Genomic DNA, 57,671 nt, shown 5'->3' with positions numbered 1-57,671 from the left:
TACCCCCCTAGGGTCTGTTAACACTTAAAAAGCAAAAAACCCTGCAAAAGCAGGGTTTTTTCTAGCAGCAAAGCTACTTAAATAAGCGTTAAGTAAGGCTTAAAAACCTTACAGCTGCTCAGCATTCTCAGCGAGATATTTCGCTACACCTTGAGGAGAAGCTTGCATACCTTTTTCGCCTTTTTTCCAACCTGCTGGACAAACTTCACCGTGCTCTTCGTGGAACTGTAACGCATCAACCAAACGCACCAGTTCATCAACGTTACGGCCTAAAGGCAAGTCATTCACCAGCTGAGAGCGAACAACACCTTCCTTATCAATTAAGAAAGCACCACGGAAGGCTACTCCACCGGCAGACTCAACATCAAATGCTTTAGCGATTTCGTGAGTCATATCTGCAACCAGTGTGTACTTAACTGGACCAATACCACCTTCACTAACAGGCGTGTTACGCCAAGCGTTGTGTGAAAAGTGAGAGTCGATAGAGACACCAATCACTTCAACATTACGCTCTTTGAAAGCATCCATACGGTGATCAAGTGCAATCAACTCTGAAGGACATACAAAAGTAAAGTCCAGTGGATAAAAGAAAACGAGCGCATACTTCCCTTTAGTTGCTTCAGAAAAGTTATATTGCTCAACAATCTCACCGTTGCCTAATACAGCTGGAGCTGTAAAGTCTGGAGCACGCTTACTTACTAGAACGCCCATTTATATTCTCCACATGTCGTTTGTTTTATATATGGCTGCTGATCGTAGAATAGATAAGCGATTATCCCTACCATCAGCCTGAAATAAAGCAAGATAAAAATACTTAATCTGTCTTGCTAATGTAAAACTACATTGTTGGAACTAATAATACACCTCAGTAGGTTGCAAGCCTACTGCCTTTCCGATTGAATTTTTTTTACATAATCATAGAAAAAATCTATTAGAAAGTGCTTTAATCTTGAACAAAGCACCTGATTGACAATCATTATCATTCGCACTACTATCAGTACAAAGATATAATCTTCTTAGTAGGCGCAGCACTATGTACATTTGTTTATGCAAAAATGTTAAATGCCATGAAATAAGGCAGTGCGTTCACGAAGGTGCTGATAACCTGCGAGAAGTCAGTCAATGCTTAGGTGTAGCCACACAGTGTGGCAAGTGTGCAAAAGATGCCAAGCAAATCGTCAAAGAAGCTAAGCAAGAACGGCAGCAGCTTTTAGAGTTTTTGCCCGCTTAACCTATAGCTTTTTTTCAGTGTTAAAAACAACCTCTCTTCAAAAGGTGCTCTATCAGTGCACTTTTTCTTATTATTATTCTCCCCCTCCTACTGCTCATAAGAATGGGTATTCAAACCACAAACGCAGAACGTAATGATAGTAATTAGCATTAGCAAAAACTCATTCTAAATCAATTAGTTAAGTTTGACACCAGACTTGCAGCTAGCGATACTAAGGAAGGCTATAACGCCTTAAATCCCCACGTTTTATCCTACTATAAAAGCTGATGAGGACCTGACATGAAAGGTGATCCTAAAGTTATTGAGCACCTCAATAAAGCGCTTGGTAACGAGTTAGTCGCCATCAACCAGTATTTTTTACATGCTCGGATGTATAAAGACTGGGGACTCGAAGAACTGGGAAAAAAAGAGTATGAAGAGTCCATTGATGAAATGAAGCATGCCGACTGGATAATTGAACGCATTTTATTTCTAGAAGGACTACCCAACCTGCAAGATTTAGGACGCTTACGAATCGGCGAAAATACCAAAGAAATGCTTCAGTGTGACCTGGACTTAGAAGTTCAACAAGCCATACCAGATTTGCGAGAAGGTATCGCATACTGCGAAAGTGTCGGCGACTATGGAAGTAGAGAGCTACTAGAAAAAATTCTAGCGTCGGAAGAAGAGCATGTTGACTGGCTTGAAACTCAGTTATCGCTGATTGACAAAATTGGTATAGAAAATTATTTGCAATCTGCCATGGGCGCTTAACGGTAGACTTATTTGTAAAACTACCCTTCTTTAAATAGTTAATTTGCCAAGCCTGTTATTTTTCGTGTTTGGCAGATTAACGTTCTCAATCAATAAAAGCTTAATTCAAGAAACTTAATCTAAAAAAGTGCCTTTATTTCCATACATAAAGAGTGGTTTTATTGTTTTATCTTTGCGCTTTATACAGTATCGTAATAACTATAGGGCGCATCAAAATATAGTGGTAAGGTAAAACAATGACCTGCAAAATAACAGGTCATTTGCATGGCAGTATTAAGTATCAGCAGATTCTTGTGGTGCGTTTTTATTTGCAGCCTGAAGTAGCGGTAAAAGCTCACCTTTTTCGTGCATTTCCAAAATAATATCACTTCCACCAATTAGTTCGCCGCTGATCCAAAGCTGTGGAAACGTTGGCCAATTAGCGTATGCAGGCAAGTTAGCGCGTATTTCAGGGTTTTGCAGAATATCTACATAGGCAAATTTTTCGCCGCACTCCATTAAAACCTGTGCCGCTCTTGAAGAAAATCCGCATTGTGGCAATTTAGGAGAGCCTTTCATATACAGCAAAATAGAGTGTGTTGAAATTTGCTGTTTAATTTGCTCCATTACATCCATCAGGTAACCTCACTTATCTCAAACGGTTTGAGATAGTTTAACGTATTTAAGTAATAAATGCTGTCACTCCCCTCATTGTATACTTTACTCTTTACAAATTAACCATTAAAAAAAAGTGGTCTTGTCTTAGTGTTAACAGACAGTCACAAAACTACTGCGCCTGAAAATGGAGAAAGATGCAAAGCGCTTGTAGGTCTGAAATAATAGATGTATTTCTAATCATGTATACCCCAAACGAAGGGTTTTTAGGGGCGACCGTCAAGCGATGAAGCTCCAAGAGCTTATATTAATAAGTGATTGGGCTGAAGTGTGCCGACAACAAACCCTAAAAAGTGATTCGTAAAGGGTATAAGTCTCTAAGGCGTTTAGCTTCATGCCCACGTTACTTTCATTAAAAAATGTTTGCTGTTCATATGATGAGCAACCCGTTGTTCAAGATTTTGGCTTCTCTATGCAGCCAGGTGAAATCTGCAGTTTACTTGGACCAAGTGGCTGTGGGAAAACAACAGTCCTCAGAGCGATCGCAGGTTTCGAAAGTATCAGTGCAGGTGAAATTGCATTATGTGGTGAACCATTATCTACACCCTCCTCCGTTAAACCACCAGAACAGCGCCAAATAGGTATGGTTTTTCAAGATTATGCGCTTTTTCCACACTTAACCGTCAGACAAAATATTGGCTTTGGTATCATCAAACACCCTCAACGCCAACAACGAATAACTCGTCTACTCGAAATGACAAATATGGCCGCCTTTGAACACCGCTACCCCCACGAGCTTTCTGGAGGACAACAACAGCGTGTTGCATTAGCACGTGCTATGGCAACCGAGCCAAAACTACTCCTTTTGGATGAGCCATTTTCTAATCTTGATACTGATTTACGTCGTCGGTTGAGTTTTGAAGTCAGGCAAATTTTAAAAGACCAAGGCGTTAGTGCAATTTTAGTGACACATGATCAGGAAGAAGCTTTTGCATTTGCAGACCAAATTGGGGTTATGCAACAAGGAAAGCTACTACAATGGAATACCCCCTATCACATTTATCACGAACCTGCGACGCAGTTTGTAGCAAGCTTTATTGGACAAGGGCACTTTTTGCCTGGGCAGGTACAAGGAAAGCACTTATCAACTGAGTTAGGACTCATCAACAACCCAACACCTAACCGATGGCCAGAAGGCTCCCCTATTGAGGTGCTCCTTCGCCCTGACGATATTATTATTGATACCGCCAGTACCATTCGTGCCGATATCATTAATAAAACGTTTATGGGGGCAATAACACAATACACTTTACGCCTAAAAACAGGCAGCATTATTGAGTCTGTATTGTCCAGTCATCATGACTACAGCCATAGTGAGGAAATAGGGATCAGCATTGATGCTCAACATGTTGTCGTATTTCCTGCCCCCAGCCATTAAAAAAATGTCTCCTCACACTCTTTTATAAACAGTCTGTGGCAAGTTGGGAGCCTCCATGCAGAGCATGAATTAATTTGCTCTTCCCGCAGCAGAAGACCATCCTTGGTCTCTACTGCTAACGGTGCTCCCAGCACCTGCTTCACAAACCAATTCAAACTCTGCAAACCCACTTGTTGCGACTGCCCTGGACGCTATTCTTACCCTACCCCCCATTAAAAGCAGATACTCTATTTAGTATTGTGTAATACCAAAAGTGATAGTATTTTACGCGAAAATCATCAAAATTGCCGATAACACAGGTTATCGGCAATTTTTTCGAGGGGGTTGGGTATTCTGCGGTGGGGTAGGAGCACTAAGGGCGCTGGCAACATTTTTCAAAATGAAAGAATAAAGGGGGGTTGGCGACTAAAATGAACTAAATGTATGGGGGATATGATCCCAGAAGAGAGAAAATAAGATGAATAATAGGGTAGAAAGTAGCCATCAAAATAATACTATAAAGTTTGTATTAATAGCAGTATTGTTTTTTTCATTAGGGGTTATGGCTAACGATTTCTACAACCAAAAAGTGGACTTAAAATCGATGTATAATGAAAAAATACAAGAAGATAAAAGGAGAATTTCTGAAACCATTATTTTGGCTAAATTGCTTCAAGATAAGAGATATGATGATGTTACTGAATCATTTGATCAAATAATGTATTTGCGATTTTCTACAGTTATTGGTTTGTCCATGCCTCTTAACAAAGCCACCCAAGAGTGCAATAGCGATAACATAAAAAAACTTCTCGACTACTATCAAAAATATAACAAAGAGCTATATAAAAAATCATCCAAGGCTTGTTCAAAAGACTACATTTCAGCTAAATGACCTAGTAACAGTGATAACTGACAACCATTACGTTACCCTTAGGGAGTTAGATGGAAATAGTTAAACACCCAAGATTTCCAAATCCAAAACCAGGAGAAGAGGAAACTATTAAAGGAGACCCCTCGCAGCAAAATGCTACTGATGCGGTCTATGCATACTTTGACTCGTATACGGACATACTCTTGACTTGTAAAAAGTGTGGCAGAAAGTTTTACTTTTTTGCTAAAGAGCAAAAGTATTGGTACGAGGAACTTGGATTTTGGTGTGATGCTAGATGTACCCACTGTGTTGAGTGTCGAGCAAAAACTCACAAGGTTAAGAAGCTACAGAAAGATTATGAGCGATTGCAGAAAATAGATAACCCATCACCCGAAGAAGTTAGAAGGTTTCGGATTGTGGCTAAAACCCTCATCAAGATCGGATGCATGAAGGACCGATCGAAAGTGGATAAATTAGGTTAACCTGCTATGAAACCACTCCCTCCCTAACCTCACTGGATACCTCTAACCATAGGGTCTACAATGAGGTTGGGCATGTACCGGGTGATGTTAATTTGTAGTTATGAACTTAGCTGAGATTGCATTAAAAAGATCGAAAGTATTGAATGACCCAACAGGAAAAGTGCACTTGTACATTCGGCCTTATTATGCGAATGAGTATGATATTCGAAGCCAGCCTAGTGCACTCCTAGAGTCTATTATTGCGTTAGATTTTGATACGAAAACCTCTTCAAACAATTGGTTCAAGATACCGTTAGAGTCAGCAATAAAGATAATGTCGACCGCTCTTAGTTCTGGGTTTATGTTTAATTCTGCGCAAGCATTTCTAGAAATTGAAGCAAATGTGATTGCTAAAGACTTCCTAGCTTTATTTAGCAAGCCTCAAATTTATACGAACTTTAAGTATGAAATTGATAGTTCAGGTAATATGCTTCGTTCATCAGGTTACTCATTCTGTAGTAACTTAGAGATGGGGTTCTTTGCCTTGGATAGGGAAAAACTAGGTGCTTTTTGGGTCTTCGATATTGATTAAATGGTATAATCGGCTGAAATCTGCTCCCTAGCTAGTCATATTCTTGATCATTCACTCCACCAAAAATAGCCGCTAACCCTACGTATCGGCTATTTTTTGATCTCATCTTTCTTAACATGTATTTTCAAGTCGTCAGAAGGGCTCAAAAGTAAAATTAAATTTTAATGCCCCCTCAAAGCAAATAAGAAGGGACAAAAAGGTAGGGGTTATACTGCTAGGATTAACATTTACAAATTACCACATTGCAAATCAATAGACATACTGCGAATACCCCAGCTACCTGAGTGTCCTCGTGCATCGTAATAATCTTTTTTGGATTTACTGTTATCACGCAGGCCTGCAATAACAGTATATGGACGGAATTTATAGATTGTCGTTGTGATTGGTTTGCCTAATGAGTTAATTGTCTTACGATTAGCATCATGAACCAGCTTTGTATTTACAGCATGAACAGGTAAGTTGTTATTATAGGCATTATTTTCTGGATAAAATTGAAATAAATACACATCGTCATTGTGTCTCCAGTTTCCACTGGAATCATTAGCTTTAATAATATGTTTTTCATACATCATATCTTGATCAATACAACCAAATGTTGACTTGGTCACCAACTGATTGCCAAGGCTAAAGGAATACCAGGTAAAGGTTTTTTCATTTGCACTAAATGCTTGCCCGGCAACTAGGCTGAGGCTTAAGCCCAATGCAGCAGCTACTTTCATTTTCATTATCGACTTCCTTACATATATGTTTGGAAGCAAATACTAAGTGATCCAGCTAACGCATCATATAATACTTTAGTCGTATTTATACCCAATACGAATGGTTTCTAGGTTTTGTTATCTTCTCTCCTCACCCCAATCACCTATTAATATAGGCTCATGGGGCTTCGTCACTCGATGGCCGCACCTAAAAACCATTCGTATTGGGTATATTAGAATGCATAATTTAGAATATTATTTCTATCAACCATCGACAATGAACAGAAAGGTCAGGCCTAACGACGCTTCCGGTCCCTGTTTTTCAACTAAATTAAAGCATTGCAAAACCACTTTGTGCTATACCTCAATCACAGTTAAAAGCACACCTGTGGTATTTCCTGGTAATATTTTTTTGCGGTAGATAACGCACATCGAACTGTTTGCCGCAGGACGCGGCAACCAAGCCTACAGGGATGGATTCACGGCGTGTTCGATGAGTGTTATGCTGACTTTAAACAAAGGTAATTTAAAAAGTAGCTTTTACAACGGTAAAATTACATACAATTGTCCAGAGGGTTCACAACAGATTCAAAAAACGTTGTACCAACTAATGTTTATCAACAGGTGTTGGTCCATCCTGATACCGCGCTATCCGTTGTGCTTTTTCCCTCTCCCAACGGCTCACAGGGTCACGCTTAGCCCATTGCGTAAACTGTTTTTGCTCATTATCACTTAAAGCTAATTGATATTTACGTGCCATATACAGATACACTCGTGCCACATCACCACGAATCCGTGCGGGTGGCTCAGCAATATCTTTTTTAAAATCAATTTCCATATCACATTGCCCATAGCGACGAGGCTCACCACGAATGTTACCAAAACCGAAATTTGATCGGTCTCCGTTAATCTCTCCTATCGCTGGCGCAAGGTTATGTAAGTCTGCCTCCATTCGACGGAATAATTCACTTTCGCGCCGGCAGTTTTTTCTCCCTCCTTGCTGCCAACAGCTCATTCGTTGTCCAAAATACGATGCCGGCATTATATGTTCCCACTCAATACGTGCAGCCCGCTTAGCATTTTTACGCGCTTGGTAACCACAACTGCTTAAATCAGGCACTAGCTTTTTTCCACGCTGTACATAGCGGCAATTGCAGTATAGCGAGTAGGTGTTGTCATGATAAATCTCTTTCAGGATTTTCTTTGCCTGAGAAAATGTCTGTACGTGTTTGCCTGTTGAACTGTTCGGAAAATCTGGCTGGCTATTTTGCTCTGTACAACCTGCCAGCAACACAAGCAATGCCAATATCACTCGCTTACCAGTGAAAAGTACAAACCTAGCGATGAGCTGCCAGTTAAAAATGGCAGATATTATTAATTTAAAATTCATTATTCGGTACCTCTTACCCCGAAAAATAAAAAAGGCTGGAAATCCAGCCCTAAGATACCCTTCAACAAGAGTATATGTGTACAGTACAGCAACTTACTTATAATACCTGTCAGCTTATTTATATGCATATTTTTATAAATTTAATCCATAAAAATAAAAACGTCTTCTCATTTTAGAGCTGGTGTTTTTACTCGCTCAACAGCATCGAGCCAACCTCGATAAAGTTCTTCTCGGCGTTCACTACCCATTTGTACTTCAAAAGCCTTATCACTTCGCCATAATGATTCCAGCTGCTCAAGATCTTTAAATATTCCTGTGTAAAGCCCAGCCAAATAGGCAACACCTAGTGCCGTGGTTTCTGGAATAGCGGCTCGGTCCACTTGTACATTTAAAATATTAGCTAAAAATTCCATTAACCAATTATTCACAACCATACCACCATCAACACGAATAGCTGACGGCTTTTCTGCACCATCAGCCACCATGGCTTCTAACAAATCCCTGGTTTGATAGCATACAGATTGCAATCCTGCCGCAACGATTTCTGCAATTCCGGTATCTCGGGTCAGTCCCATAATTGCACCACGGGCATTTGGATCCCAATAGGGAGCACCCAGTCCAGTAAATGCAGGTACCATAAATACACTGTAGCTTTCTTCTGCTTCATGGGCTAAAGCTTCTGTCACACTGGCATGGGAAATTAAACGAATACCATCGCGCAACCATTGAATAGCAGCACCCGCAATAAATATACTGCCTTCTATTGCATAGGTGACGTTACCATTAAGTCTATAACCAACGGTTGTTAATAACCGATGCTTAGACTTAACTGCATGGCTTCCTGTATTTTGAATGAGGAAGCAGCCTGTGCCATAGGTACTTTTTGCCATACCAGAATGGAAACATGCTTGGCCGAAAAGAGCCGCCTGTTGGTCTCCAGCAATTGCAGTAACGGGTATTGTTGCTCCGAATAATGATCTATCACATTCCCCAAAATCAGCACTACAATCCATTACTTCAGGCAACATCTGCGCAGGAATATTAAATAGTTCCAGCAATTCCTGGTCCCAGCGCTGAGTGTGAATATTAAACAGCATCGTTCGAGAAGCATTAGTCGCATCTGTCTTATGGCTTGCTCCACCTGTTAACCGCCAGAGTAAAAACGTATCAATCGTGCCAAACGCCAGCTTACCCTGCTCAGCTTTTTCTCTTGCTCCTTCAACATTCTCCAACAGCCACCTTAGTTTTGTTGCAGAAAAATAGGGATCAATCAACAGCCCGGTTTTACTTGATACCAGCTCTTCATATCCCTGCTGTTTTAATTGCTCACAATAGTCAGCCGTACGACGATCTTGCCAAACAATAGCCTTGTGAATAGGCAAGCCTGTATCACGATCCCAAACAACTGTCGTTTCCCGCTGGTTAGTAATCCCAATAGCGTTAATGTCTTCCGCCTTTAATTTGGCTAATGCTAACGCACCACGACACGTTGCCAGGACACTTTGCCAAATTTCCTCAGGGTCATGTTCAACCCAACCATCTTGAGGATAATACTGAGTAATTTCCTGTTGATGCTGTTGTACTGGAACACCTTGCTGGTTGAAGATAATTGCTCTGGAACTGGTTGTTCCTTGGTCGATAGCCATTATATAGCCGGCCATAATTACTCCTTTTTTTGTTATTATACCCGCCAAGAGCAGCCTTTTAGCTTAAATAAAAGCCATGCTACCACTCTTAAAGGCATCATCAGCGACTCCCAAGTACGTAGTTCGCTGCGTGTATGGTGAAGCGAAAATGACAGCGTGTTAAGTTTTTTTTGAAAAATTTTACCACCCACATGATTTGAAATTAATTCTTGAAGCTGTCAAACCGACAATCAATTGTTCTCGCTCATTGGTGATTTATGGTAGAGTCTATTTTCGTTTTCGAAAATATAACTTTCAGGCAAGCAATAAATTTCAGTATATGAACCAATCACAACGTCATGAACAAATCCTGCAGCTGGTTCAACAACGAGGATATGTCAGTATTGATGAGCTGGTAAATCGCTTTACTGTTACCCCTCAAACAATACGCCGGGACCTTAATCAACTGGCAGAAACATGTCAGTTAAAGCGCTATCATGGTGGAGCAGGCATTCCAACCTCAAGTATAACGAACACAGCTTATGCACAAAGGAAAATAATGCACCTGTCTGCTAAGCAGCAAATTGCACAACGTGTTGTTCAAGATATTCCCAATAACAGTTCACTATTTATTAATATTGGCACTACCACAGAAGCAATAGCAGAAGCACTTCTAAAGCACCAAGGACTCACGGTTATAACCAATAACCTTCATGTGGCCAGTATTTTAAAAAATAAAGAAGATTTTAATATCTTACTTTGTGGAGGGCAGGTACGAAATCGTGACGGTGGCATAATTGGCCAGGCAACGGTTGATTTTATCAGCCAATTTACCGTGGACTACGGCATTATAGGTATAAGTGGTATTGATCAAGAGGGACAACTACTAGACTATGACTATCAGGAGGTTCGAGTTGCACAAGCGATTTTAAAGCACTCTCGCCAAATATTTCTAGCCACCGATGCTTCCAAGTTTGGTAGAAATGCTCTGGTAAAGCTGGCACGACTGAGCGAAATTGACCGGTTATATACAAACACTCATCCTCCAGAGGATTTTCTAGACGCTATCCACCAGGCTGACACCGAGCTTATTACCACCTGATGACTGAGCTTTCGTTTTCGCAAAACCTTTACCTAAGGGCACCTCTAAGACAAATCTTTTTACCCACTTAGTTTTTCCAGTCTGTCACTATACTAAAAAGAAGCTGAATTATAGATTGTCTAACAGCTTCTTTTACAAATTTCCTTAACCATTCATTACCCCTAACGCCCCACAGTGCCTGTAGTACATTATTGCTAAGACGCTTGCTATACGACACTTAATGTTTAAAATACAACAAAATGTTCGAATTCGAATACTCTTTATGGACATGACAAACATGGAATGCATCTATGACTCAAATACAACAAGAAATAGGTACTACACCAGAAACACCTTTAGATTTAGTTGTTGTTGGAGGTGGGATTAATGGCGCAGGTGTAGCTGCTGATGCTGCCGGCAGAGGACTCAAAGTTTTACTTTGTGAGCAAAAAGACTTTGCTTCAGCCACATCCTCTGCAAGTAGCAAGCTAATACATGGAGGCTTGCGCTATTTAGAACACTACGAGTTTCGCCTAGTAAAAGAGGCTTTACAGGAAAGAGAGGTTCTCTTAAAAGTCGCCCCTCACCTTGTTAAACCAATGCGTTTTATTTTACCTCACCAACCTCATTTACGCCCAGCCTGGATGATCAGAACAGGACTGTTTTTGTACGACCATTTGGGTAAGCGAGAAACATTACCAGGTTCTCGAGGTGTGAAATTCAATGGTAGCTCGGCTTTAGATGATAAAATCAAGCAGGGATTTGAATACGCAGACTGCTGGGTCGACGATGCCCGACTAGTGATTCACAATGTACTTGCAGCTGCTGAGCACGGCGCTATCATCAAAAATGGCACCAGTTGCATATCTGCAAAGCGAGAAAATAACCTTTGGTGTATTGAGCTAAAAGACCGTCACCAGCAAACACAACAAGTGTTTTGTAAAGGGCTTATCAATGCAACAGGCCCATGGGTCGTTGATTTTATCAAAGGAGCCACACACACGCAGTCACGTTATGGTATACGATTGATTAAGGGCAGTCACATTGTGGTACCTAAAATGTACGAAAGTGACGAAGCCTATATTTTACAAAACGAAGATCAGCGTATTATTTTTGTGATTCCTTATCTTGATAACTACTCACTGATAGGTACCACAGATGTCGAATATAATGGCAACCCCCGTGATATCCAGATTTCAGCTCAGGAAGTTGACTACTTAATATCCATTACTAACAGCCACTTTAAACGACACATTTCACCTGCTGACATTATCTACAGCTATTCTGGCGTCAGACCACTGTGTGATGATGAATCACCAAACCCGTCTGCAATTACTCGTGACTATACCATCACCGTTGATGATGAAGGTGGAAAAGCGCCTTTGCTTAATATTTTTGGAGGAAAACTAACCACCTATCGTAAATTAGCCAATGCGGCCATGGAAAATCTACGTCCCTACTTCCCAACAATGTCTGAAGGCTGGACGGCTTTCACGCCAATGCCAGGTGGACAGTTTACTGATGGTTTTGAGCAGTTTTGCGAAACGATGTACGCTACTTACTCCTGGTTAGAAAAATCAATTGTTACCCGGTATTGTACTAATTATGGAACACGAGCCACTATATTGTTAAACAATGTTAAACAAGTAGAAGAGCTTGGGCCGTATTTTGGTGCAGGACTTTACGGCAAAGAAGTTGACTACCTGATAACCCATGAGTGGGCGAATTCACTGGAAGATATTATTTGGCGACGCACAAAGGCAGGTATTGAGTTAACCCATAATCAGCTTAATTATTTACGTTACTATTTAGAGAAAAATCACGATATTGCGTGTTAAACCATTGAGAGCTACAGTGCACCATGACATTTCAAACAGCTTGTGCGTAAATAGACCAGTTAAAAATCCATAGCAACCGCTATAGACAACATTAAAGGTAACTGTAATATGTCAGCTCAAGACCAGATTCTCTATCAAAAGCGTTTCTTAAGCTTTGACCATTGCGAGCTGGAAAGCCATCAATTCACTGAGCTTAATATTCCCGACCAGCAAATTCCCCGCCATCGACTCATCGCTAAAGGGAAAGGCATTATTGAAGAAGATGCCATTTTTGAAGATGAACATAATTTATCTGCCAGCGAAGCTGAAGCAAATGCACTAGATAATGGAGAAGAAGAGCTTGATGAAGTAACTGAGGACTACCAGTTTACCGCCACGATTGATGATACCTCAGAGGGAGAAGATGTTACTTGGGAGTTAACATTTAAAGGTAAAAGCCCAACCTTTGAAGATGCTTATGAAATATTGCGTACACTACTCAACTGTGAAGACCCGCTTATTGACCAACATTACAACCCGACAACCATTAATAAAGAATCCGAGTCTGCGCTCTTTGAAACATTGTTAAAAAGCAACTACAGCGTTGATGACAAATAACCCATAAAGTCACTGCCTGACTACTTGATGATTCCTTTATCAGTCAGTGACTCAACCTAATGGATTTTTTGCCTGTAGCCTTATCTTACATCGAAACGTTAACAGTACCCTGCTACTGTTTTACACACTCATAAAATATACTGTACGATTATTAAGCTTTATCATCAGTATGTGCGTCCAGCTTTATTTTTACCGTTAAGCCATGATTTCCTTCCAATGAGACATGAGCGTTATGATATTTGCAGATTGCTTTCACCATACTAAGCCCAAGACCACTCCCTTGAACACGATAGTGCTTATCCATGCGATAAAACCGTTTAAACACATTTTCTCGCTCATGCTCAGGAATGCCTGAACCAGTATCAGTAATACGCACTATAGGTGCATTATCATGCACTAATGATAATGTTACTTTTCCATGTGTAGGGGTAAATTTTAGTGCATTATCAATAATATTTGATAATGCCTGAAGCCATAAATTGGGATTCCCTGTTTGCCATACTGACTCATCACACAGTTGCCATTCACACTTTATTTTATGATCTTCACAAACAGGTTGATACATCTCTTTCAAATCAACCAATAGCTGTCGGAAATCAAATTTAATATCTCGATGTTCAAAGGACTTAGATTCCAACTGAGAAATTGTCATGAGTGATGAAAAGTTCTTTTCTAATCGCTCAATTTCACTTAAAAGTAATTCTATATCTTTATGTTCTATAGTTGTTTGATTAAGCAGAAACTCAAGTTGCCCTCTCAGTCGAGTTAAAGGACTGCGCATATCATGAGCGATTTTCGCCGAAAAATCTTGTAAATCATTGATCTTAGCATTCGCAGAACGTAATAATTCATTAATTCGTTGGTAAACTTGTTCAAACTCACCTGATGCAGCAGCAACATGAAGCTGTATATGTGGTGCTTCCTTTGCTAAATCACAATACTGGAGTATGTGATTAACCTTTCTAGCCTGCCGATACTGAAGGAATATACCCAACAGTAACGCAACAATAAATGAAACAATAACAATATAACGAATAACTGTTTGTATATACTCTACAAATTCAATTGCATCATTTGCATTTGAACCAATTTTAAAAACACCGCCATCAGCAAGCTTTAATATATAAACAAAGTAATTAATATCAGCTACTTCGATAATCTCAAAATCTTTCCATACGGGTTTTATAACTGGTGAAGAATTACTTTGTGGTAGGTTAAAATAGAGGACTTGTTTATTTTCATCCAGTACTTGAACATATATACTACTAATCAAGTACTGCTCACTAAATTTAACATTCAGGCTTTTAATAAGTTTTTCAACAAAGTCATGAGAAGAAGGCCGAACCACTTTATTACTTGTTTTATCATAAAGGAGTTCATCTATCACGGGATCGGTCATATAGGTGACCCGATCGGCAAGCTCAGCTAAAATGGCATTATTCACCTGAGGATACAATAAACACCACGAGAGCGTTATACCCATCCACAGGCTTAAACAAACGAATAATGGAGCACGGAAAAGAAAGTCTCGAATAAAGCTAACGAGGCGCTTTAATGGCATAGCCAGCTCCCCGAATAGTAAGAATTAATTTCACTTTATGATTTTTATCAACCTTGTGCCTGAGCCGACTAATATGTACATCAATAATATTAGTTTGAGGATCAAAATAATAGTCCCACACCTTTTCAAGCAGCATCGATCGAGTCACAACCTGGTTTACATTTTTCACAAGATACTCTAAAAGCCTATACTCTCTTGGCTTTAGTTGTATTTTTTCCCCAGCCCGCTCAACTTCATGGGTAACTAGATTTAATGTCAAATCATGTACTTGTAAAAAAGGTTCATCAATAGTATTTGTCTTATACCGTCGATACAAAGCCTCGACTCGCGCCAACAGCTCGGCAAACGCAAAGGGCTTACACAAGTAATCATCGGCCCCGACTTCAAGCCCCTCAACTCGTTGATTAACATCCGTTAGCGCAGTCACCATCAACACGGGTGTATGTATCCCTTGTTGACGAATTGATTTTATGAGTGATATCCCATCCAATCCTGGTAACATTCGATCAACAATGAGCAAGTCATATTGTGTAGAAGCACACTGGATCAAGCCTGTAGGTCCTGTGTCAGCCGCATCAACACAGTGACCTGCATTCGATAAATAGCCAACAATATTACCCGCTATTTTGGCGTCATCTTCAATAACCAGTATTTTCATGGGATGATCTCTAACACCCTATCATATTAAGTTTGCGTTTAAATCACCTGCACCTTACTATCATACTACTTTTACTTAAGCCCTACGGCTAATTTAGTCATAAAAAATAATCACTAAGGATCAATTTTCCATTTACGTTTTAAAGCATTAACATCGACAGCTGATAACCAATCATTTACTTTTGTTAACAGCATTTTGCTATCTTTTTGCACCATGTAAACCTTGTAACTCTCTGTACCTGAGAATGGCTGATTATTGGCAACACAAAGTTTGTTTTTATGTAAACGACTTTGATATCGACCTTCAATTAAATCTGTTACCATTACATCCGCTTGTTTGTTCAGTAACATACCAAAGGGCACAAAATTATCTTTTGCATTAATAACGGTTGAATTTACCAATCGGGATTTTACAAATCGTTCGTTTGTGCCACCAGGATTAACAACCACTTTCACAGCAGCACTGTTAATCACTTTTTCTGATGTATAATGCATAGAATCTTCACACCGAACCAAAGCAATTTTACCATTTTCAATCACTTTTGATGTAAGTAAAAATGCATTAGCACGTTCTTTAGTATAGGTGATTCCACCCATAGCAATATCAAACTTATTACTTTCGAGGTCTTGAGATAGTGTTGGCCATGAAGTTTTTATAAATACTACCTTCAAACTTAATGCTTTACCCAGTGACTCAGCCATATCAATAGCAAACCCTTGAAGCTTACCCTCATTATTGGTAAAGCTTATGGGTGCATAATCTCCTGTTGTTCCAACACGAAGTATTCCTCTTTCCTTCACCATTGACCAGTCATCACCATAACCATTAACTACACATAACAAAGACATAAAAAAAATAATTTTTTTCACAGCACTAAATACCTATAAAAATGAACAGCGATTAAACTTACTTTTCATCATTCAATCTAATCTGTTTCAGACTTTCAAAAAGATAACGCTTCTCAGCACTAGATAAACAGTCGTTTGAAGTCATCTGCATAAATTGGTCCCACTCATTTTCTGTAAATGGTCCATTAATTTCAATTTTTTGCTTTATTAAGGAAATAAGCTGTTGTCCAAGTTTATTTAATGCGGGACGTACGTTTCCATTTAAATCTTTCACTAACTGAGAATCCACCTCATGCTGATAAATCAGTGTTTTGGCGAAAAATCTATATTGAACTAACTTAGCGGCAACCATTAACATACTAAAAAAATTAGCTAATGATTCTTCATTTAAACCGTGCTTATAAGCAACATACTTACTGTGCACGAGTATTCGCTTTTCTTGTAGAATATCTTCAATAGGCTGATTATTGTGTATTTTGTATAATGCAACGTCTAACACAAGCAATAATCGTTGGTTGATAATACTACAAATCTCTTTCATTTCACTCATCAGACCACAAACCCTAAAAACACTTTGTTATGGGTAACGCTTACAAACTAAATCGAGACAGGAATAACACTACAATTTAATAGTGAAGTAAAATTTATATCTTCAATTATCCTCAAAGGATAAAACTATAATAAATGTCACATTCAAAACCTCGTGCCTTCTGATACTCAACCATCGGTTAGGCTATAAATACTGAAAGTCCAGCACGATGGACAATGTCACCTAACAGTGAAGATTCCCTCCGAAGCCCAAAATAGTGAACACCATCACAAGGTTAGATCGAATCATAACCAATCATGATTCCATTACTTATAAGTAATTTCCGCAAGCACGTTACAAACCACGTGATAATTAATAATTGTTAATCTCCCTACTCACCCGATAAACACCTGTTTATGGGCTTATTGAGTCATTTTGGTCAGTTGTGTTTGCAGGCTTGTCGCTTTATTAAAAATAGTTAATATTTCATCTCATCCGTAATTTGTTATTTTGGGTACTGTTGAGTAAAGTAGATCAGCAAAATACAAACACCAATAGATTGATTATGTAGTTTTAAACAGATGTTTAACCTTTGATTACAGCTAATAAAGGTAAAATAATGAAAAATATTATTGTCATAGCAAAAGTTGAGTCTTTACCAGAGCATCTAGAGTATATTCAAAGTGAGCTATTGAAGCTGGTTACAGCATCAAGACAAGATACTGGTGTTATTAAATATGATTTACACCAAAATATTAATAACCCATGTCAATTTGTTTTTTATGAAATTTGGGAGAGTGAAGCATTGTTGGAAGAGCATGAAAAACAGGAGCACTTAAAAGCGTTTATTAAAAATACTGAACAAAAACTCAAATCAATCGAAATTGAAAAACTACATAAGGTCGAAGCATAAACTGAAGTGACTTCTAAAAACACACCATGAACTCTTCCCAAGCAGCTTGTTTGCCGCATCTTTGCGGCAAACCATTCAACGTATGTTATCCATTGCCATAGCCCCCCATCGAAAGACAGCAATCAACAACAGGCACATCTAAACAGCAATAATACAGTATGTTTATATTGGTTTTATTCTGTAACAGTGGAATAGTGTCATGTTAATCGATATACAGATAGGGAGGGCAAAACTGTCAGGCTAGTCATACTCAGAGTGATTCGCGAAGGGTATGAGGGAAAACACGACGAATAAGGCTATTTACTCCGCCCGTATCAGAAGGCCATCCATAGCCTCTGCCACTCACACTGCTCCCAGCAGTTGCTCCGTAAACAACCTCATCCGTCGTTTTGCCAACACTCTGCTTTGGATGATGTTTTTTAAGGAAGGGTGATGCCCAAATGAACACTTGTTGTTTTTCGATGTAGGCCGGAGAGACAAAGGTTGGATAATGCTCGTCGAACTGTTTGCCGCAAGGATGCGGCGACCAAGCCTCCAGGGAAGGATTCACGGCGTGTTCGATGAGCGTTATGCAGACTTTGAGCAATGGTGCTTTAGTAAAGCATTTCAAGTATTGAGCTAAGAGGTTTGCACAACAATTGCTGTTTTTAATTTATTTTTTGCTTTATTTTCTGATTACTTTACTATGGGCATCAACAGGCAAAGAATAAGCAATCTCAACAGAGCTTTCTATTCTTTGCATTGAATCTTTTGCGACAATCTCTAAGTATTGGCATGGACTAGCCTGGATTAAAACATGCATATTTCCACTATAATTTTACTCGTTATAGCCAACACCGCTTCCGCCAAAATACAGTTTAAATGCAACGATACTAAAAACATTGATGCAGGAAAAATAGCAGAATACATCGAGATCATTGATACTCAAGAAATGATGTCATCACCCTCCACAGTATCAATACACTACCAGCGTTTATTTGAACGTTGCGTTCAGAACCGCCAACCGATTAAATCATTAAATAATAAAGCGTTGGATAGCCTTTTTCGTAGTATGATATCCATTGTTTTTTATACTGAAAATAAAAATCACGTGGACTACATGCGATCTGTTTTTGACGAGAAATTAAAGCGTGGTGATCGAAATAAGGATGCCATTGAAAGAATGCATAGCGCCTATATAAGTGTGCGTCAATTCGAGCAAGCAAGACAACTTGAATATACATTTTCTGATATAGGGCTACCCATCACGCCGAGTATTGAGTTACTCGAAACGCACGAGCGAACACTACTGAGACTGGCCGACAACGGCAAAAAACTGGTACAAGAGACTTTTAGTTTTCCTAAAGGTGGTTATGTAGTTGTCATAAGCTCCCCCATGTGTGGTTTTTCACGCCGCTTTATGGAATGGCTACGACAGCAACCCAGCCTGTTCAATATTTTTGCCAAACATTCAATCTGGATAACACCAGTGGACGGCTATTTTAATATAGAAGAGATGCTGAAAAGTAATAGACGAAATAAACCCATTCACATTAAATATACTTATTCCAGCACAGACTGGCCAGAAATTACATATTGGGGTACTCCCACCTTATATTTTTATAATAATGGCGAGTTAAAAAAACAAATTATTGGCTGGCCTAAAGAAGGTCGAGGTCAAGAGGTATTAACAGGGCTGAAAGAAATTTCTTTACTGAAGCAGTGACAAATTATCGATTTAACTTGATGACTGATTAGCCAGTTGCTGTTCGAGTTTTTCAAGCCTTTTTTCCAGTGGCGAGGAATCTTTATTTTCAAGGGTACCTGGGGCAAACGCGGGATTACCACGCCACCAGTCCAGCCCCATTTCAACCGCCTTATCCACAGAGCAAATCAGCAGCCGTATTTCAATAGTCAATAACTCAACATCCACTAACTTAATACGAATATCCCCACTGATTACCAAGCCCTTATCCAGTACTCGCTCTAATAAGTCGGCAACGGTTGTACTATCAGTGGCATGGGTCAGTGTCTGTTGACCACTCATTTTACCTACCTTTGAAAATTAGAAAAGCTTACCTAATGGTCCTAAATCTAAGTTGAGATCTTCATCGTTAAGATGAAATACCCGCTTTAATCGATCTATTTCCTCTTGCTGTTGCATTAATGTCATACCCAAGCGCTCAACTTCTTCTTCCGTTAATGATCCTGAATCCATGCGTCGTATGGCTTGTTGCTCCATCAGTTCATGCAACAGTTTAATTAACGTTAATGCCAACTGAGCTAAACCATTTTGTAAGGGTTCACCACCCAGCTTCACTTGGACATCAGAGGCAGACTCTTTATCTCGCTGTTCGAGTTTCAGGTTTTCAGGTAAAGTGCAATCATCAAATGGCCTGGTCATACTCTCTCTTAGGTTCCTCAGCATTTATTTGATAATCAGCTTTTGCCTGGTTTGCATAAATACGCCCCGTTTCAACTGATGTAATAAGAGCTTGTAAACTAATGTAGACTAAATCTATGTTAGCGACTGAAATACTAATATCAGCTACCACTACAGCACCTTTATTTAGAATTCTATCCAGCGCTTCACATAACGAAATATGCTGTTGTTCTGCTTCCGTCTGAAAGCGAGCCATTTCATACTCCACTTTTATCAACAAGCCTGATAAAAAACCTTAATCTACCAGCTCTTCTTCTTTTTCATCAGATAGTACGTGCTGAGTTTGATCAACCTGTTCACTTGTTTCTTGCTCTTCGACATTTTCTATTTGCATATTTTCTTCTTCTGCTTCCAGCTCATCCAAACGATTGAGCAAAAGCTCTTCCTGTTCCTCAAACTCGTCTTCAGTAATACGATGCGTTTCTAATTGACGATATAATTCAGCTAGTGCATCCCTAATGCGTTCACTCTCTTGCCCCTGTTCCTCTGCAGCTTGTTTATGAATTTCCCGAAATATCCACATAACCCCTTTCGCAGGGGATAATAAAATGTCATCCAGAAGTAACATAATACACCTCCTGTGTCCTACTTAGAGTACAGTCTGCTTCTGCGGTGTTTGCAACTCTAAATCGACAAAACTATGAGGCGCCCACGGGCCAGTGTAATTAAAGAGATAATCATTATTAAATAATTTTGATGCTTCAAAAATTCCTCTTTCAAAGGCATCTTGCTCATCTTTTTTAACAAGACATGAGAGGTTCATGACCTCATTATTTACTTTTGGTGTACCCACACTTATTTCAGTGCAATAATTTTGTAGTACATCTACCACAGTATCCGTGTACTGTTTTCGTTCTTCAGACAACATTTGGTCAAAAATACGTCCCAGCTCAATTTTTTCCGCCCGGGAAGCCTCCCTACCACCAACCATTATGCTATCTCTTGCTTCACGTAATAAAGGATGAGTTGCCACAAAATATTCATAGATATTATCGACATCCCAGGTCACACGCAGCCCCATTTCTACTTGCCCCCAAACGCGCTGCATTTGCTCCTTTATTAACACCACATTGGCAGACATTAACGCTTTAACCGCCATACTATTTTGCGCAACAATTCCAAAGCGCATAGGCAGTACACCATTACACTGCTCCATTAACTGCTCAAGGACTGCTCTGTGAGCCATAATGTTACGGCGATCCGGCCGCACTCGACTTTTGTCCAGATCACTGACAATGGCTGCAATACCATTACTGGCCACACTATAAACTGTACTTTTATTGACTCCTCGCACGTTAAATATACTCAAGTCTGCTGAGTCAACCAGTGCATAGATAAACTTACTTTTATGACTGGACTGTGTACTCATTTTACCCCCCTTCCCTGTCAGGGATTTTGTTATGCAAGCCTTGTTGCTTATTGCAAGATTTTATTTAAGCCATTTAATACTTAATATTAATTCCCTTTTTTTTAACTGCTCGAGCAGGTGCTGCTTTAGTAATCTTTGGCTGTGGCATAACATCTGCCGCTTGCAATAACTCATTAATTTCAATGTTGATTTTTGCTAAACGCTGGTCAATTTCGGCCACTTTTTTCAGGGCTGCTTCGCGCTCCATTTCTCGTCGCGACCGTTCCAGCTCTAACGCACCTATTTGAAAATAGTTGATATAATGACGACCATCCCCCCCTTTATGATGCGTTGCAGACTTTAACGTTGATAATGTCTTAGGTGGTCGGCTTGTTTTTATAGCCATCAGGTATCCCCTACCGCTTTTTTAGCTTGCGTTGTCGATGTTTTTCTTGGCGATGGACCTCCTCCTTGTTTTCCCCGGTTTGCTCTAGCAGGTAAAGGAGGGCATACCTGAGCAATAATTTGATCCACCATTTTATTAAAAACAGAACAGTTTTCATGCTGGATTTTCGCGGTTTCCATACTTAGTACGTCATAACACACATGATGGAAAAAATGATCACCACAACGAGGTTTATGTCCTGCTTGATAGAGAATACGAGCAATCGCAATACCTGCCCGCAGAGAGGGACGTAGCTGGTGATCATGATAACTACGTAATTCCCGGACAGTATCCACGACATAAGCCGCTTCTTTTTCTTCCAGTCCAGATTTAGCACAGATCACTTTCAGCTCTGTATTTCGGTCAGGATGATCCAACCGTAATGTGATCAACCGATCCATCAATGCATCTTGTGTCTTATGTGTTCCAGCATATTCTTCAGGGTTTGAGGTAAAAATCGCTCTAAAATTTGGACTAACCGTTAAATACCCTTCCCCAGAGGACCTTAGACCTGGCAGGTTGAGAATACCTTCCGATAGGACTGAGAGCAGCACATTATTTGTTTCCGGTCGTGAACGATTGAACTCGTCGTATAGTAACGTATCACCATCCCGACAGGCCGTCGTTAGCCGGTTATCAACCCAGACCTTACGCATTTCTTCCTGTGTTTTCACGACAGAATGAATGTAATTATCCACCAGTTTACTGCGATTAAAGCCATTATTATCTGAGCCAATTAAATCTGAAGTATCAAACTCAGCATTGCCGTGAATTAACGTGACAGGCTGCCCCCAAAGTGCTGCCAAATGAAAGGCCAGCGTTGTTTTACCCGTACCTGAAGGTCCAGCAATATGCACGGGGTAGCCACTGTGAAGATAGGTCAGTGCCCGCTCGACAATGGCATCAATATAAGGGGTGGAAACATAAGAATCACTGGCTTCGGGTATCACTTGGTCACTACTTTGTGACATTTCAGTGGATACACCGTTTATCAAGCTCATGTTAACCACTCCTTATTCAGTCTCAGGCTTATTAATTTTCTTATTTCGACTAGAGGTACTTTGAGGACGACGAGCACTAGCGACAGTTTCCGTACTTTTTTCAGCTTCCACATTTTCAACAGCTGTTTTCAGTGAACTTCTAACATTATCAGCAACATCCGTTAATATTGACTTAGCTGTTGCAAGCTCTTCCTGAAGCTGATCCCTGGCTTCACTGACTTCTTGCGTTAACTGCTCAGCAATATATTCCTTAGTGACATTTTCTTGAGGTGCGTTACGAGCTTTATACTGTTCATGCTTATTCTTGTATGAGCTTGATTGATGTCTTTTTTCTTCATCATGTAAACGACGCCGATGAAACTGACCGAGCTGCTGGTGAATTCCTTCCCGCATATTCGCAAGGTATTCAGCACGATCTGTGGCACGAGCCCGACCACCATCAACCCGCTGCTGTTGAAAATGCATCAACATTCTTGCAACATCTGAGGCCAGTGTAGTGACATATTTCAACCTTTCTCGCGCTTCACGACCACGTTTACTCAAACGCTGGTTCTTTATCTGCTGCATATTCTGGTTGACCTGAGCACTTAGCTCCAGACTTTGCTTTCGTATTTTTTTTAGTATTTCCTGACGTTGCTGACGCTGTACAGCAATATCATGCTTTAGCTTGTTCATGTCATTTGCGATGGCACCCATATCAGACCTCTCCTTCGTACCTGCGAAAATCCAAATTAAGCAACGAGCAAAGGCGAACTTCCCCCTCTGATTTTTTGTAACATCTTTTTACCAGAGGGGGAGGCTCGCACTTTCTATGATTTACTTTAAGCTGGTGCAGCAGCACTGGCAGTCAAACCAATCGCTTCAGCATATTTTAGATAGGTTTCCACAGAGGCAATCACTACCCGCGCCTCAACTGATAGCAACTCAATGCCTACCAATGACACTTTAACCCAAGCATCAACCACAATACCTTTATCAAGGATACGGTCTACCACTTCAGCCAAGCCTGAAGAATCAGTCGATTTTGCAACATTAGCCATCATGTATCTCCTTATATGAGTAGGTGAAAGGTTCATAAGAACCACCTTCTCCTGTGCAACAGTGGCGCCAATCGCAAAATCTATCAGTGGTGAAAGCTAACTCTTTAAAAATAAAGAAAAATAGTGATGTACTGTTATCAATTCTTATTATGACTTAATATCCGTACGCTTAAATGTATGGCGTTAACACCATACTATGGTATTTACACCATAGTTTTTTATTGCATTCACACCATAACCTTAAATTAGGGGATAAAACGTTTCTATTAGTGCCTGTGAACACTATTTGAATCAGCACTGCCGTAGACTATATTTTCGCCTAGCAAGGCACTTTTTTAGCCTAGCAAGGTACATTTTTAGACTAGCAAGGCACAACGAATGCCGTGTAGTCATTCTACATAAATGACTTGTAACACCGCTCAGTGGAAAAATAATTTCGGCCCGAAGGGTGATGACGGTAATATTCAAATAGTATTAACAGACCCTAGAAAGTAAGCGCGTTCAAAACATCTTCATTATTAAATGGCTTAGCAATAAAACCATCAATAATACCTTTTGCCAGGGCCGAAGTGACCACGGGATCATCGCGATAATAATATCCCGTTAAAAAAATAATATGGGTATTTGGAAACATGTGTTTTATCCGCTCTGCTAACTGCAAACCTTCAATATCAGGTAACTTGGCATCAAGAAAAATAAGCGGATAGCACACCTGTTGTACTTGAGCTATAGCCTGTTCACCAGTATCCACTGTTGTAACCTGGTAGCCTCTACCAACAAGAATGCGCTTAACTGCCCAACACATGTCAGCTTCATCATCAATCAATAAAATGGCAGTATGGTCTGGCAACATCACATCTTCCCTTTTGGTCTTTGTCTTGGCTTGTTACAGTTTAGGCAGCCGGATGGTAAAGCGACTTCCCCATTCGGGACTACTATCCACATCAATACCCCCTAAGTGCTGCCGGACAATAGAGTAACAAATCGACAAACCTAACCCCGTGCCCTCTCCCACTACAGATGTTGTATGAAAAGGGTCAAAAATTTGCTCTAACATATTACTAGGAATACCCACTCCGGTATCAATCACCTCAACAAACACTTCCATATCTAACTGGTAAACCCGGATTGTTAATTTGCCACCATTTGGCATCGCATTGATGGCATTTAAAAATAAATTCATAAATACCTGCTGTAACAACGTTGGCTCGCCTCTAACCATGACTTCTTTTCCATCAAACTGCACATCGATAGCAATTTTCTGCAGGCGAGTTTCATTTTCAATTAAGTTCAACGTCTGTTTAATAACATCTCCTAACTCAACCTCGGCCATTTCCGTTTTAGTGGAAGGGCGGGCAAAACGCAGTAGATTTTCAATAATGGTTGATGTGCGTTGAATTCCAATACATATTTTACGTGCACACTCTTTGCGAAATGGTTCTTCTAAATTGTCTTCTAATAAAAACTGCGCAGCAGAAGAACACACTGCTAATGGATTACGGATTTCATGGGCAATACCTCCCGCCATAACCCCTAGTGCAGCTAGTTTTTGCGACTGACGTAATTGTAATTCCATTTTTTTTTGTTCAGTTAAATCACGTCCCACCGCAACCACACCAATGGTTTTACCATGATCATCTTTCATAGGAGACAAGACCCAAGACACTAAAATACTACTACCATTTGTTTTAATTAGAGGCCATTCAGCGGTACGCGATAAATCTTCTGACAGCATTCCCGCTAACATTTTGCGTACTTCAGCCTGGTGAGATTCAGCACACCATTTCAAAAACTGCGTATTTTTTACAGAAAAAAAACTAAAGCCTGTTAATTGTTCCGCAGCCAGATTCCACGTCAAAATTCGTCCTTCAATGTCAATCGATAGCACCATATCACTGGCACTGTTGACCACAGACGCCAGGTGACGTTCTACTCGCCTCACCTCCTCTGACAACCGAACCTGCTCAGTAATATCTTCAAGCAAGATCATAATTTGTGGTCGATGACCTGCTACTTTGATGGGTTGCAAAGAGTAGTAATAAATCCGCATGGGTATACCAGGCGCACGATAAGTCATTCGTTGACCGTGCAAGGGAACGCCACTTTTGGCTACATCCTGAATACGACCTTCAATATCAGTATTTTCGAGAATTACCCGGGGAATAACTTCAGCCAAAGGACGCCCTAACGTATTACTGGCACTACGCCGTCCTTTTTCTAAAAAATTACGATTTGCCGACAGAATACGAAGCTTGTCATCTACAACCAGTACCGAAGCCTGAATAGCATCCAGTAGCGCATGATAAAACAGACTGTTGTAATCGTTATCCATAACATGCCTTTTTCAGTCCATGAAGTTTCAGCATCAGCCCCACAAGTGATGAATTAAATATTTCAGTGATTGGACAACAGTACTCGTATGTGATCGCTAATGACTTTAGGAAAAAATTTAACAGTTAACGTTGAACAAAATTATAAGGTGGCCAAGGTCCTGTTAATTGCCAATCAGGCTGATCCTCAAGGCATTTAGCTAATGCTGACTGAAAGTGGGGCAGTCGTTTCCTGGGAACAAGATAGACAATTGAAAGAATTTGCTTTGTACACAGTGATATAGTCTCACTAAGTCGATCTCGATAATAACCTGCGACAAAAAATTCTAAGACAGCCTCAGCCTCGACCAACTTTGTAGGTCGGTACTGCTGCTGGCGCCACTGTAAATAGGCAATACCTGTTGTAGGGCTATCATCAGTCAGCATCTTTTCATTCAGAATGCTTACCCCCATTTCGACGCAACCTTGTATTTGATGTAACCATGCCTGATACTGCACTGCCTGTTTTTTTAGCATTTCTCGCACTTGTTGCTCATCAGCTAGCAAGCAGCCATAGCGGATTGGCACGATATCTCTTTGTTGGTGAATCGCTTCAATAACCCGCCCAAATTCCAGAGCAGCATTCTGGTCTCTTGCTAACGTATTTACCTCTCTGACTAACACTGCCAATTCGCTCTGCATTAGCCACGTCAACTGCTGCTGATTGCCATTGCCATTGCCATTGCCATTTTTAACACCAATATTGGGTAAAGTTTGCGCTTTATCGCCTGGTGCAAGCTTTACAACCCCATAAAGCATTAATGGCACAATTTACTCCTCAGCAACACGACAAAAACTATAAGGTGGCCAAGGGCCTTTACAACAGAGTATTAGTCCATAAAGCTTGGCTGCTTTCTGCTGTGCTGCAAACCTGCTGAAAAAAGCCTGTTCATGCTGGTGCGGTACTAAAAATGCCCAGTTCAAGACTTGATGTTCCGCCGTCTGTCGTTGTCGATCAAAAAAACCTTGAGCAGCTTCAGTGAGTACTGAAAAAACACTTTCCTTCTGAGTCGCTAACCAACTATCCATACTACGTTCCAGCTCACGTCTTAAGCGTTGAACTTGTAAGTGACGACGACCAGGAGAACACGCAAGATTGGTTGGTTCCTGTTGCAAAGCCTCGTGCAAACGTACATCTAACGCAGCTGATTGCTCTAACGTCCCTTGCACCCCCCATTCACGACACCCCGCTACTCGCTTTAAGCCATGGGTAATGATTTGACGCTGAACCAACATGGTATCCCGCAGTATTTGAAGGGATGAAAACAACGAACCAAAGGTGACAGGAAAAATATCCCCCTGCTGGGCAAGGGCCTCCAGCACGGCATCATGACGCTGAGCATTATGTGTCAGCCACTGTACATCTTGCAGGTGTGCCTCCGCCAGAGGCCCTGTAAAGTCATGGGTATTTACTTTGCTGATATAAGCGGTTAAACCCACATGCGTAAAACACATAACTGGCTGATGCTGACTCAGTCCATATAAGTCAGTGGGCACAGACTGAACACCTGATTGGAAGCCATATAGGTATATGGCTTCATCAGGAGCTAACTGAATCGCCTGCATTAGGCACTCCTTTTCCTGGTGCAGGGTTTAGCGACTAAGGTAATGACTCTTCATTTTTGGTAGGAAACACCTCCGCCATCGCTGTCTCAAAATCTTCAACAGCAATGGTCACCTGCAAGTCATCCACTTTCCCTGTAGTTGACTGCTCTACCGTTCGTCGAATGGCAAACAATGCCGCTCGATTACACACTGCAGCTAATTCAGCACCACTCGCACCAGGAGTACGTGCTGCCAGAGCTTCGGGCTGAATACCATCCGCTAGTGGCTTATTGCGTAAGTGCACCGCTAGAATCGCCTCCCGATCCTTTTGATTAGGCAGCTGCAAAGATACAATTTCATCAAAGCGTCCTGGTCGTAGCATCGCAGCATCAATGAGATCTACCCGGTTCGTAGCCCCCATTACAAAGACACCCTTCAACTCTTCTAGGCCATCCATCTCCGCTAAAAACTGACTCAAAACCCGTGCTGAAACATTAGAATCAGCCCCACCAGCATGGCGAGCAGGAATCAGGGCATCCACCTCATCTAAAAAAATGATACAAGGTGCCGCCTGACGTGCAGTATGAAATACTTCCCGTACCCCTCGCTCTGACTCACCGACATAGCGTGACATAAGCGCAGGGCCTTTCACTGAAATTACATTAACACCACTCTCGTTGGCTACCGCTTTGGCTATCAGCGTTTTACCTACACCTGGAGGCCCACCCAGTAATAACCCTTTTGGCGGCTGTACGCCTGCCTTTTCAAACAATTCAGGGTACTTCAGTGGCCACTCAACCGCTTCTACCAATCGCTGTTTTACGTAGTGCAATCCACCTACATCATCCCAGGTGACATTGGGTACTTCGACAAAGACCTCTCGAATGGCAGAAGGCTCAACATCACGTAGAGCGCTAAGAAAATCATCCATTGAGACAAACATTTGTGACAGCTGCTGGTAGGGGAGTTCAGCTAGATTAAAGTCAATATCTGGTAGTAGCTCCCTTAATGCACTCATCGCCGCTTCACGACACAGTGCCTCCAAATCCGCCCCAACAAAGCCATGAGTCAGGTCCGCCAAGTGGTCTAAATCCACCTCATCGGCCAACGGCATACCACGACTGTGGATTTCTAATATTTCGCGCCGCCCATCCCGGTCAGGTATAGGAATACTAATCTCGCGGTCAAACCGGCCAGGTCGTCTTAAAGCAGAGTCAAGATTATTCGGTAGGTTTGTGGCCGCAATAACAATCACATTATTACGCCGGGTTAAGCCATCCATTAAAGCTAATAACTGTGCTACAACCCGTTTTTCCACATCACCCACTACTTTTTCTCGGTGTGGGGCAATTGCATCTATCTCATCCAGAAAAATGATACTGGGACCTTTACGACTCGCTTCTTCAAAAATTTTGCGAAGATGAGCTTCACTCTCGCCATAAAATTTATGGACAATTTCTGGTCCACTGACAGAAAAAAAACGCGCATCACTTTCCTGGGCAATAATACGGGCGATCAAAGTTTTTCCACAGCCAGGCGGCCCATGCATTAAAACGCCTTTTGGAGGCGCAATACCTAACCTGGCAAAAGCTTCGGGATAGCGCAGAGGTAGCTCAATCATTTCTCGGATGCGATTAACCTGACGGCGAAGCCCACCAACATCTTCATAAGACAAACGTTGTGTAGTATCAGAACTTTTATCAACCGCTTGCCCCACCATTAATGTCGTGGTTGGGTGAATAACCACTGTTTTTCCTGGTGATACCTTCTGCACACGAAAATCCGCAGAGCGGCTGGCAAACAGGGAAACTCGAATGAGATCTCCCTGCCGTACGGGCAATCCATCTAATAGATTACCAATGTAATCCATATCCTTGGGCTTAGGCGTTACTGTCGTAGGAGTAAGCGTAATCTTATCCGCCGTCACCCAGGCTACCGATTCCACCTGAATCTTTTCACCCAGCCCAATACTGGCGTTGCCACGGGTGATACCATCCAGCTGAATAACCCCCTGTCCTCGCATATCAGGGTAAGCAGGCATTACTCGAGCAACAGCACTCCCTCGATCACCTTTAACTTCAATAATATCGCCAATTTTTACTCCAAGCCGTTCAATATCCAAAGGATCTATTCGCGCATTGGCTCGTCCCACATCTTTAGAGAGTGCTTCAGCGACTTTTAAGCTAATTGCATCACTCATTGCTTTCCACCCGCTTTTTCAATAACACTTCTAAAATACCATTGTTACACTGAGTACTAATTCCTTCATTACTGCACTCGTGGGGTAATAACATTTCCTTATAAAACTTTTTGGCTCCCCTTTCTGCATGAATTGTTAATACATCACCATGAAGATTCAGTGTCACATCATTTGGGCCTATACCTGGCAGCTCAGCGATGATCTGAATAATGTCACCTTCATCAAACACGTCGACTGCCGGCTCAGCCGTCTCTTTCACAGCTGACTCACTCATGCTCGATGTGTCTTCTCCCTTTTCAAAAGGCGTCACCAGTTGTTCATCTTCTGTGAGTCCTACTTTGACTGAAACACCATAGGAGCCTTTAATATCTCTGCCATCATGGGTTTTACTTTCAAACTCACCGCCTTGTTTTAACTGTTCACCTTTTTCAGCCAAATCACCCAGTTTTTCAACTAAGTCACCTAACCCACGTAAAATGCCTTCAACGCCGCCAACCGACTTATGTTTTTTATCAGTCATCTCCTGTTCTCCGCTCAAATACCCAGTTTTTTAAGCTTGGTATGAATGGTTTTATAGTCGATATGAAGCAAACGAGCTGCCTCTGCTTTGTTACCTCCCGTTTGATTTAATGCTTGTCTGAGGATGGCTGCTTCAAGTCGTTGTTTATAGTCAGCGACCATTTGTCTGAGTGACCGCTGCCCTAGCTCTATAGGTAAATGTGGAGACACTTGAGTCTCATAAAGACAGTAATCATCCTTTCGAAGCCTAATATCACTCACATCCACTATTCGCACCACATTCAAAACGGCTCGTCTTATAACACCGCGCAACTCACGCACATTGCCTGGCCAGGAAAAGTCCAACAGTTTCTGTTCTGCTTCAGGAGTAAAACCTTTTACCGACTTATTCAATTCCTGATTACACTCTTTTAAAAAACGATGAGCTAAGAATAAAATATCATCACGACGTTGACGAAGACTCGGTAAACGTAGGCTAAAGTCGTTGATACGATACAGCAGGTCTTCACGAAAATGGCCTTCCCTTACGGCCTGTTCTAAGTCCACATTACTGGCAGCCAGCACACGAACATCAATAGGAATATCCTTAACACCACCAACCCGCCGAATGACTCGTTCTTGTAGTGCTCGCAATAACAATGCCTGGGCGTTAAAAGAAAGATTGGCAATTTCATCCAGAAATAATGTGCCACCATTAGCTGCTTCGAAACGTCCTATTTGCTGTCTATCTGCACCGGTATAAGCACCTTTTTCATGACCAAAAAACTCATTCTCCATTAAGCTTTCTGAAATAGCCCCACAATCTACTGCAACAAAAGGACCTTTAGCACGAAAACTATGATGATGAAGATAACGAGCAATAAGCTCCTTACCAGTACCTGTCTCACCCTGAATAATTACAGAGTAGTCGGTGGTCACAACCCGTTCCAGTTCTCTACTGAGTACACTCACTTCTGCACTCGGTCCCATCAGTTGAGTTAAGGATTCGCCAGGGCTAGTTTGGACCGACTGTTTTGTGCTTTTTCTTTCTACGGCAACTGATGCATTATAACTGGATAACGCTTGATTAACGGCCAGAATTAATCGCTGATTTTCAAAAGGTTTAGGTAAATAATCAAAAGCACCTGCTTTAAATGCACCCACCGCATCCAGCACCCCAGCATAAGCACTGATAACAATGACAGGTACTTCATAATGAAGACTTTTTATAGCTCTTATTACATCAAGACCACTCTTGTCGGGTAACCTGACATCCAGCAAAACAGCGGCTGCTTGCCGATTTGCCAGCCAATCCAAAGCTGCATCTCCATTATGAACAATACTGGTTCTCATGCCCTCCCGAGTTAAAACCATAGATAACATCTGGCATAAATCGCTGTCATCATCCACAATCAAAATTGGCTTTTGCATCATTTTGCTGTTCCCTGACTCGCTTCGGGCCGGCCAATAGGATAAATAATTTCAATATCACTGCTAAGCTCCGTTTCAATACAGTGCATCATGCCTAAAAAGACAATGCCGACCTCTCCTGCTGCCAGGGTGTTATTAATTCTTTCTGCAATAAATTGATCTCGTTTATGTAAAATTTCTATAGCTGCTTTTTCGTCTGTGATTGACTGACCACCTTGTTCCATCACCCGTTTAGCCAAATGGTACTCTTCTAGCAGTAAATCTGGAGACTCCGTTCCCATTACTTGAGCCCCCTTCTCCATCAAATGCAGTACAATAGCGTGATTACGACTGCCCTGTTTGACTAAATCATTAACAATCTGCTGTTCATGGTCACAAACGGGTAGCGCATCCTGATAAATACGCACCGTGCTTTTACAGGGCACAAGTGATAGCGCTTCGTCTTCAACCAAGTCCCAAAAACGAGCTATCGACTCCATATGATTACGATTGTCTTTTGCTTTATGTTTTTCCTTAACATGCGATGCAAGACTACCCATATCCTGAACACTATGAACAATAGGAAAATAAAAAAGATGACGTTTAATTTGAGACGTTTTCTCCAGAGATGGGCTACCATTTTCCTCTCTCATAGAAGACTCCTATTTATAGCAGTACTATTCATGCAAACCTTCTGCAGAAGAAATAAAAGAGTTATTGTTATAGTTTAATCATGGACACTTAGCCAAAAATCTCAAATACGATACTCGTCAGTTAAAGGTAGGTTGACCTTAAAAGTAATTACTCTCACAGTAAAAATAACGATACTGAGATATACCCTTCACGAATGGTTTCTAGGTTTTGTTATCTTCACTCCTCACCCCAATCACCTATTAATATAGGCTCATGGGGCTTCGTCACTCGATGGCCGCACCTAAAAACCATTCGTATTGGGTATAAGTTACAAAAAATTTTCATTTTTTATATACCCTCCCCTACCAAGTAAAACTAAACAAAATTCAATCTCATGAGTATGATGTTTAACAGTTCCACCGAAAACATCCGTATTAAAGTATTAAAAAATAGACTTAATCGCTTCGTTTTATATACTCCTAAAGAAGTAGTATGTTTTTCTCATCAAGAAAGGCTAAAAAAAAGGAGGATATATTTTTCGTTCTATTACAACTACTATAAATACTATCTATACCTAACCACTAGCCCATGAAGAAATACTTTAAAAGCATTTTTTTATTAAAATTAGTTCTTACTGGTTCAATTTCATGTGCTACTGAAGTGACCGTTGTAGGTAATGAGTCAATGCCCTTTAATGGACTGATATTCGACGAGACCAGCGAAACTACTCAATATAAAAATAGTGGAATGGCTTTTGAGATATTAGAAGAAGCTACCAAACACGGCGCACCTAAATTCAACTATAAACTAGGCTTACCCTGGAAAAGAGCACAACATCTCATTCATAAGGCAAACAATAAACCAATCGCAATAATTCCCTTTACTCGAACTAAAGAACGAGAGCAACATTATACCTGGATTGCTATGCTCTTTACTTACCAAACCAGAATCTCATTATATAAAGCGTCTAAAAAAGTCACATTAGATCAACTATTCGACAAACCGATCGGAATCATTGCTGCCTCAGCTCATATTCCACTTTTAAAACAGCTTGGCTTTAAGGATATCGTTTATGTTAAAAATGCATTTACTAATTCAAGATTATTAAGGTTTAATAGAATTGATGCCATAGCCGAATCTCAGTATGTAGATATTTATAATTGGAAAAAATCTGGCTATAATACAGGCGACCTCAGCTTTATCCCTATTGGAGAAACAAAGCAAATATATATTGCAGCCAATTTGAATTTCCCGACTGAACTCAGCTCAAAAATTTCCAGCGCAATAGATAAAATTCGATCGAATGGTAGCTTAAACAACATATTAAAAAAGTGGGAAAAATAACTGCATTACTGCTTCGTTGAATACACATACAATCACAGTTATATATGGCCACATCTCTAACCCACTTTTGAACCATGATCCTATTTTCTATCTAATATCACAGGTCCAGGACCTTCTGCAGCCAATTTGTCTTCTTCATTATAGATTGGGCATTTATCCATCGATAAACACCCACAGCCAATACAGCTGCTTAATGAGTCTCGTAACCGTTCAAGGTAGGCAATGCGAGCATTGATATCATCCCGCCAACGACTTGATAACAGCTGCCAATCTTCTATTGTAGGCGTTCGATTATCTGGTAAAGAAGCAAATGCCTTCTTAATTTCCGCTAAACTAATCCCCATTTTCTGAGCTGCTTTTATCACAGAGATTCTACGCAAAACATCACGCTTGTAACGTCTTTGATTCCCTGTATTACGCCAACTACGAATTAAACCCTTTTCTTCATAAAAATGTAAGGTGCTGACCTTGATCCCACAGCGTTTAGCAACTTTTCCAACACCCCAAGTAGCTTGCTCCATGACACCTCCAAAATTTTTTTGAAGAATAGTAAAAAAAACACTTTACCTCAAGTTAACTTGAGGTTTTATTCTTAGTCTACACAAACCGTGATAGCAATTTCAAAGAGCGTTCTGTCTAGTTCTGATAGTAAGGACTATCGAACCAAGCAATACACTGGCAGTACGTTTTATTTACCATAAGGAGAACCTAATATGTATCTTGAGCATGTAAACCTGGTTGTATCCGACATTCCTAAGGTATTAACTTTTTACCAAGCAGCCTTTCCTCACTGGAAAGTTCGTACCGAAGGTAGTAGCGAATGGTATGGAAAGCCTCGCAATTGGCTGCATTTTGGTGATGATTATCACTACATAGCATTTAGTGATCATGGTGAAGGAAAAAACAGGGACTTAGAAGGTCATCAAGTCGGACTCGCCCACTTTGCTTATGTCACCAATAATATTGAAGCTACCATCTCACGACTTAAAAAAGCTGGTTTTGAAATCGCTAAAGATGGCGCTACAGAGCCTTATCGAAAAAATGTGTATTTCATCGACCCAGCAGGATACGAGGTGGAGTTTGTTGAATACCTTAGCGATACTCCAGAACAAAGAAATCTTACAACATAATACAGGTAGTGCATACATAACTCCACATAGCGAAATTCATAACAACTTTATGTATGCACCATTTACAATAGCTTAAAAAAAGGTGAGACCATGAAAATTTTAGCATTTGCGGCAAGTAATAGTAAAAACTCGATTAATCGACTATTAGCATTGTATACCGCCAGACAGGCCGATAATGCGTTAATTGAAACACTGGATATTAATGACTATGAAATGCCAATATTCAGTGAAGAAAGAGAAAAACAGCTAGGCACTCCCGAAGCCGCCCAAGCATTTTTCCATAAACTTGCTGAAGCAGATGCAATCATTGTCTCTTTTTCAGAACACAATGGCACCTATACAGCGGCTTTCAAAAACTTGTATGACTGGACCTCTCGTATTAATAAAGCATTTTTTGGCAATAAACCTACTCTTTTTCTCGCCACGTCGCCTGGTCCAAATGGAGCTAAAAGTGTACTGACTACTGCAGAAAAGTCAGCATCCTATATGGGCGCAAATCTGCAAGGTGCTATTTCTATCCCAAATTTTTTTGATAATTTTGACACCAAAAACAATCAGTTTATTAATTCGATATTTGAAAATAAAATCAAACAGTCTGTAATCCAGCTAGTCAATGCTACAGTGCTACCTTCCACTGCAGTTGAGGTTCAATAGCAATTGTATCCTTTAGTGATAACTCACCTCTAAGCTTCCTATAGCAGTAGAGCATCCTTGGTCTTTACTGCTCACAAATCTTTTGACACTTGTTCCAAATAGATTTTTCAAATCTTTATTTTTTACTATTTTTATATGTTTTTTAAACCCCTTTAAAGTAAGAACTTCTCCATCTGCTTAACTAGGGCCTGTTAACACTATTTGAATCACCACTGCCGTAGACTATTTTTTCGCCTAGCAAGGCACATTTTTAGCCTAGCAAGGCACAACGAATGCCGTGTAGTCATTCTACATAAATGACTTGTAACACCGCTAGGTGGAAAAATAATCACGGCCCGAAGGGTGATGACGGTGATATTCAAATAGTGTTAACAGGCCCTAAGAAGAGTATAAACGCAAAAACATATCAGTTGCATGCCTTGCACGAGCATGAATCATTGCTTTGCTGGGAGCGGGTTCCAGGTCAAGTAAACGACGAACTTGTGTGTCCCCAATCAATAATCCCAGAAAATCCTGTGCAGCCTGGGCAGAGTCCATAGTCTCCAACACGCCCCTACTCTGTAGCTGATTTAAGAGTTTAATAAATACTGGTAAGGTTGCATCTCGCCCTGCTTTGGCCAGAGTTATAGCCAATGATGGGTCTGCTTTCACCTCTGAGATTGCGGCTCGATTAATAGCTACAGCATTATCACTTAACAGCAGCTCCAATAAGGCACAACCAAACTCATTCAAGATGTTTTTAACAGTAGATTGAGATTCAAGATGTCTCTCCAAAACCGTTTTCACTGTTTCTGCATTACGCTTAATAACTTCTTCAAACAGACCTTTTTTGTCATTAAACCAGGCATATAGTGTCTCTTTCGATGCTGAGGCCTGCCGCGCAACCTGAAGCATACTGGCATTACGATACCCTCGCTCTGCAAGTACTTCAACAGCAATATCCAGTATTTCATCACGACGCTTATTGCGCAATTTTTCTTTCATTTCTGGTTTCCTTGGATCTACTTGACAACAACCGTACCATTGAGTACGGTAAAATACAACCGTACCCATAGGTACACATTCACGAGTTAAGCAAATCTTGAGGACTGAATTATGCTATTAAAAAAACCGCTCATTACTTTATTAAGCACTCTGCTGCTAGCTGCCTGCGTATTAACGTTCTTTTATAAAGTTACTGAAAGTTCAATTTCACACTATCAAATGCAGATAAGAGATATTGCAAAGGAAACCTCTGCGCCAAACTTCAACACATCAAAACTCAAAGAACTGCCTGAACCTGTTCAACACTATTTTAATTTTGTATTCCGTGAGCCTATTCCTGTTGCTTCCTATGTAGAAATGACTATGGAAGGCGCATTTAGGCGCCCACAGACTACATCCTTTTCGCCCACAACAGCAGAGCAAACTGCAGCAATTAAAGAACCAGCTTTTGTATTTTCTGCAACAACTGTCATGTTTCCTGGTATTTGGGCTCGGGCATTTGATGCTTTTGCAAAAGGCAAGATGGATATGAAAGCAAAAATACTTTCCACAATCACAGTAGTCGATGAAAAGGAAACCCCAGAACTTAATAAAACCTCTTTACAACGGTGGTTACTGGAAAGCCCATTATATCCCACAGCGTTATTACCTGGCGGCCCAGTTCAGTGGGAAGCCATAAATGAACAGCAAGCCAGGGCTATTGTTTCCAGCGATGGGTTGCAAGCATCACTAATAGCAACATTTCGGGAAGATGGAAGCTTAGCGAGCTTTCAAGCTGAAACTGATGGTGATTTAAATACACCTTACCATGGTTCCGGTGAACAAGTATTACGAAGTGACTACAGACTGGTATCTGGCATGATGATCCCTCATAAATTTAGTATTGCCAGAATAGCTAATGGGCAAAGCTTTCCTTTTTGGAAAGGACAAATCACATCGATCACATTTCATTAACTTAGGCTTTACCTGCCTAAGTTACCACTAGGTCATTATTTTTAGTGTCACTATCTTTATACAATAACAAAACAGCAATAGGCTAAAAATCTTTACAACGAATGCCTTAAGTGTATTTCAGGAATTTGCCATGTCTTCAATCCCACAAAATAGACAGGAATTATATCTGGCAGTTAAACAGACATATGAAAAAATTCTAGATGACTATTTAACCAACCATCCCAGATTCTTTAATACGCAAATGTCGTGTTAAAGATAACATTAAAGGCACTCAAATTAGTGTATGATTTCTTCATCATAATAGCGATTAATTACCCTCCATAAAAAATCTTACTCTATACCCTTCACGAATGATTTCTAGGTTTTGTTATCTTCACTCCTCACCCCAATCACCTATTAATATAAGCTCTATACAGCTATGTCATACTAATCAGCATTTAAAATAGTCGGAACGGAGGATAGCACAAAGTAAGTTTGCAATGTTTAGATTGGTTTGCGAAGCAGGTGGAGGGAACACCGTAAGCAGCAGAGACCAAGTATGGTCTTCTACTGTTTGAAGAACAAATTAATTCATGCTTTGCATAAGTACAATCTTGACTAATCCACTGTTTTCATTTGTCTGCCAATAATCCGCATAAATTCGATAATAAAGTGCAAGGCTCGCCGTACTTCAGGGTCATTTATTGCTCGAATAAGTTGAAATAAGCTCGGTGGTTCCTGTAGTTTTTCTGTATTTGCATTAGCCATGCGAATTGCGTTTCCTGTAGTCCAACTAAGCGCTAAAAGATCTTCACCTGTTTTACTTAGTTTTTCCAGCATAGCTTCATCCAGAAATTCAATATTATCAGAAATCAAAGATAACAGATCAACAATATTATCAAACCTTCCCATTTCAGCTAATGGTGAAATTTTTTCGATAATTTTATCCAAGCCCGCAGTATCAATGTTTTCTACTTTTCCTGTGCGAGATTCATCATCACGACTTGGTAAATCAGTGTTTTTTGCTTCAACGGTCATGTACATACCTCCTTGTAAAAATGACTGCGTTAAACCAAACCACGGGCAACAGCCCAATAAATTCCACGGTTAAAGGTTTTACGCATTAATCCACCCAACTTTGTAGGAGTGGCTACTTGTACATCACTACGATAGTCATACCAAAGAGGCATACCCGCTTCTAGCCCCATCTGTGCAACAGCCTGTACCTTTCCATCATAAATAGCAGAGGTATAACCTCGGCGCATTTCTGAAGCAATATTTTCTACTACTACGGGCGACTGGTTATGACAGCTCCCACCTGCTTTACTCACAGGTAAATCAACAGTATCACCCAACACATATACATTATCTGCACCATACATTTTTAATGTTTCATGATCTGTGGGCAGCCAGCCTTCATTATTTGCAGCTTGTGATACACCTGATTGAATGACTGCATCTACCGCTCGAATGGGCGGGGTAGCCATTAGAATATCAAATTCTTGTTTAGCGCCTTCTTTTGAGTATGCCACTTTTGCTTCAGGATCTACTTTATCCAGGGTAAAGCTGCGTTGATACTTAATATTTTTATTATCAAAAATCGTTGGTAATACATCACAGGTAGGTTTTTGTAAAAAAAGACAATTTCGTAGCAGCTGTGCAACTGTTGGATAACTGTAAATGATTTCAATGTGATCTCGTACTCCACGCTTGCGTAAATATTCATCAAGCATCAGCGTAGTTTCGATTGGTGCAATGCCACATTGATGAGGTACATTTGGGGTTTCTGGAAAAGTCACCGTAATAAAAATACGACCTTCTTTAATGGAACGTAGTTTTTCTGCAAGTTGTTTGGCCGGTGCTGTTTGGTAAAAATGGTCACCGGCTTCTTTTAGCCCTTCAATACGCTCAGGTGAAGGTACGCAACCAGTTGCAATCACAAGGTATTCATATTCATATTGTTTACCACTCTGGCAAACAACATGGTTTTTATTAAACTCAAACGCTATCACTTCATCCACTGAAAACTCTATTTCAGGGCGCAATAATGAACATTGTTTACGTCTTAATTCATGAGGATGATATGCATTAAAGGCAACATACATATTGGCAGGTTTGTATTCATGCCATGGAGAGTTAGATAACATCATTATCTCAACACTACCTGCCAAAATCTCAGGGTAAAACTTAACAACCAAGCTATTAGCTGTCATTGTTCCCCCAATCCCCCCTCCTACAACAAGGATACGTTTAGCCATAAAAAAGTCCTTTTTAGCCTACATTAGAAAGGCGAATCCTTCGCCTGTTAGAAAATATAACCAATATAAATATTATTTGAAAAAATCATCAACTGATAAGGTTTTACCTTGATCGCTACTTAAAACCGCTAGCGCTAAAAGTTTAATGACATCCAGTCCTTCTTGTGCAGTAACAGGTACATCATGGCCTTTTAAAATCGCATCGGCAATGGCTTGATAATAATTTTGGTAACAACCATCTTCAGTTGTGATGACTTCTTGCTGTTCTTCAGTGTACAAAACACCATATTGCTCAATATTATCCTTACCCCATTTCGAATTCATAACTCCTGGGCTTTCTAGAGGTTTTACCCCAGCTTTAAGCTGTTCTTCCTGCGGGTCTAAACCTAATTTAATAAAGGAACCTTTGGTGCCCTGAATTTGAAAACGAATATTGGGGGCTGCAGAATAAGGACTGCCATGCAATACCATTTCTAACTGAGGATAGTGTAATAACACATGAAAAAAGTCAGTTGTCGTAGAGTTATCTCGCAGAGGAATACACCGAGCGGTTATTGCTTGGGGCAAACCAAATAAACACAGTGCCTGATCCAATAAATGTGACCCCAAATCAAACCAAATACCTGTGCCTGGACCTGGTTGCTCACGCCAACGGTCTCTCACCAGTGGGCGGAACCGGTCATAATGGGATTCCACATAACGTACCGCACCTAACTTACCACTGCTAATCAGCTTCTTAACCGTGAGAAAATCACCATCCCAACGCCGGTTATGATACACCGAACAAATAACACCCTGTTGCTCAGCAAGTTTTACTAACGACTGCCCTTGTGCAATTTCTGACACCATCGGCTTTTCGATAACCACATGCTTTTTGGCTTGAAGACATGATGTTGCCAACTCATAGTGATATTGACTTGGTGCAGTAATTATCACTAACTCAGCATCAGAACTTTTTAGCAGCTCATTTACTTCAGTATAAACTTGAACACCAGGTAATTCTTTATTGACCTCATCAGGCTTACTGCTCTTAATGGCAACCAGCTCAAAATATTCACTGTTTATCAGAAAGGGAATATGAAATGTTTTTGCAGAATAACCATACCCGACAATTGCTGTTTTAATCGCCATATCTTAGTCCACAACTGACTCATTACATGTGGACTTACTTAAGCGCATCATTGCAGACTTACATAAATCCACTCATTTATTTGTTTGAAACATGAAGGATTCTACACTAAAGTTCTATTCCCTTTCTAACAAATGCTTAGGATGCGATTTGTTGTAGCTGTAAATCTTCATCAATTAACCGCCACTTCCGTACATAGTGAGTAATTTTCAAACCATCAAACACATAAAATTCATTATCTTTTTTAAAGTTGCCACGAACAATTGAACATGAAAAAGCCGGATCAACAACAAGGTCAACCCGGCTGGATGGAGGAGGCAAAGCACTGGTTACATCTTGCCATTGTTGCTGCATAAGGTGGACATTCTCCTTACTGTATATAGATACAGCTATTTTATCGGGTCCACTTTATTTATACAACCAGATCTGTATAGTTCTCCCCTTCACGATTAAATTTTAGTATTAAGCATCTTCATCTTTATGCTGTTAGTGAGCTAACTCAGCTTGCTTGCCTACTGGCGTCGAAGCAATCGACTGACGCAGCTGCTTAGCTGCATTCACCATTGCCGCTAAAGCAAGCTCACACTCCTCCCAATTGCGAGTTTTCAACCCACAATCAGGGTTAACCCAGAGTCGTTCAACAGGAATATACTTCATTGCCGCCTGCAAGAGCTTAACAATATCATCTGCTGTAGGCACACTGGGTGAATGAATGTCGTATACTCCAGGCCCAATTTCATTAGGATAACTAAAGGCTTCAAAAGCCGCCAATAGTTGCATTTTGGCGCGGGTGCTTTCAATCGTAATCACATCCGCATCCATTGCTGCGATATGCTCAATAATACTATTGAAATCGCTATAACACATGTGCGTATGAATTTGTGTAGTGGGCTTAGCGCCGGCAGAAGCGATACGGAAGGCACGTGTTGCCCAATGTAGATAATGAGCTTGTGCCGCTTTTTGTAAAGGCACCCCTTCTCTGAATGCAGGCTCATCAATTTGTACAATGTGAATACCTGCTTTTTCCAAATCCGCCACTTCATCACGGAGCGCAAGCGCAATCTGAAATGCACTGACTTCAGGAGCCACATCATCACGCGGATAAGACCACTGGAGAATAGTCACTGGTCCTGTCAGCATACCTTTCACAGGCTTGTTAGATAAAGACTGGGCGAAAGCACTCCAGCCTGCTGTCATCGGCTGTTGCCGTTCTACATCACCAATAACAATCGGTGGACGTACACAACGCGAGCCGTAACTTTGTACCCAACCATATTGTGTGGTAACAAAACCAGCTAATTGCTCAGCAAAATATTCCACCATGTCTGTTCGTTCTGGCTCACCATGCACTAAAACATCAAGATCCAGTGCTTCCTGTTTTTGAATAACAAATTGAATTTCTTTTTGTAAGGACTGGTGATATTGGGTTAAATCGATATCACCTTTGCGAAACTTTGCCCGCAACTGACGTATTGCAGAAGTTTGAGGGAATGAACCAATTGTGGTGGTTGGTAACAAAGGTAGTTGCAGCACTGCCCGCTGCACTTTAGCACGCTCAGCGTAAGGTTGTGAGCGTTGCTCCGCTTGAGCTGTTAGCGCAGCCAAACGCTTCTGCACTACAGGACGCACCGCAAGCTCCCGAGCTTGTAGCCCCTGATCAGAGATCGCAAGCTGATCAGCAATTTGTGCTTCACCTTCACGTAAGCCAAGGGCTAGTGCTGATAACTCATGTAACTTTTGAATCGCAAAAGCTAACCCTGGTTTAACCTTTGTATCCAATTGTGTTTCCAGCTCTAAATCAACAGGCACATGGAGTAATGAACAGCTAGGTGCTAGCCATAAATTATCACCAAAGGCCTGATAAACAGGTTTAAGTTTCTGCAACAACTGACGTAAATCGGCACGCCAGACACTCCGCCCATTAATAATTCCAACAGAAAGCACCTTATAGCGAGGTAAACGGTCTACCACACTGATTAACTGTTCTGGAGCTCGCACCACATCAATATGCAAACCTTCAACAGGTAAATTAACTGCACACGTTAAATTATCCCCTAGCCCCTCAAAATAGGTTGCCAATAAAATTTTGACCGAAGCCGTTTGTAAATGATGGTAGGTTTGCTCATATGCCTGACGCCAAGCCACCGGAAGATCCAAGGTCAACGCAGGCTCATCCAACTGTACCCAGTTAATACCCAGTTCAGCAAAATGCTGCAACAGCTGTCCATATGCTTCCAGCAGTGCAGGCAGCAAGCGTAATTTATCCCCGTGTCCTGTCACCTCACTCAGCCATAAGTATGAAACAGGGCCTACAATGACAGGCTTCACTTGATGACCCAACTGTTGTGCTTCTTTTATTTGCGCCAATAAGTCATCGACCTGTAATTGAAAACCCTGATCCTTCTCAAGCTCAGGCACAATGTAGTGATAATTTGTGTCAAACCATTTGGTCATTTTACATGCTGCCAACGTTTCTCCTTGCTGCTGGTAGCCTCGTGCCATGGCAAAATACTGAGTTAACCCCTTAGGTAGATGACGGAAGCGCTGAGGAATAACACCCAACCAATTGGACATATTAAGAACGTGATCATACCAGGCAAAGTCACCCACAGGCATTAGCTCAACACCTGCTTCAGCTTGCTGCTGCCATGCCTGCTCTCTTAAATTCTTACCTTCTGCCAGAAGTGCTTGCTCATTTATATCACCCCGCCAGAAGGCTTCAACGTGCTTTTTTAACTCCCGCTGTTTACCGATACGTGGGAATCCCAGGTTATGTACACTCATGATGTTCTCTTCTCATTGTCCAAAAGGTTATGGCCTAAACGCCATGCTTTCCGTAGATTGCGGCATCCATAGACATTAGTGTCAGTCAGAGATAAACTTGAAACAATCTCATTTTTTTTGACTTTAACATGAGAATTTCTAATAAATATGCTTGAACTACGCCACTTGAAAACCTTGTTAGCCTTATATGAATCTGGAAGTTTAGTGGCTGCAGCAGAGCGCTTACATGTAACGCAGTCAGCACTTTCTCACCAAATTAAAGATTTGGAAGATAAAATCAGTGCTTCACTTTTTGTGCGTAAAAGTCGGCCACTTCGTTTAACCACCGCAGGTTACAAATTGCTGCATCTCGCGCAAGATGTTGTGCCACAAGTAAAAGCGGTAGAACGTGAACTAGGTCGACTGGCCACCGGGGAAACAGGTCGACTCCACATCGCAATTGAATGCCATAGCTGCTATCAATGGCTGATGCCAACACTTAATCAATATCGTCAACACTGGCCAGATGTCGAATTAGACTTAGCCAGTGGATTTAATTTTGCACCATTACCCGCTCTCTGTCGTGCAGATCTGGACTTAGTTGTCACCGCAGATCCAGAACCTCTGGATGGTATTAGTTATATTCCGCTATTTCGTTATGAAAGTTTGCTGGCTTTACCTAAAGAGCATTCACTCACCAAAAAACGTTTTATTGAACCCCAGGATCTTGCCAGTGAAACATTAATTATTTATCCCGTCGAACAAGGACGTTTGGATATTTTTAAACAGTTTTTGGATCTGGCAGGCGTAGAACCAAAAGCCATTCGCACCTCAGAATTAACGCTCATGATGATTCAATTAATTGCCAGTGGCAGAGGGGTATGTGCTTTACCAAATTGGGCTTTAACCGAATATTTAGAAAAAGCCTATATCACGGCAAAACCTTTAGGAAAAGATGGTGTGTGGTCGACATTATATCTTGCGGTAAGAGATGACCAACTCAATGCACCCTATATGCAGGATTTTATTCTTACAGCCAAAGATACCTGCGTGGAAACACTACAAGGTATTACACTATTAAAATAATAATTATGAAAAAAAAGATAAAAAAAAGAGCTCTATCAAAGAGCTCTTACTCTAACAAGGAGATAAAAGAGAAAGTTCTAACTACAACCTCACTTTCACTCATATAGGGTAAATATCCACAGCAAATGGTTATTCACTGCCGATCTCGGCATTTCCTATAGAATGTCATCACATTGTCACAAAATTACCTGTTCACTTCTATGATAGCTTTGTAAATGTTGGAAACAATCTGTAATTAAATCAATAAGTTGAAATAAACGTTCTATTTAATTGCATTAAAAAATCTGTTTTTTTACATGAATGCAACACAAGCAGTGCATTTTGCCATTTATAACCTTCGTGTTGGTTATATTTGAAAAATAAGTTTTTTCTCTACTGGCGTCGAGGCCAGACAATACTAAAACGCGCTCCACCCATTTCACTGTGTCCCACTAATGCCCGTCCATTATGCCAATACACTATACGGCGCACGATGGATAAACCCAGTCCATACCCACCAGAAGCTCGGGTGCGACTATCATCCAGACGCGCAAACGCGGTAAAAACACGATCCCACTCATTTTCAGGGATACCTGGCCCATCGTCTTCAACATCAACCCGGCATGTTTCAGAGGTCACGGTATAACGCACAGTCACTTTTGTTTTTGCGTACCGCAAGGCATTACCCACCAGATTTTGTATAGCACGCTGCATATAACGACGCTCGACCTCTGCCCGCCGTTTAGGCTCAGATGCCGAACAAGGAATATGCTCCAGCGCAATACCATTTGCTAAAGCTAAATGCTCTTTAATAACTTGAGTAATGATCTCTTCAATATCCACCCGTTTAAAATGCAAAACAGGTGATCCTTGTTCCAGACTGGCATAGGTTAAAATTTCATCAACAAGGTGATCCAGCTCTTGGATATCCTTGTCCATACCTTCTAAATAATTTTCACGCTCATCTGTAGATTGCGCATCTTCAACCATCTGCAAACCAAATCTCAGCCGCGCTACAGGGGTTCTTAGCTCATGAGAAACACCGCGAATCATTTCTTGCTGAATACTCAACAAGCGTTGTATATGTGAGGCCATACCATTAAAGGCCCTTGCTAACCTACCCACCGAGTCTGATCCACGTACATTAACCCGAGCATCCAAGTCCCCTCTAGAAATTTTAGTAGCCGCTCGCTCCATTTTACGTAAGCGTTTTTCCAGACCTCTAACCAATATATAAATTGCTAGACTAATTGAAGAAAAAGCAAAGAGGCTAATGGTAAAAACCAGCTTAAAAGGATACATTTCCAAAAAGCGGATAGGCCCTACTTCCAACACCTGCTGAGTTTCATCTAACCCAACATTACTTCCACCTTCGAGACCTACAAATAATCTGATTGAACGTGCATCAGGCCCTAACAGCATCACCATGTGACCATCACGTAAACGCTGTAAATTTTGTGCTGATAAGCCACTGTCAGCTGCTCGATGATAAGAAAGAGGATAAGAAAACAACTGTTGTAATTCAGTGACCTGAGCTTGCCGCTGATGAAAAGGCATACTGATCAAGTGCTGTTTAATCAACATCACCGAGCCATACGCCAACTGTTCTGAAATAGTGGTTACCCTGCCGCGCAATAGCGTGTGTTCATCAACCATACTATATACATGTGCTTTATCTGGTTTCAACTGACTTACGACAACTTCCTTTTCCTTCAGGCGCGCTAAATCATTTTGACTTAATGCTGTTCGCTCAGCGTCAACCAGTACTAAGGGAATCCCTAATAAATGTTCTGCTTGTTGCAACAGTAATAACTGTAAATCTTCAGGCTTTCCTGCGAGCTGCATTGCCACCAGATTAAAAGTACCCTGTGCTACTGACTCTTGGTAATCCTGCAAACGAAAACTATTAATAATAGTTACAGCTAACCCCGATAACACTGCGACCAGAACCAGTGTGAATAACAGCCCACCATAAATACGTAAAAATATGCTGGTCACAAGCACTCCTAAAAGGAATTAAGGGTAATGAATAGAAGAAAATGAGCTCAACACTGACCTTTAACCCTGCTGTAATAGGGTGCACGCCAGATAGTTATAGGATACATTCCAAACAGAACGAGTGATCTTACACAATGACCTATTAACCACCAAAGTATACTCGTCTTTTAGTGATTACGCAGTGCCATAATCTTGCTTATGCGAACCTATATTCACTTGCCTATTTATAATGATTTTATACGCATCCTGTCTTAAAGTAAGGCTGAACAAATAGCAGCTAAGCACAAGCATTATTGAGCAATGATTATATTAAAATTTTGGTTTACCCAAATAAACAAAAACCAGACAAAACAATAATATTTGTCTGGTTTATATTGTCGGCAACTAACGTGCTTATCCGTATTTATAAACAAGTACAACTGGTTTCAAAGCATCTCTAAAAATTCACTTCTTTAAGAGATGCTTCATTACGCGATTACGCGTTAATCACACCAGCATCTTTAACAAATAAGTAGCCCTTGCTGCGTACTGTTTTTATTAATCTGGGGTGTATTGGGTCATCACCAATTTTGGGTCGAATTCGAGAAACGCGTACATCAATGGAGCGATCCTGGCCATCGTACTCAATGCCACGTAAAGCAAGAAAGATTTCTTCTCGGCTCAGAACACGCCCTGCATTACTGGCAAGTAACCACAGCAAATCAAATTCAGCGCTTGTCAGCTCAATACTTTCATCTCTCAGCCATGCTTCACGCATTGCATTATCAATGACTAAAGGCCCAAATACTAAGCGTGTCGTAGAGTCACTTGGTGTTACTGTCTCAACTAGCTCACCGGGTGAGCGACGGAGTAAAGCCCTAATTCGCGCCAAAAGCACCCGAGGCCTTACTGGTTTGGCAACATAATCATCAGCCCCCATTTCCAGTCCCAGCACTTGGTCTAAGTCATCAGTTCTTGCCGTTAGCATCAAAATAGGACCTTTATAGGCTGGCCGTAACCGACGACATATAGAAACACCATCCTCACCTGGCAGCATGAGGTCTAACACCACAAGATCGGGCGTTTCACTTAAAATACGGTCAACTGCTTTAGCACCATCACTTTCAACAGCAACACTCATACCGTTACTTTCGAGGTATTCCTTGGTGAGTGTGGCTAAACGCTCGTCATCTTCGACGATCAGTATACGACCAGTTTCTGAATGTTCCACAGTAACTCTTCCATCCTTCGCTGATGAGCTGCCATTTTACTGACACTAAAAATAGATCACTATTGCGTCATATAACTACTTTATGACGAGCTCAACAAAAAAAAACCTAATTTATTCACAAAGGTATCGTTATTACCTTAATAAGACAATTAGCACATGTTTGTTTGACTGAATTAATCAAATCACAAGATGTTCCCAAACATCTCTATCACGATGGTACTAACAAAACTATGACTCTTAAGGATAAACAATATTCATGTTTGGTAATAGCAGTATTGCAATTTTTATTAACTGTTTCATAGGCGATTTTCAGAGTATGTAGCCACTTACCTCACAGTTTACTCACACTTTATTCACAGGCTCTCCCCAGGATATTAAACTTGCATTAAACGCAAAACCGCATTATCTTGTGTTTAGTAGATTGAAAAACCCAATATCTAGTTTTTAATCGCTTTACACGATGTAACAAATTTTACTGAGCACACATCAGCGCCTAGCACAACAAATCATTAAGTAGAATATCTTGTTTGATAATGCAGCCAAGCGTTATCCAGCAGTCTTAGAGGTTTTCTCCCCTCTTTGTTGTCAACTGACACGGACCTTCTGTCACCCTACTGATTCATTGACTTACATTTGTAGTCAAGGCGTTGTTATGTGGATTTTTTTCGACCTGGTACTGCTTTATTAGGTAATTGGCTACATGAACAACAACCTTCTGGTTACCAAACGTGATGGGCGTAAAGACCCACTTGATCTTGAAAAAATTCACCGGGTTATTACCTGGGCGGCTGAGGGCTTAAATAATGTCTCTGTGTCACAGGTTGAGCTTAAGTCTCACATTCAGTTTTTCGATGGTATAAAAACCGCCGATATCCATGAAACACTTATCAAATCCGCTGCAGACTTGATCTCAACTGAGGCCCCAGATTATCAGTATTTGGCTGCCCGTTTGGCCATTTATCACTTACGCAAAAAGGCCTATGGCCAGTTTGAGCCTCCAACCCTGTATGAACATGTCTGCCGTGTTGTCGATCTAGGTAAATATGATCGCCACCTGTTGTCTGATTACACCAAGGAAGAGTTTGATCAGATGGACAGCTTTATCCAACATCAGCGGGACATGAACTTCAGTTATGCCGCCGTCAAACAGTTGGAAGGCAAATACCTCGTCCAAAACCGAGTCACTGGTGAATACTACGAAAGCCCTCAGTTTTTGTATATCTTAATAGGTGCTTGTCTATTTAGCCGTTATCCGAAAAAAACAAGACTGGATTATATTCAACGTTTTTATGATGCAGTTTCTTTGTTTAAGCTATCGCTACCTACACCTATTATGGCAGGTGTCCGTACGCCGACACGCCAATTCAGCTCATGTGTACTGATTGAGTGCGATGATTCATTAGACTCGATTAATGCAACGGCCAGCGCCATTGTAAAATACGTCAGTCAGCGTGCAGGGATTGGTGTTAATGCAGGACGTATTCGAGCACTGGGCAGTGCAATCCGTAGTGGTGAAGCTTACCACACCGGCTGTATTCCTTTTTATAAGCACTTTCAGACTGCGGTTAAAAGTTGCTCTCAGGGAGGCGTTCGTGGCGGCGCTGCAACCTTATTTTATCCCCTTTGGCATCTGGAAGTAGAATCGTTATTAGTACTTAAAAATAACCGTGGGGTTGAAGAAAACCGTGTTCGTCATCTTGATTATGGTGTCCAATTCAACCGACTGATGTATCAGCGCCTGATTAATGGTGAGCATATCACGCTGTTCAGCCCTTCTGATGTACCTGGTTTATATGATGCTTTTTTTGAGGATCAGGAAAAATTCGAGCAACTGTATGCCCAATACGAAAAAGATGAAAATATACGCAAACGTACTGTAAAAGCAGTTGAATTATTCTCATTGTTTGCCGCCGAGCGTGCCAGTACGGGTCGAATTTATCTGCAAAACGTAGATCACTGCAACACGCATAGTCCATTTGATGCGAAGCAAGCGCCTATTCGACAAAGTAATTTATGTTTGGAAATTGCATTACCCACTAAACCGTTAACACGAATTGACGACCCAGAGGGTGAAATAGCTCTGTGCACGTTAGCTGCATTCAACCTCGGCGCCATCGACAACCTCAATGAGCTTGAACCACTTGCAGACCTTATTGTCAGAGCGCTAGATAGCTTGCTTTCATATCAGGATTACCCGGTTCCTGCCGCCGAAAATTCCAGCTTAAATCGTCGCACTTTAGGTGTTGGTGTAATTAACTTTGCTTATTACTTGGCTAAACACAGTGTTAAATACTCTGATGGCTCTGCAAATGCATTAACACACCGTACGTTTGAAGCCATTCAATACTACTTACTGCAAGCCTCTAACAAGCTTGCCAAAGAGTTTGGTGCATGCCCTAAGTTTAACGAAACAACTTATGCAAAAGGTATCTTGCCTGTAGACACTTATAAAAAAGATGTTGATAGCATCTGTAGTGAGCCATTGCATTTAGACTGGGAGACATTACGCCAGGAAATCCGTGAGCATGGCCTACGTAACAGCACACTGAGTGCATTAATGCCATCAGAAACATCCTCACAAATCAGTAATGCCACTAACGGCATAGAGCCGCCACGAGGCTATATCAGCATTAAAGCCAGCAAAGACGGCATCTTAAAGCAGGTCGTTCCTGACTATCAAAATCTACAAGAAAACTATGAATTACTGTGGGATATTCCTAGCAATGATGGCTATTTACAGCTAGTTGCCATTATGCAGAAATTCATCGACCAAACGATCTCAGCCAATACCAACTACGATCCCAGTCGTTTTGAAGGCGGAAAAGTGCCTATGAAACTGCTGCTAAAAGATCTGTTAACCGCTTACAAACTTGGGGTGAAAACCCTTTACTATCACAACACGCGTGATGGTGCCAAAGACGCTCAAGATGATCTGGATGATGGTTGCGCAGGAGGTGCCTGTAAAATCTGATGAGTTAAGGCCAAAACCTTACCTCATTCCTTAAAAAGTATATCCACTGCGAATAATTTTTAAGAAACACACATAGCGTACAAGCAAGTACCGTGTTCTCTAAAAATTATTCGTGCTGGGTTCGCTTGAAAACAGGCCTGATGATCTCTATGAAATACACTACTTTTAATCGCGAACAGTTTGATGCTACCAAAGAACCCATGTTTTTTGGTAAACCCGTCAATGTCTCCCGCTATGATCAACAACGTTACCCTATTTTTGAAAAGCTCATTGAAAAACAGCTTTCATTTTTTTGGCGTCCTGAAGAAGTAGACCTCTCAATGGACCGTCGGGATTTTATGAGCTTACCCGAACATGAACAGCACATTTTTATTAGTAACTTAAAATACCAAACGCTATTAGACTCAATCCAAGGCCGCTCCCCCAACGTTGCACTCCTGCCACTGGTCTCTATTCCAGAGCTGGAAACCTGGATTGAAACCTGGTCATTCAGCGAAACTATTCATAGCCGCAGTTACACCCATATTATTCGTAACGTTTTGCCTCAACCAGCACAAATCTTCGACGATATTGTTGTCAATGAGGCTATTGGTAAACGGGCGACTGATATTACCCGTTATTATGATAACCTTATTGCCAGTACCAACTACTATTTGCAGCTTGGTCCAGGCCAACACACCATTAATGGTCAAACCGTCAAAATTTCGCTACGAGACATAAAGCGTAAGCTTTATTTAACGTTGATCGCGGTGAATGTACTTGAAGCCATCCGTTTTTATGTGAGCTTTGCCTGCAGCTTTGCGTTTGCTGAGCGGGCTAAAATGGAAGGCAATGCCAAAATCATTAAACTCATTGCCCGGGATGAAGCTTTGCACCTGACAGGTACACAGCACATGCTGCAAATTATGGCTGCAGGTGATGATGATCCTGAAATGGCAGAAATCGCTCAAGAAGTTCGCCCGCTAGCCGAAAAAATCTTTACCGATGCTGCCAGCCAGGAAAAAGAATGGGCTGGCTACCTGTTCAGGGATGGATCAATGATTGGCTTAAACAAAGATATTCTAAGCCAATACGTTGAGTACATCACCAATCAGCGAATGCAGGCTATTGGTTTTAATGCACCTTTTGAAACCAAGCAGAACCCTCTACCTTGGATGAATGCATGGCTTGTCAGTGATAATGTTCAAGTTGCGCCTCAAGAGGCTGAGATCAGCTCTTATTTAGTTGGTGCTATCGACAATGAAGTTGATAACAGCGACTTTTCTGGCTTTGATTTATAGCTTTAAACTTTTCCACTACTTGCAGATAACAAACCAGGTGCATATCTAAAGTACCTGGGAATGGATAAGGGTATTGTAATGATGCCCTATCCAACCTTGAAAATAGTATGCTACCCAGAAACCTGGCAAAGGCTACATCAACTAAAACAGTCTACATACTCCTAATGTCGCCATGGCAAAAATCATAAAAATACAAGACGAATTCAGTTTTATTCCCCGTAGCGAGCATACAATACTTGAAGCCTTAGAAGCACAGAATGTTGCAACTGAATACCAGTGTCGTCAGGGTTTTTGTGGTATTTGCCAGGTCACGTTATTGGATGGCGAGGTTGACTATATTGAAGAGCCTATTGCCTTTATAGGTAAAGGCAAAATACTTCCCTGCTGTTGTACCGCTAAAACAGATATCACCATAGAGCTTCCTTATCCAGCCTCCCCCACTGACACAGATATCGAGTAAACACCCACCTATAATCATAGGTCTTACACTGATATTGTCTTTCATCAATAATTTAATAGTTCGATCGTACAAAAAAACTTTACTTGCATCACATAAGTACATAGAATCCCTCAACTCAAAAACTTGTAAGTCAGTCCCAAAATTGACAAAACAAGTCTCGCATGCGGCCGCATAATTTTTATCAACACATTACCTTACTATTAAGAAGTAAGTGGGGGCTTTATTGTGTTTAAAAAGACACTTGCTGTAGCGAGCATTATCTCTACAACATTTATTTCTGGTTGCGCCAGTATTGTCAGTGAAGATGTTTATCCTGTGGCGATCAACAGCACACCAACTGCAAGTAAGTTTGTTATTCGTAACGAAGCAGGACAAACAATTCACCAAGGCTCAACACCAGAAACAGTAACACTCAATGCAGGAAATGGTTACTTTTCTGGAGCAGACTACACTATTACGTTCAGCCGTGAAGGTTACAATGATCTAACGGTTAATTTAGAAAGTTCTGTTGATGGCTGGTATTGGGGAAACATCCTATTTGGCGGTCTAATTGGCATGCTTATCGTTGACCCAGCAACAGGAGCAATGTACAAGCTACCAACTGAAGTCAATTCAGATCTATCACAAAATGCCAACCAGCTTAGCATTAGGACACTAGATACCGTTGCGCCTAATGATTTACCCAAGCTCGTTAAGCTGAACTAATGAGTTAAATTTACGTGATGTTCTACTTCAATTGCTTCTAGTAACAGGCTAAAAAGTCGAGCATCACGTAAAAGTCTATTAAATAGCGCTACTATCGTGCTGAACGAATTTCAACTCGATAGAAAATATCCTCACCATGAGTAAACAGGGATAACACTTCTCGCTGTTCATCCCAGCTTTGTTGCCAAAACTGTTTTGGTACATTAACAGAAAGCGTCCATCCCTCAGGGAAATGCCTACGCGCAGGTATATAAATTTCAGTTGGGCCAGTAATCCCCTTTGAAGTAGTAAACTCCAAAGTAAAATGTCGTTTATTCGCATCATAAAGATAAGTCTTAGGCTTGCCTGCTATGGCCCTTGGATAAATCCGCACCAACTCATCCACTAACACTGTTTCATTTCCATGCTGATCTGTAGGCGACCAACTACCTGGATCATTTGACCAAAGCGCCCACCCCGCTTGCATATAGTCAGCAAATTGCATCACATCTCGTATAAAACGTGCAGCGCCCTTCTGCTGAGGGCTAATACCAAACTCGCCAACCACAAGGGGCATTTGTTGATTATCCAACTCCCTGGCACGTGCTGATGCCCAGGACTTAAAGAGGGTTAAGTCACCATTATAATCTCCACCTTCATGCAACAAAGGGGGATAAAAGTGGGGGGCATAAACAAGTCGCTTCTCACCTTGGCGACTATCATTAATAACCGGCAATGCTGATGCAACACCAAAATTAACACCTAGTGCCTGTGGCTCAACAAAAATCCAAGTATCATTATCAACAGTCCTAATTTGCTGAATAACTCGCTCATAAAAAGGCTTCAACCAAACAGGTTCAAATAATGGCCAGGCAAGGCTTCCCCCATAAGGCTCATTCATTACATCATAGCCAATCACATTCGGCTCATCTTTAAAACGTTGTGCTACATGGCGCCACATAGCCGCATAATGGTCTTGCAAATAGCGATGGCTACCATCATAACGCCAAAAGTTATCAAATGAGCGGGTTACACCAGGTTCAAGGTAAGTAAGCCACCAAGGAGAGCGTGGTTGCGCAGATAAACCATCGGTAATAACCGCCCAGTCGGGGGCACCATCACCACCAAACTGTATGGCATACAAATCTTGATGCATATCCAATAAAACATACATCTTTTGTTGTTGATACCAACGGATACGCTCAGCGACTAAGTCTAAATAATGCTCATCATACACTCCAGGTGATGGCTCTATGGCATCCCAAAAAATCAGTAAACGGACAAAATTAAAGCCCCATTGCGTAGCTTCTCTTTCAATGTCTTCAGGTTGAACCCAAGGTAAACGTTGAGGGTGCTGCTTTGCACTACTACTGGTGTTTAATCCATGTAAAATCAGTGCCCGGCCCTGATCATCCGTGATATAGCGTGGTTTTTCTGCCACAATTTTACAGGCTGATAAGGTAACAATAAAAATCAATAAGAGAACTGAGTGCAACGCTCGCATGCTTTGCTCCTTGTAAGTATTATTTTTATTATTTAACAACGCCTACTTCCCCCAGCGACTAAATCATTCTTAATCGCAAGCTATAAAAATCGTTAAAAACTAAGGGTGATTTCTTGTCGAATAATACTCAATGTCGCAAAGGGAGATGATAATTAAATGAATGATTTAAAGTAGAACTCTTTAATTTAGCGTGAATAGCGATTTTATTTTGGTATTTAAACATTCACATATGGATAGACTAATTGGAAATTATTCCTTCATAAGCCTTTTACAGTCATAAATAATGCTGGCGTTTCAAAAATAATGCTGATTAACTGTAAGATAGTGGTTCTTAATAAACACAAGAGGGGCTAAACAAGCCCCCTATAATAACAATAAGAATAGGGCATTCTTAAACATACCATTTTGCTGTATTGGCATTACTAGCACTTCAGTCGCACATTTATGTAAAGCCAGCTTACCTAAGGTGCTATTACCAGATATTTGTAAAAACCATTGATGGATGCCCCAATACGAGAACAACAGGGATCTAGAAATGATAAAGATTATCAACTACAAACCTTTGTCACGTTTAAAACAGTACTTTACCCTGACCTATACCCCTTTCGCTGGAAAAATAAGCAGATTCCACCATTGTTTTTATTTGCTTCTTGCCTATCCTGGTGGAAATTCCAGCAGGTACAATAGATACAGCTTGTGCAGACGGGTCGTTTAACCTCATGGTGATGACTAACTGATTATGAAGGTGGCTGAAAATCAAATCATGAGACTCAGCAACCAGCATGGCCAGAGGTTTACGAACAGAATGCACTGGGGTTTGCGTTAAGCATGTTGCTTTACCCAAGTAACTCGCAGAAACAGCCTGATCAACCCACAGGCTAGGTAGTAATTGAGTGTGGCTTATCCAACATATTCAGTACTCTGTTTCGTAATCCTCAGTCATGGATCAGTCAATCGGGCATATTGGCAAGATAATCAAGCATTGACATCGTGCTAAGGCACAAAGCAGATGCGTTTGATGTTAAAGCAATAGCCCATGAGCAAGTAGTCCATTAGAAACTGAACATAGATTGATAGGGTTCATTCGTGAATAGTAAGTTAAAAAGTTTCGACATCATTGCTGTCGGTTTAATGACATTTGCCCTGTTTCTGGGGGCTGGTAATTTAATCTTCCCTCCTGCCTTAGGACAAATGGCTGGTACAGATTTAGCCGTAGCGATCTTTGGCTTTCTTCTAACAGGTGTTGGGTTACCCCTCTTAGGACTCGTCGCTGCCGCGAGGATGAATGGAGGCCTAACAGAGCTTACTCAAGACCTTCCTTTTAAAGTCTCTGTTGCTTTAGGTTTAGCCATATATCTAATTATCGGTCCTTTCTTCGCATCCCCAAGAACAGCCGTCGTAGCATTTGAAATGAGTGTAAAAACCATTTCAGACAGCCAGGCTGCTCTTCCCATATACTCTGTTGTCTATTTTGGCATCACATTGGCTTTAGCGCTCTTCCCAGGAAAGTTGGTTGATTCTATTGGTAAAATTATCACCCCCTTACTGGTGCTGGTGATTGCAGCCATTGCGCTTGGCACTGTGTTTGCGCCACAAGGTCCACTGGGTGCACCAAGTGAAACTCTAGCAGCCCCCTTTTCCCATGGCTTTAAAGAAGGCTATTTGACCATGGATGCTCTGGGCGGTTTGGCATTTGGTATCGTCATTATTACGGCTCTTCGTGATAAAGGCGTTTCTGAGCGTCGCTATCTCACTCGCTATACCATCTATGCAGGTCTGATTGCAGCACTAGGTCTATCACTGGTCTATATTTCCCTTGGCTACCTAGGAGCCACCAGCCAGTTAATTGCAAGTAATGCCGCGAGCGGTGGTGAGATTATTCAAATTTACACCAATGCAATCTACGGTGATGCAGGTAACATCATTCTTGGTTTAACCATTACCCTGGCCTGTTTAAGTACGGCTGTTGGACTGATGACGGCTTGTGGTGAATATTTCCATAAAACATTCCCACAGCTATCCTATCGCACCTATGTCATTATCTTTACTGTAATGAGTGGCATTATTGCGAATGTGGGCTTAAGCCAATTAATTACACTGTCTATCCCTGTACTGTTTTTCATTTACCCACTGGCGATTGCCATTATCTTCTTATGCCTGATGCGTCCACTGTTTAACCGTCCGCGGGTTGTCTTCAGTTGCACGCTACTTGCAGTACTTCCAGTCAGTCTGTTTGAAGGTGTCAAAGCCGCTGACGCCAGCCTGGTAACGCCAATGATTGATGTATACAGCTCACTACCTTTCCATGCTCAAGGCTTAGCTTGGGTTGTGCCTGGTATCGCTGGGTTACTAATAGGCTTTATCATCAGCCACCTTATGAGATCCAGTGAGCAAGCTGAGGCTGCAGCAGCATAAATAGCGTTATCTTTACTTACAGCCTTTTCTCAGGCAATTAAGCAACGTGCTTATTTGCCTGAGTATCTTCAAACACTCAATATCACCCCTCCCTACACCTTCTTCTCTCTCAGTGCATGCTACATTACGATTTGTCTTCATTGCTTTTTAAATGAACTGACTCACACGACAGTGTTGAAGGGTCCGCTATAATCCATGACCTAATCTACTTTAAATGAGATTTTTTAATCATGAAGTATATGGCAAATAGTATAAAGGCACTTAGCCTGGCAGCAATCACTTCACTATTGCTAACAGGCTGCAACAAGGTTACGCAAGAGA

Annotated in this window: 59 protein-coding genes (1 of these 59 cut by a window edge); 22 read left to right on the top strand and 37 right to left on the bottom strand. The window is 41.0% G+C overall.

Features of this window, described 5'->3' with window-relative positions; genetic code table 11:
• Window positions 1–108: 108 nt before the first annotated feature.
• Window positions 109–711: a peroxiredoxin gene (locus KHS79_RS01990; protein WP_027706561.1), complete on the bottom strand. Its 603-nt coding sequence runs from the start codon at window positions 709–711 to the stop codon at window positions 109–111.
• 322 nt (window positions 712–1,033) lie between these two features.
• Here KHS79_RS01990 and KHS79_RS01985 point away from each other — a divergent pair, with 322 nt between their 5' ends.
• On the top strand, window positions 1,034–1,231 hold the full coding sequence (locus KHS79_RS01985) for a (2Fe-2S)-binding protein (protein ID WP_027706562.1): 198 nt from the start codon (window positions 1,034–1,036) through the stop codon (window positions 1,229–1,231).
• A gap of 279 nt (window positions 1,232–1,510) precedes the next feature.
• Window positions 1,511–1,984: a bacterioferritin gene (gene bfr / locus KHS79_RS01980; protein ID WP_027706563.1), complete on the top strand. Its 474-nt coding sequence runs from the start codon at window positions 1,511–1,513 to the stop codon at window positions 1,982–1,984.
• 273 nt (window positions 1,985–2,257) lie between these two features.
• Here bfr and grxD read toward each other — a convergent pair whose 3' ends face one another.
• Window positions 2,258–2,599, bottom strand: coding sequence for a Grx4 family monothiol glutaredoxin (gene grxD, locus KHS79_RS01975; RefSeq protein ID WP_212716230.1), 342 nt, complete (start codon window positions 2,597–2,599; stop codon window positions 2,258–2,260).
• A 373-nt stretch (window positions 2,600–2,972) separates the two neighbouring features.
• On the opposite strand from grxD, the gene KHS79_RS01970 reads away from it, so the two are divergent.
• The 4 genes from KHS79_RS01970 to KHS79_RS01955 all read left to right on the top strand — a co-directional run bounded on the left by KHS79_RS01970 (window position 2,973) and on the right by KHS79_RS01955 (window position 5,919).
• Window positions 2,973–4,016 carry an ABC transporter ATP-binding protein gene (locus tag KHS79_RS01970; protein ID WP_212716228.1) on the top strand — a complete coding sequence of 348 codons (1,044 nt, stop codon included), beginning with the start codon at window positions 2,973–2,975 and terminating at the stop codon, window positions 4,014–4,016.
• 457 nt (window positions 4,017–4,473) lie between these two features.
• Window positions 4,474–4,887 (top strand): hypothetical protein, encoded by a 414-nt coding sequence (locus KHS79_RS01965; RefSeq protein WP_212716226.1) that lies wholly within the window; start codon window positions 4,474–4,476, stop codon window positions 4,885–4,887.
• A 50-nt stretch (window positions 4,888–4,937) separates the two neighbouring features.
• Entirely contained in the window at window positions 4,938–5,348 is a 411-nt protein-coding gene (locus tag KHS79_RS01960; RefSeq protein WP_212716224.1) for a zinc-ribbon domain containing protein, read from the top strand.
• 100 nt (window positions 5,349–5,448) lie between these two features.
• Window positions 5,449–5,919: a hypothetical protein gene (locus tag KHS79_RS01955; RefSeq protein ID WP_212716222.1), complete on the top strand. Its 471-nt coding sequence runs from the start codon at window positions 5,449–5,451 to the stop codon at window positions 5,917–5,919.
• A 227-nt stretch (window positions 5,920–6,146) separates the two neighbouring features.
• Here the strand turns inward: KHS79_RS01955 and KHS79_RS01950 are convergent, their stop codons facing one another.
• From KHS79_RS01950 to glpK, 3 genes are all read right to left on the bottom strand, one after another.
• A complete protein-coding gene (locus KHS79_RS01950; RefSeq protein WP_212716220.1) occupies window positions 6,147–6,644 on the bottom strand; it encodes a hypothetical protein in 498 nt (165 codons plus the stop codon).
• A 580-nt stretch (window positions 6,645–7,224) separates the two neighbouring features.
• A complete protein-coding gene (locus KHS79_RS01945; protein ID WP_212716218.1) occupies window positions 7,225–8,007 on the bottom strand; it encodes an endonuclease in 783 nt (260 codons plus the stop codon).
• A 167-nt stretch (window positions 8,008–8,174) separates the two neighbouring features.
• Window positions 8,175–9,668: a glycerol kinase GlpK gene (gene glpK / locus KHS79_RS01940; RefSeq protein WP_094788184.1), complete on the bottom strand. Its 1,494-nt coding sequence runs from the start codon at window positions 9,666–9,668 to the stop codon at window positions 8,175–8,177.
• Window positions 9,669–9,972: 304 nt separating this feature from the next.
• Between glpK and KHS79_RS01935 the strand changes: the two genes are divergently transcribed.
• The 3 genes from KHS79_RS01935 to KHS79_RS01925 all read left to right on the top strand — a co-directional run bounded on the left by KHS79_RS01935 (window position 9,973) and on the right by KHS79_RS01925 (window position 13,148).
• Complete coding sequence (locus KHS79_RS01935; RefSeq protein ID WP_212716216.1) at window positions 9,973–10,734, top strand: DeoR/GlpR family transcriptional regulator; 762 nt, start codon at window positions 9,973–9,975, stop codon at window positions 10,732–10,734.
• A gap of 290 nt (window positions 10,735–11,024) precedes the next feature.
• Complete coding sequence (glpD, locus tag KHS79_RS01930) at window positions 11,025–12,551, top strand: glycerol-3-phosphate dehydrogenase (RefSeq protein ID WP_212716214.1); 1,527 nt, start codon at window positions 11,025–11,027, stop codon at window positions 12,549–12,551.
• 108 nt (window positions 12,552–12,659) lie between these two features.
• On the top strand, window positions 12,660–13,148 hold the full coding sequence (locus KHS79_RS01925) for a hypothetical protein (RefSeq protein ID WP_212716212.1): 489 nt from the start codon (window positions 12,660–12,662) through the stop codon (window positions 13,146–13,148).
• Between the two features lie 151 nt (window positions 13,149–13,299).
• On the opposite strand, the gene KHS79_RS01920 is transcribed toward KHS79_RS01925, so the two are convergent.
• The 4 genes from KHS79_RS01920 to aroQ all read right to left on the bottom strand — a co-directional run bounded on the left by KHS79_RS01920 (window position 13,300) and on the right by aroQ (window position 16,765).
• Window positions 13,300–14,709: a sensor histidine kinase gene (locus KHS79_RS01920; protein WP_212716210.1), complete on the bottom strand. Its 1,410-nt coding sequence runs from the start codon at window positions 14,707–14,709 to the stop codon at window positions 13,300–13,302.
• Window positions 14,687–15,367, bottom strand: coding sequence for a response regulator transcription factor (locus KHS79_RS01915; RefSeq protein WP_212716208.1), 681 nt, complete (start codon window positions 15,365–15,367; stop codon window positions 14,687–14,689). Before KHS79_RS01915 ends, KHS79_RS01920 begins: the two co-directional genes overlap by 23 nt.
• 113 nt (window positions 15,368–15,480) lie before the next feature.
• Window positions 15,481–16,236, bottom strand: a complete 756-nt coding sequence (locus KHS79_RS01910; protein WP_212716206.1) for a transporter substrate-binding domain-containing protein — start codon at window positions 16,234–16,236, stop codon at window positions 15,481–15,483.
• A 37-nt stretch (window positions 16,237–16,273) separates the two neighbouring features.
• The gene (gene aroQ / locus KHS79_RS01905; RefSeq protein WP_212716204.1) at window positions 16,274–16,765 is read right to left on the bottom strand and encodes a gamma subclass chorismate mutase AroQ; all 492 of its coding nucleotides are present in this window, start codon (window positions 16,763–16,765) and stop codon (window positions 16,274–16,276) included.
• A 598-nt stretch (window positions 16,766–17,363) separates the two neighbouring features.
• Between aroQ and KHS79_RS01900 the strand changes: the two genes are divergently transcribed.
• Window positions 17,364–17,657 (top strand): putative quinol monooxygenase, encoded by a 294-nt coding sequence (locus tag KHS79_RS01900; RefSeq protein ID WP_212716202.1) that lies wholly within the window; start codon window positions 17,364–17,366, stop codon window positions 17,655–17,657.
• Window positions 17,658–18,453: 796 nt separating this feature from the next.
• Entirely contained in the window at window positions 18,454–19,362 is a 909-nt protein-coding gene (locus tag KHS79_RS01895; protein ID WP_212716200.1) for a hypothetical protein, read from the top strand.
• A gap of 12 nt (window positions 19,363–19,374) precedes the next feature.
• Here the strand turns inward: KHS79_RS01895 and KHS79_RS01890 are convergent, their stop codons facing one another.
• From KHS79_RS01890 to KHS79_RS01810, 17 genes are all read right to left on the bottom strand, one after another.
• Window positions 19,375–19,683, bottom strand: coding sequence for a gas vesicle protein (locus KHS79_RS01890; protein ID WP_212716198.1), 309 nt, complete (start codon window positions 19,681–19,683; stop codon window positions 19,375–19,377).
• Between the two features lie 18 nt (window positions 19,684–19,701).
• A complete protein-coding gene (locus KHS79_RS01885) occupies window positions 19,702–20,040 on the bottom strand; it encodes a gas vesicle protein K (RefSeq protein ID WP_212716196.1) in 339 nt (112 codons plus the stop codon).
• A complete protein-coding gene (locus KHS79_RS01880; protein WP_212716194.1) occupies window positions 20,024–20,275 on the bottom strand; it encodes a gas vesicle protein in 252 nt (83 codons plus the stop codon). The genes KHS79_RS01885 and KHS79_RS01880 overlap by 17 nt, the downstream gene beginning before the upstream one ends.
• A 39-nt stretch (window positions 20,276–20,314) precedes the next feature.
• Window positions 20,315–20,647, bottom strand: a complete 333-nt coding sequence (locus KHS79_RS01875) for a gas vesicle protein GvpG (RefSeq protein WP_212716192.1) — start codon at window positions 20,645–20,647, stop codon at window positions 20,315–20,317.
• Between the two features lie 21 nt (window positions 20,648–20,668).
• Window positions 20,669–21,448: a GvpL/GvpF family gas vesicle protein gene (locus tag KHS79_RS01870; protein ID WP_212716191.1), complete on the bottom strand. Its 780-nt coding sequence runs from the start codon at window positions 21,446–21,448 to the stop codon at window positions 20,669–20,671.
• Window positions 21,449–21,521: 73 nt separating this feature from the next.
• Window positions 21,522–21,833 (bottom strand): hypothetical protein, encoded by a 312-nt coding sequence (locus KHS79_RS01865; protein ID WP_212716189.1) that lies wholly within the window; start codon window positions 21,831–21,833, stop codon window positions 21,522–21,524.
• A complete protein-coding gene (gene gvpN, locus KHS79_RS01860; RefSeq protein ID WP_212716187.1) occupies window positions 21,833–22,873 on the bottom strand; it encodes a gas vesicle protein GvpN in 1,041 nt (346 codons plus the stop codon). The genes KHS79_RS01865 and gvpN overlap by 1 nt, the downstream gene beginning before the upstream one ends.
• Before the next feature lie 12 nt (window positions 22,874–22,885).
• Window positions 22,886–23,569, bottom strand: a complete 684-nt coding sequence (locus KHS79_RS01855; RefSeq protein WP_212716184.1) for a hypothetical protein — start codon at window positions 23,567–23,569, stop codon at window positions 22,886–22,888.
• 125 nt (window positions 23,570–23,694) lie between these two features.
• Window positions 23,695–23,916: a gas vesicle structural protein GvpA gene (gene gvpA / locus KHS79_RS01850; RefSeq protein ID WP_212716182.1), complete on the bottom strand. Its 222-nt coding sequence runs from the start codon at window positions 23,914–23,916 to the stop codon at window positions 23,695–23,697.
• Between the two features lie 481 nt (window positions 23,917–24,397).
• A complete protein-coding gene (locus KHS79_RS01845; protein WP_212716180.1) occupies window positions 24,398–24,766 on the bottom strand; it encodes a response regulator in 369 nt (122 codons plus the stop codon).
• 33 nt (window positions 24,767–24,799) lie between these two features.
• Entirely contained in the window at window positions 24,800–26,245 is a 1,446-nt protein-coding gene (locus KHS79_RS01840) for an ATP-binding protein (RefSeq protein ID WP_212716178.1), read from the bottom strand.
• A 124-nt stretch (window positions 26,246–26,369) separates the two neighbouring features.
• The gene (locus KHS79_RS01835) at window positions 26,370–27,041 is read right to left on the bottom strand and encodes a GvpL/GvpF family gas vesicle protein (protein WP_233468197.1); all 672 of its coding nucleotides are present in this window, start codon (window positions 27,039–27,041) and stop codon (window positions 26,370–26,372) included.
• Window positions 27,042–27,053: 12 nt separating this feature from the next.
• Window positions 27,054–27,848, bottom strand: coding sequence for a GvpL/GvpF family gas vesicle protein (locus tag KHS79_RS01830; RefSeq protein ID WP_212716174.1), 795 nt, complete (start codon window positions 27,846–27,848; stop codon window positions 27,054–27,056).
• A gap of 34 nt (window positions 27,849–27,882) precedes the next feature.
• Complete coding sequence (locus KHS79_RS01825; protein ID WP_212716173.1) at window positions 27,883–30,027, bottom strand: CDC48 family AAA ATPase; 2,145 nt, start codon at window positions 30,025–30,027, stop codon at window positions 27,883–27,885.
• Window positions 30,020–30,547: an Hsp20 family protein gene (locus KHS79_RS01820; protein ID WP_212716171.1), complete on the bottom strand. Its 528-nt coding sequence runs from the start codon at window positions 30,545–30,547 to the stop codon at window positions 30,020–30,022. Before KHS79_RS01820 ends, KHS79_RS01825 begins: the two co-directional genes overlap by 8 nt.
• A 14-nt stretch (window positions 30,548–30,561) precedes the next feature.
• Window positions 30,562–31,959: a sigma-54-dependent transcriptional regulator gene (locus KHS79_RS01815; RefSeq protein WP_212716169.1), complete on the bottom strand. Its 1,398-nt coding sequence runs from the start codon at window positions 31,957–31,959 to the stop codon at window positions 30,562–30,564.
• The gene (locus KHS79_RS01810) at window positions 31,956–32,588 is read right to left on the bottom strand and encodes a hypothetical protein (RefSeq protein WP_212716167.1); all 633 of its coding nucleotides are present in this window, start codon (window positions 32,586–32,588) and stop codon (window positions 31,956–31,958) included. The genes KHS79_RS01815 and KHS79_RS01810 overlap by 4 nt, the downstream gene beginning before the upstream one ends.
• Before the next feature lie 568 nt (window positions 32,589–33,156).
• On the opposite strand from KHS79_RS01810, the gene KHS79_RS01805 reads away from it, so the two are divergent.
• The gene (locus KHS79_RS01805) at window positions 33,157–33,912 is read left to right on the top strand and encodes a substrate-binding periplasmic protein (protein WP_212716165.1); all 756 of its coding nucleotides are present in this window, start codon (window positions 33,157–33,159) and stop codon (window positions 33,910–33,912) included.
• Window positions 33,913–33,992: 80 nt separating this feature from the next.
• Here the strand turns inward: KHS79_RS01805 and soxR are convergent, their stop codons facing one another.
• Window positions 33,993–34,433 (bottom strand): redox-sensitive transcriptional activator SoxR, encoded by a 441-nt coding sequence (gene soxR, locus KHS79_RS01800; protein ID WP_212716163.1) that lies wholly within the window; start codon window positions 34,431–34,433, stop codon window positions 33,993–33,995.
• A gap of 192 nt (window positions 34,434–34,625) precedes the next feature.
• Here soxR and KHS79_RS01795 point away from each other — a divergent pair, with 192 nt between their 5' ends.
• Both KHS79_RS01795 and KHS79_RS01790 read left to right on the top strand, forming a co-directional pair.
• Window positions 34,626–35,042: a VOC family protein gene (locus KHS79_RS01795; protein WP_027710133.1), complete on the top strand. Its 417-nt coding sequence runs from the start codon at window positions 34,626–34,628 to the stop codon at window positions 35,040–35,042.
• Between the two features lie 90 nt (window positions 35,043–35,132).
• A complete protein-coding gene (locus KHS79_RS01790) occupies window positions 35,133–35,696 on the top strand; it encodes an NADPH-dependent FMN reductase (RefSeq protein ID WP_212716161.1) in 564 nt (187 codons plus the stop codon).
• 378 nt (window positions 35,697–36,074) lie between these two features.
• On the opposite strand, the gene KHS79_RS01785 is transcribed toward KHS79_RS01790, so the two are convergent.
• Window positions 36,075–36,680, bottom strand: a complete 606-nt coding sequence (locus KHS79_RS01785) for a TetR/AcrR family transcriptional regulator (RefSeq protein ID WP_212716158.1) — start codon at window positions 36,678–36,680, stop codon at window positions 36,075–36,077.
• A gap of 111 nt (window positions 36,681–36,791) precedes the next feature.
• On the opposite strand from KHS79_RS01785, the gene KHS79_RS01780 reads away from it, so the two are divergent.
• Window positions 36,792–37,634 carry a DUF6920 family protein gene (locus tag KHS79_RS01780; RefSeq protein WP_212716157.1) on the top strand — a complete coding sequence of 281 codons (843 nt, stop codon included), beginning with the start codon at window positions 36,792–36,794 and terminating at the stop codon, window positions 37,632–37,634.
• 597 nt (window positions 37,635–38,231) lie between these two features.
• Here the strand turns inward: KHS79_RS01780 and KHS79_RS01775 are convergent.
• The 5 genes from KHS79_RS01775 to metE form a co-directional block, all read right to left on the bottom strand.
• A complete protein-coding gene (locus KHS79_RS01775) occupies window positions 38,232–38,651 on the bottom strand; it encodes a DUF1641 domain-containing protein (RefSeq protein ID WP_094788193.1) in 420 nt (139 codons plus the stop codon).
• A gap of 29 nt (window positions 38,652–38,680) precedes the next feature.
• Window positions 38,681–39,871, bottom strand: a complete 1,191-nt coding sequence (locus KHS79_RS01770; RefSeq protein ID WP_212716155.1) for an NAD(P)/FAD-dependent oxidoreductase — start codon at window positions 39,869–39,871, stop codon at window positions 38,681–38,683.
• A 72-nt stretch (window positions 39,872–39,943) separates the two neighbouring features.
• Window positions 39,944–41,002, bottom strand: a complete 1,059-nt coding sequence (locus tag KHS79_RS01765) for an oxidoreductase (RefSeq protein ID WP_212716153.1) — start codon at window positions 41,000–41,002, stop codon at window positions 39,944–39,946.
• A 136-nt stretch (window positions 41,003–41,138) separates the two neighbouring features.
• On the bottom strand, window positions 41,139–41,354 hold the full coding sequence (locus tag KHS79_RS01760; protein ID WP_212716151.1) for a hypothetical protein: 216 nt from the start codon (window positions 41,352–41,354) through the stop codon (window positions 41,139–41,141).
• 132 nt (window positions 41,355–41,486) lie between these two features.
• Window positions 41,487–43,784 carry a 5-methyltetrahydropteroyltriglutamate--homocysteine S-methyltransferase gene (metE, locus tag KHS79_RS01755; RefSeq protein WP_212716149.1) on the bottom strand — a complete coding sequence of 766 codons (2,298 nt, stop codon included), beginning with the start codon at window positions 43,782–43,784 and terminating at the stop codon, window positions 41,487–41,489.
• A 147-nt stretch (window positions 43,785–43,931) separates the two neighbouring features.
• Between metE and KHS79_RS01750 the strand changes: the two genes are divergently transcribed.
• Window positions 43,932–44,849 carry a LysR family transcriptional regulator gene (locus tag KHS79_RS01750; RefSeq protein WP_027709394.1) on the top strand — a complete coding sequence of 306 codons (918 nt, stop codon included), beginning with the start codon at window positions 43,932–43,934 and terminating at the stop codon, window positions 44,847–44,849.
• A gap of 372 nt (window positions 44,850–45,221) precedes the next feature.
• Here KHS79_RS01750 and KHS79_RS26220 read toward each other — a convergent pair whose 3' ends face one another.
• Window positions 45,222–46,826 carry an ATP-binding protein gene (locus KHS79_RS26220; RefSeq protein WP_094788198.1) on the bottom strand — a complete coding sequence of 535 codons (1,605 nt, stop codon included), beginning with the start codon at window positions 46,824–46,826 and terminating at the stop codon, window positions 45,222–45,224.
• A gap of 475 nt (window positions 46,827–47,301) precedes the next feature.
• Window positions 47,302–48,036 carry a response regulator gene (locus KHS79_RS01740; RefSeq protein WP_027709392.1) on the bottom strand — a complete coding sequence of 245 codons (735 nt, stop codon included), beginning with the start codon at window positions 48,034–48,036 and terminating at the stop codon, window positions 47,302–47,304.
• Between the two features lie 700 nt (window positions 48,037–48,736).
• On the opposite strand from KHS79_RS01740, the gene nrdA reads away from it, so the two are divergent.
• From nrdA to KHS79_RS01720, 4 genes are all read left to right on the top strand, one after another.
• Complete coding sequence (gene nrdA / locus KHS79_RS01735) at window positions 48,737–51,007, top strand: class 1a ribonucleoside-diphosphate reductase subunit alpha (RefSeq protein WP_212716147.1); 2,271 nt, start codon at window positions 48,737–48,739, stop codon at window positions 51,005–51,007.
• Window positions 51,008–51,156: 149 nt separating this feature from the next.
• Window positions 51,157–52,287, top strand: coding sequence for a class Ia ribonucleoside-diphosphate reductase subunit beta (nrdB, locus tag KHS79_RS01730; protein ID WP_212716138.1), 1,131 nt, complete (start codon window positions 51,157–51,159; stop codon window positions 52,285–52,287).
• 172 nt (window positions 52,288–52,459) lie between these two features.
• Entirely contained in the window at window positions 52,460–52,747 is a 288-nt protein-coding gene (gene yfaE / locus KHS79_RS01725) for a class I ribonucleotide reductase maintenance protein YfaE (protein ID WP_212716137.1), read from the top strand.
• A 225-nt stretch (window positions 52,748–52,972) separates the two neighbouring features.
• A complete protein-coding gene (locus KHS79_RS01720) occupies window positions 52,973–53,452 on the top strand; it encodes a hypothetical protein (protein WP_094788201.1) in 480 nt (159 codons plus the stop codon).
• A 91-nt stretch (window positions 53,453–53,543) separates the two neighbouring features.
• On the opposite strand, the gene KHS79_RS01715 is transcribed toward KHS79_RS01720, so the two are convergent.
• Together KHS79_RS01715 and KHS79_RS01710 are read right to left on the bottom strand one after the other, a co-directional pair.
• Window positions 53,544–54,935 (bottom strand): cellulase family glycosylhydrolase, encoded by a 1,392-nt coding sequence (locus KHS79_RS01715; RefSeq protein WP_212716135.1) that lies wholly within the window; start codon window positions 54,933–54,935, stop codon window positions 53,544–53,546.
• A gap of 571 nt (window positions 54,936–55,506) precedes the next feature.
• A complete protein-coding gene (locus KHS79_RS01710) occupies window positions 55,507–55,779 on the bottom strand; it encodes a hypothetical protein (protein WP_212716133.1) in 273 nt (90 codons plus the stop codon).
• 242 nt (window positions 55,780–56,021) lie between these two features.
• Between KHS79_RS01710 and brnQ the strand changes: the two genes are divergently transcribed.
• Window positions 56,022–57,350, top strand: coding sequence for a branched-chain amino acid transport system II carrier protein (gene brnQ / locus KHS79_RS01705; RefSeq protein WP_212716131.1), 1,329 nt, complete (start codon window positions 56,022–56,024; stop codon window positions 57,348–57,350).
• Between the two features lie 230 nt (window positions 57,351–57,580).
• Window positions 57,581–57,671 carry the 5' end (the start) of a hypothetical protein gene (locus tag KHS79_RS01700; protein WP_212716129.1) on the top strand. 185 nt of this gene lie beyond the right edge of the window, so 91 of the gene's 276 nt are visible here — the first part of the coding sequence; the start codon lies at window positions 57,581–57,583; the stop codon falls past the right edge of the window.

It is taken from the genome of Zooshikella ganghwensis (assembly GCF_018263875.1).
Lineage (GTDB): Bacteria > Pseudomonadota > Gammaproteobacteria > Pseudomonadales > Zooshikellaceae > Zooshikella > Zooshikella ganghwensis.
Note: the sequence above shows the minus strand (reverse complement) of the source record. Positions and strands in the feature narration are given on the sequence as shown.

Coding starts and splice junctions, on each gene's coding strand:
- KHS79_RS01990 (WP_027706561.1), bottom strand. CDS start 711: ATGGGCGTTCTAGTAAGTAAGCGTGCTCCAGACTTTACAGCTCCAGCT.
- KHS79_RS01985 (WP_027706562.1), top strand. CDS start 1,034: ATGTACATTTGTTTATGCAAAAATGTTAAATGCCATGAAATAAGGCAG.
- bfr (WP_027706563.1), top strand. CDS start 1,511: ATGAAAGGTGATCCTAAAGTTATTGAGCACCTCAATAAAGCGCTTGGT.
- grxD (WP_212716230.1), bottom strand. CDS start 2,599: ATGGATGTAATGGAGCAAATTAAACAGCAAATTTCAACACACTCTATT.
- KHS79_RS01970 (WP_212716228.1), top strand. CDS start 2,973: ATGCCCACGTTACTTTCATTAAAAAATGTTTGCTGTTCATATGATGAG.
- KHS79_RS01965 (WP_212716226.1), top strand. CDS start 4,474: ATGAATAATAGGGTAGAAAGTAGCCATCAAAATAATACTATAAAGTTT.
- KHS79_RS01960 (WP_212716224.1), top strand. CDS start 4,938: ATGGAAATAGTTAAACACCCAAGATTTCCAAATCCAAAACCAGGAGAA.
- KHS79_RS01955 (WP_212716222.1), top strand. CDS start 5,449: ATGAACTTAGCTGAGATTGCATTAAAAAGATCGAAAGTATTGAATGAC.
- KHS79_RS01950 (WP_212716220.1), bottom strand. CDS start 6,644: ATGAAAATGAAAGTAGCTGCTGCATTGGGCTTAAGCCTCAGCCTAGTT.
- KHS79_RS01945 (WP_212716218.1), bottom strand. CDS start 8,007: ATGAATTTTAAATTAATAATATCTGCCATTTTTAACTGGCAGCTCATC.
- glpK (WP_094788184.1), bottom strand. CDS start 9,668: ATGGCCGGCTATATAATGGCTATCGACCAAGGAACAACCAGTTCCAGA.
- KHS79_RS01935 (WP_212716216.1), top strand. CDS start 9,973: ATGAACCAATCACAACGTCATGAACAAATCCTGCAGCTGGTTCAACAA.
- glpD (WP_212716214.1), top strand. CDS start 11,025: ATGACTCAAATACAACAAGAAATAGGTACTACACCAGAAACACCTTTA.
- KHS79_RS01925 (WP_212716212.1), top strand. CDS start 12,660: ATGTCAGCTCAAGACCAGATTCTCTATCAAAAGCGTTTCTTAAGCTTT.
- KHS79_RS01920 (WP_212716210.1), bottom strand. CDS start 14,709: ATGCCATTAAAGCGCCTCGTTAGCTTTATTCGAGACTTTCTTTTCCGT.
- KHS79_RS01915 (WP_212716208.1), bottom strand. CDS start 15,367: ATGAAAATACTGGTTATTGAAGATGACGCCAAAATAGCGGGTAATATT.
- aroQ (WP_212716204.1), bottom strand. CDS start 16,765: ATGAGTGAAATGAAAGAGATTTGTAGTATTATCAACCAACGATTATTG.
- KHS79_RS01900 (WP_212716202.1), top strand. CDS start 17,364: ATGAAAAATATTATTGTCATAGCAAAAGTTGAGTCTTTACCAGAGCAT.
- KHS79_RS01895 (WP_212716200.1), top strand. CDS start 18,454: ATGCATATTTCCACTATAATTTTACTCGTTATAGCCAACACCGCTTCC.
- KHS79_RS01890 (WP_212716198.1), bottom strand. CDS start 19,683: ATGAGTGGTCAACAGACACTGACCCATGCCACTGATAGTACAACCGTT.
- KHS79_RS01885 (WP_212716196.1), bottom strand. CDS start 20,040: ATGACCAGGCCATTTGATGATTGCACTTTACCTGAAAACCTGAAACTC.
- KHS79_RS01880 (WP_212716194.1), bottom strand. CDS start 20,275: ATGGCTCGCTTTCAGACGGAAGCAGAACAACAGCATATTTCGTTATGT.
- KHS79_RS01875 (WP_212716192.1), bottom strand. CDS start 20,647: ATGTTACTTCTGGATGACATTTTATTATCCCCTGCGAAAGGGGTTATG.
- KHS79_RS01870 (WP_212716191.1), bottom strand. CDS start 21,448: ATGAGTACACAGTCCAGTCATAAAAGTAAGTTTATCTATGCACTGGTT.
- KHS79_RS01865 (WP_212716189.1), bottom strand. CDS start 21,833: ATGGCTATAAAAACAAGCCGACCACCTAAGACATTATCAACGTTAAAG.
- gvpN (WP_212716187.1), bottom strand. CDS start 22,873: ATGAGCTTGATAAACGGTGTATCCACTGAAATGTCACAAAGTAGTGAC.
- KHS79_RS01855 (WP_212716184.1), bottom strand. CDS start 23,569: ATGGGTGCCATCGCAAATGACATGAACAAGCTAAAGCATGATATTGCT.
- gvpA (WP_212716182.1), bottom strand. CDS start 23,916: ATGATGGCTAATGTTGCAAAATCGACTGATTCTTCAGGCTTGGCTGAA.
- KHS79_RS01845 (WP_212716180.1), bottom strand. CDS start 24,766: ATGTTGCCAGACCATACTGCCATTTTATTGATTGATGATGAAGCTGAC.
- KHS79_RS01840 (WP_212716178.1), bottom strand. CDS start 26,245: ATGGATAACGATTACAACAGTCTGTTTTATCATGCGCTACTGGATGCT.
- KHS79_RS01835 (WP_233468197.1), bottom strand. CDS start 27,041: ATGCTTTATGGGGTTGTAAAGCTTGCACCAGGCGATAAAGCGCAAACT.
- KHS79_RS01830 (WP_212716174.1), bottom strand. CDS start 27,848: ATGCAGGCGATTCAGTTAGCTCCTGATGAAGCCATATACCTATATGGC.
- KHS79_RS01825 (WP_212716173.1), bottom strand. CDS start 30,027: ATGAGTGATGCAATTAGCTTAAAAGTCGCTGAAGCACTCTCTAAAGAT.
- KHS79_RS01820 (WP_212716171.1), bottom strand. CDS start 30,547: ATGACTGATAAAAAACATAAGTCGGTTGGCGGCGTTGAAGGCATTTTA.
- KHS79_RS01815 (WP_212716169.1), bottom strand. CDS start 31,959: ATGATGCAAAAGCCAATTTTGATTGTGGATGATGACAGCGATTTATGC.
- KHS79_RS01810 (WP_212716167.1), bottom strand. CDS start 32,588: ATGAGAGAGGAAAATGGTAGCCCATCTCTGGAGAAAACGTCTCAAATT.
- KHS79_RS01805 (WP_212716165.1), top strand. CDS start 33,157: ATGAAGAAATACTTTAAAAGCATTTTTTTATTAAAATTAGTTCTTACT.
- soxR (WP_212716163.1), bottom strand. CDS start 34,433: ATGGAGCAAGCTACTTGGGGTGTTGGAAAAGTTGCTAAACGCTGTGGG.
- KHS79_RS01795 (WP_027710133.1), top strand. CDS start 34,626: ATGTATCTTGAGCATGTAAACCTGGTTGTATCCGACATTCCTAAGGTA.
- KHS79_RS01790 (WP_212716161.1), top strand. CDS start 35,133: ATGAAAATTTTAGCATTTGCGGCAAGTAATAGTAAAAACTCGATTAAT.
- KHS79_RS01785 (WP_212716158.1), bottom strand. CDS start 36,680: ATGAAAGAAAAATTGCGCAATAAGCGTCGTGATGAAATACTGGATATT.
- KHS79_RS01780 (WP_212716157.1), top strand. CDS start 36,792: ATGCTATTAAAAAAACCGCTCATTACTTTATTAAGCACTCTGCTGCTA.
- KHS79_RS01775 (WP_094788193.1), bottom strand. CDS start 38,651: ATGACCGTTGAAGCAAAAAACACTGATTTACCAAGTCGTGATGATGAA.
- KHS79_RS01770 (WP_212716155.1), bottom strand. CDS start 39,871: ATGGCTAAACGTATCCTTGTTGTAGGAGGGGGGATTGGGGGAACAATG.
- KHS79_RS01765 (WP_212716153.1), bottom strand. CDS start 41,002: ATGGCGATTAAAACAGCAATTGTCGGGTATGGTTATTCTGCAAAAACA.
- KHS79_RS01760 (WP_212716151.1), bottom strand. CDS start 41,354: ATGCAGCAACAATGGCAAGATGTAACCAGTGCTTTGCCTCCTCCATCC.
- metE (WP_212716149.1), bottom strand. CDS start 43,784: ATGAGTGTACATAACCTGGGATTCCCACGTATCGGTAAACAGCGGGAG.
- KHS79_RS01750 (WP_027709394.1), top strand. CDS start 43,932: ATGCTTGAACTACGCCACTTGAAAACCTTGTTAGCCTTATATGAATCT.
- nrdA (WP_212716147.1), top strand. CDS start 48,737: ATGAACAACAACCTTCTGGTTACCAAACGTGATGGGCGTAAAGACCCA.
- nrdB (WP_212716138.1), top strand. CDS start 51,157: ATGAAATACACTACTTTTAATCGCGAACAGTTTGATGCTACCAAAGAA.
- yfaE (WP_212716137.1), top strand. CDS start 52,460: ATGGCAAAAATCATAAAAATACAAGACGAATTCAGTTTTATTCCCCGT.
- KHS79_RS01715 (WP_212716135.1), bottom strand. CDS start 54,935: ATGCGAGCGTTGCACTCAGTTCTCTTATTGATTTTTATTGTTACCTTA.